The sequence below is a fragment of the Streptomyces litchfieldiae genome, assembly GCF_031845365.1.
GTDB lineage: Bacteria > Actinomycetota > Actinomycetes > Streptomycetales > Streptomycetaceae > Streptomyces > Streptomyces litchfieldiae.
This window is the reverse complement of record NZ_JAVREL010000023.1, coordinates 1-56365: the sequence shown is the minus strand read 5'-3', so window position 1 is coordinate 56365 and position 56365 is coordinate 1. Positions and strand designations below refer to the sequence as shown.

Annotated in this window: 56 protein-coding genes and 1 pseudogene (1 of these 57 cut by a window edge); 23 read left to right on the top strand and 34 right to left on the bottom strand. The window is 71.2% G+C overall.

Annotation, left to right across the window (positions count from 1 at the left end):
* Positions 1-407: the beginning of a polyprenyl synthetase family protein gene (locus tag RM590_RS29625; protein ID WP_311707829.1), read on the bottom strand. It extends 604 nt beyond the left edge of the window; the window shows 407 of its 1011 coding nt (coding positions 1-407); the start codon lies at positions 405-407; its stop codon lies off the left edge, out of view.
* Positions 408-757: 350 nt separating this feature from the next.
* On the opposite strand from RM590_RS29625, the gene RM590_RS29620 reads away from it, so the two are divergent.
* Entirely contained in the window at positions 758-1348 is a 591-nt protein-coding gene (locus tag RM590_RS29620; protein ID WP_311707828.1) for a hypothetical protein, read from the top strand.
* Positions 1349-1442: 94 nt separating this feature from the next.
* Here the strand turns inward: RM590_RS29620 and nuoN are convergent, their stop codons facing one another.
* The 14 genes from nuoN to RM590_RS29550 all read right to left on the bottom strand — a co-directional run bounded on the left by nuoN (position 1443) and on the right by RM590_RS29550 (position 17483).
* The gene (gene nuoN, locus RM590_RS29615; protein ID WP_311707827.1) at positions 1443-3050 is read right to left on the bottom strand and encodes an NADH-quinone oxidoreductase subunit NuoN; all 1608 of its coding nucleotides are present in this window, start codon (positions 3048-3050) and stop codon (positions 1443-1445) included.
* Positions 3047-4660 (bottom strand): NADH-quinone oxidoreductase subunit M, encoded by a 1614-nt coding sequence (locus RM590_RS29610; protein WP_311707826.1) that lies wholly within the window; start codon positions 4658-4660, stop codon positions 3047-3049. The genes nuoN and RM590_RS29610 overlap by 4 nt, the downstream gene beginning before the upstream one ends.
* Before the next feature lie 10 nt (positions 4661-4670).
* Entirely contained in the window at positions 4671-6566 is a 1896-nt protein-coding gene (nuoL, locus tag RM590_RS29605) for an NADH-quinone oxidoreductase subunit L (protein ID WP_311707825.1), read from the bottom strand.
* Positions 6567-6579: 13 nt separating this feature from the next.
* Positions 6580-6879, bottom strand: coding sequence for an NADH-quinone oxidoreductase subunit NuoK (gene nuoK / locus RM590_RS29600; protein ID WP_311707824.1), 300 nt, complete (start codon positions 6877-6879; stop codon positions 6580-6582).
* Entirely contained in the window at positions 6880-7782 is a 903-nt protein-coding gene (locus tag RM590_RS29595; protein ID WP_311707823.1) for an NADH-quinone oxidoreductase subunit J, read from the bottom strand. It abuts the gene before it with no gap.
* Complete coding sequence (gene nuoI, locus RM590_RS29590) at positions 7779-8390, bottom strand: NADH-quinone oxidoreductase subunit NuoI (protein ID WP_311707822.1); 612 nt, start codon at positions 8388-8390, stop codon at positions 7779-7781. The genes RM590_RS29595 and nuoI overlap by 4 nt, the downstream gene beginning before the upstream one ends.
* Entirely contained in the window at positions 8383-9765 is a 1383-nt protein-coding gene (nuoH, locus tag RM590_RS29585) for an NADH-quinone oxidoreductase subunit NuoH (RefSeq protein WP_311707900.1), read from the bottom strand. Before nuoH ends, nuoI begins: the two co-directional genes overlap by 8 nt.
* Positions 9765-12233 carry an NADH-quinone oxidoreductase subunit G gene (locus RM590_RS29580; RefSeq protein ID WP_311707821.1) on the bottom strand — a complete coding sequence of 823 codons (2469 nt, stop codon included), beginning with the start codon at positions 12231-12233 and terminating at the stop codon, positions 9765-9767. Before RM590_RS29580 ends, nuoH begins: the two co-directional genes overlap by 1 nt.
* Positions 12230-13585 (bottom strand): NADH-quinone oxidoreductase subunit NuoF, encoded by a 1356-nt coding sequence (gene nuoF, locus RM590_RS29575; protein ID WP_311707820.1) that lies wholly within the window; start codon positions 13583-13585, stop codon positions 12230-12232. Before nuoF ends, RM590_RS29580 begins: the two co-directional genes overlap by 4 nt.
* The gene (nuoE, locus tag RM590_RS29570) at positions 13585-14394 is read right to left on the bottom strand and encodes an NADH-quinone oxidoreductase subunit NuoE (protein WP_311707899.1); all 810 of its coding nucleotides are present in this window, start codon (positions 14392-14394) and stop codon (positions 13585-13587) included. The genes nuoF and nuoE overlap by 1 nt, the downstream gene beginning before the upstream one ends.
* A 29-nt stretch (positions 14395-14423) precedes the next feature.
* Entirely contained in the window at positions 14424-15758 is a 1335-nt protein-coding gene (locus tag RM590_RS29565) for an NADH-quinone oxidoreductase subunit D (RefSeq protein ID WP_311707819.1), read from the bottom strand.
* Entirely contained in the window at positions 15758-16483 is a 726-nt protein-coding gene (locus RM590_RS29560) for an NADH-quinone oxidoreductase subunit C (protein ID WP_394814002.1), read from the bottom strand. The genes RM590_RS29565 and RM590_RS29560 overlap by 1 nt, the downstream gene beginning before the upstream one ends.
* A gap of 69 nt (positions 16484-16552) precedes the next feature.
* A complete protein-coding gene (locus tag RM590_RS29555; RefSeq protein ID WP_311707817.1) occupies positions 16553-17107 on the bottom strand; it encodes a NuoB/complex I 20 kDa subunit family protein in 555 nt (184 codons plus the stop codon).
* A 16-nt stretch (positions 17108-17123) separates the two neighbouring features.
* Entirely contained in the window at positions 17124-17483 is a 360-nt protein-coding gene (locus RM590_RS29550; RefSeq protein WP_311707898.1) for an NADH-quinone oxidoreductase subunit A, read from the bottom strand.
* A 323-nt stretch (positions 17484-17806) separates the two neighbouring features.
* On the opposite strand from RM590_RS29550, the gene RM590_RS29545 reads away from it, so the two are divergent.
* Both RM590_RS29545 and RM590_RS29540 read left to right on the top strand, forming a co-directional pair.
* Complete coding sequence (locus RM590_RS29545) at positions 17807-18586, top strand: sulfite exporter TauE/SafE family protein (RefSeq protein ID WP_311707816.1); 780 nt, start codon at positions 17807-17809, stop codon at positions 18584-18586.
* Between the two features lie 250 nt (positions 18587-18836).
* Positions 18837-19649, top strand: coding sequence for a C40 family peptidase (locus RM590_RS29540; protein ID WP_311707815.1), 813 nt, complete (start codon positions 18837-18839; stop codon positions 19647-19649).
* A 52-nt stretch (positions 19650-19701) separates the two neighbouring features.
* On the opposite strand, the gene RM590_RS29535 is transcribed toward RM590_RS29540, so the two are convergent.
* Complete coding sequence (locus RM590_RS29535; protein ID WP_311707814.1) at positions 19702-20970, bottom strand: geranylgeranyl reductase family protein; 1269 nt, start codon at positions 20968-20970, stop codon at positions 19702-19704.
* A 42-nt stretch (positions 20971-21012) separates the two neighbouring features.
* Positions 21013-21714 (bottom strand): demethylmenaquinone methyltransferase, encoded by a 702-nt coding sequence (locus tag RM590_RS29530; protein ID WP_311707813.1) that lies wholly within the window; start codon positions 21712-21714, stop codon positions 21013-21015.
* Between the two features lie 95 nt (positions 21715-21809).
* Between RM590_RS29530 and RM590_RS29525 the strand changes: the two genes are divergently transcribed.
* On the top strand, positions 21810-22175 hold the full coding sequence (locus tag RM590_RS29525) for a hypothetical protein (protein ID WP_311707812.1): 366 nt from the start codon (positions 21810-21812) through the stop codon (positions 22173-22175).
* 16 nt (positions 22176-22191) lie between these two features.
* Here RM590_RS29525 and RM590_RS29520 read toward each other — a convergent pair whose 3' ends face one another.
* Positions 22192-22365 carry a hypothetical protein gene (locus RM590_RS29520; RefSeq protein ID WP_311707811.1) on the bottom strand — a complete coding sequence of 58 codons (174 nt, stop codon included), beginning with the start codon at positions 22363-22365 and terminating at the stop codon, positions 22192-22194.
* A 183-nt stretch (positions 22366-22548) separates the two neighbouring features.
* On the opposite strand from RM590_RS29520, the gene RM590_RS29515 reads away from it, so the two are divergent.
* The 6 genes from RM590_RS29515 (at position 22549) to RM590_RS29490 (ending at position 28381) form a co-directional block, all read left to right on the top strand.
* Positions 22549-23457 carry a carbohydrate ABC transporter permease gene (locus RM590_RS29515; protein WP_311707897.1) on the top strand — a complete coding sequence of 303 codons (909 nt, stop codon included), beginning with the start codon at positions 22549-22551 and terminating at the stop codon, positions 23455-23457.
* Between the two features lie 12 nt (positions 23458-23469).
* Positions 23470-24420, top strand: coding sequence for a carbohydrate ABC transporter permease (locus RM590_RS29510; RefSeq protein WP_311707810.1), 951 nt, complete (start codon positions 23470-23472; stop codon positions 24418-24420).
* A gap of 14 nt (positions 24421-24434) precedes the next feature.
* Positions 24435-25790: an ABC transporter substrate-binding protein gene (locus RM590_RS29505; protein WP_311707809.1), complete on the top strand. Its 1356-nt coding sequence runs from the start codon at positions 24435-24437 to the stop codon at positions 25788-25790.
* A 179-nt stretch (positions 25791-25969) separates the two neighbouring features.
* On the top strand, positions 25970-27502 hold the full coding sequence (locus tag RM590_RS29500; RefSeq protein WP_311707808.1) for a WXG100 family type VII secretion target: 1533 nt from the start codon (positions 25970-25972) through the stop codon (positions 27500-27502).
* Positions 27503-27521: 19 nt separating this feature from the next.
* A complete protein-coding gene (locus RM590_RS29495; protein WP_311707807.1) occupies positions 27522-27944 on the top strand; it encodes a DUF4279 domain-containing protein in 423 nt (140 codons plus the stop codon).
* Positions 27945-27964: 20 nt separating this feature from the next.
* Positions 27965-28381 (top strand): hypothetical protein, encoded by a 417-nt coding sequence (locus tag RM590_RS29490; RefSeq protein WP_311707806.1) that lies wholly within the window; start codon positions 27965-27967, stop codon positions 28379-28381.
* On the opposite strand, the gene mqnC is transcribed toward RM590_RS29490, so the two are convergent.
* The 3 genes and pseudogenes from mqnC to RM590_RS29475 form a co-directional block, all read right to left on the bottom strand.
* Positions 28368-29561, bottom strand: a complete 1194-nt coding sequence (gene mqnC / locus RM590_RS29485) for a cyclic dehypoxanthinyl futalosine synthase (RefSeq protein WP_311707805.1) — start codon at positions 29559-29561, stop codon at positions 28368-28370. The genes RM590_RS29490 and mqnC overlap by 14 nt on opposite strands.
* Positions 29562-30183: 622 nt before the next feature.
* A pseudogene (locus tag RM590_RS29480) lies at positions 30184-30769 on the bottom strand (serine/threonine-protein kinase); the annotation flags it as partial.
* On the bottom strand, positions 30769-31626 hold the full coding sequence (locus tag RM590_RS29475; RefSeq protein ID WP_311707804.1) for a menaquinone biosynthetic enzyme MqnA/MqnD family protein: 858 nt from the start codon (positions 31624-31626) through the stop codon (positions 30769-30771). The gene RM590_RS29475 and the pseudogene RM590_RS29480, both read right to left, overlap by 1 nt.
* Positions 31627-31859: 233 nt before the next feature.
* On the opposite strand from RM590_RS29475, the gene RM590_RS29470 reads away from it, so the two are divergent.
* Positions 31860-32066 (top strand): cold-shock protein, encoded by a 207-nt coding sequence (locus RM590_RS29470; protein WP_311707803.1) that lies wholly within the window; start codon positions 31860-31862, stop codon positions 32064-32066.
* An 88-nt stretch (positions 32067-32154) separates the two neighbouring features.
* Here RM590_RS29470 and RM590_RS29465 read toward each other — a convergent pair whose 3' ends face one another.
* The 8 genes from RM590_RS29465 to RM590_RS29430 all read right to left on the bottom strand — a co-directional run bounded on the left by RM590_RS29465 (position 32155) and on the right by RM590_RS29430 (position 39915).
* On the bottom strand, positions 32155-34086 hold the full coding sequence (locus tag RM590_RS29465; protein WP_311707802.1) for an AMP-dependent synthetase/ligase: 1932 nt from the start codon (positions 34084-34086) through the stop codon (positions 32155-32157).
* Between the two features lie 169 nt (positions 34087-34255).
* Positions 34256-34678, bottom strand: a complete 423-nt coding sequence (locus RM590_RS29460) for an ATP-binding protein (protein ID WP_311707801.1) — start codon at positions 34676-34678, stop codon at positions 34256-34258.
* Between the two features lie 138 nt (positions 34679-34816).
* Positions 34817-36169 (bottom strand): dicarboxylate/amino acid:cation symporter, encoded by a 1353-nt coding sequence (locus RM590_RS29455; protein WP_394814001.1) that lies wholly within the window; start codon positions 36167-36169, stop codon positions 34817-34819.
* Positions 36170-36524: 355 nt separating this feature from the next.
* The gene (locus RM590_RS29450; RefSeq protein ID WP_311707800.1) at positions 36525-36818 is read right to left on the bottom strand and encodes a DUF4229 domain-containing protein; all 294 of its coding nucleotides are present in this window, start codon (positions 36816-36818) and stop codon (positions 36525-36527) included.
* A gap of 84 nt (positions 36819-36902) precedes the next feature.
* A complete protein-coding gene (locus RM590_RS29445) occupies positions 36903-37478 on the bottom strand; it encodes a GNAT family N-acetyltransferase (protein WP_311707799.1) in 576 nt (191 codons plus the stop codon).
* Positions 37479-37492: 14 nt separating this feature from the next.
* On the bottom strand, positions 37493-38659 hold the full coding sequence (gene mqnE / locus RM590_RS29440) for an aminofutalosine synthase MqnE (RefSeq protein ID WP_311707798.1): 1167 nt from the start codon (positions 38657-38659) through the stop codon (positions 37493-37495).
* A 47-nt stretch (positions 38660-38706) separates the two neighbouring features.
* Entirely contained in the window at positions 38707-39168 is a 462-nt protein-coding gene (locus RM590_RS29435; RefSeq protein WP_311707797.1) for an Lrp/AsnC family transcriptional regulator, read from the bottom strand.
* A gap of 69 nt (positions 39169-39237) precedes the next feature.
* Positions 39238-39915: a UbiX family flavin prenyltransferase gene (locus RM590_RS29430; RefSeq protein WP_311707796.1), complete on the bottom strand. Its 678-nt coding sequence runs from the start codon at positions 39913-39915 to the stop codon at positions 39238-39240.
* 119 nt (positions 39916-40034) lie between these two features.
* Between RM590_RS29430 and RM590_RS29425 the strand changes: the two genes are divergently transcribed.
* From RM590_RS29425 to RM590_RS29415, 3 genes are all read left to right on the top strand, one after another.
* Positions 40035-41225, top strand: coding sequence for a hypothetical protein (locus tag RM590_RS29425; protein ID WP_311707795.1), 1191 nt, complete (start codon positions 40035-40037; stop codon positions 41223-41225).
* 32 nt (positions 41226-41257) lie between these two features.
* Positions 41258-41908: an O-methyltransferase gene (locus RM590_RS29420; protein ID WP_311707794.1), complete on the top strand. Its 651-nt coding sequence runs from the start codon at positions 41258-41260 to the stop codon at positions 41906-41908.
* A gap of 63 nt (positions 41909-41971) precedes the next feature.
* Positions 41972-42835, top strand: coding sequence for an Fpg/Nei family DNA glycosylase (locus tag RM590_RS29415; RefSeq protein WP_311707793.1), 864 nt, complete (start codon positions 41972-41974; stop codon positions 42833-42835).
* Positions 42836-42852: 17 nt separating this feature from the next.
* Here the strand turns inward: RM590_RS29415 and RM590_RS29410 are convergent, their stop codons facing one another.
* Positions 42853-44367: a protein kinase domain-containing protein gene (locus RM590_RS29410; RefSeq protein ID WP_311707792.1), complete on the bottom strand. Its 1515-nt coding sequence runs from the start codon at positions 44365-44367 to the stop codon at positions 42853-42855.
* A 75-nt stretch (positions 44368-44442) separates the two neighbouring features.
* Here RM590_RS29410 and RM590_RS29405 point away from each other — a divergent pair, with 75 nt between their 5' ends.
* Together RM590_RS29405 and RM590_RS29400 are read left to right on the top strand one after the other, a co-directional pair.
* Complete coding sequence (locus RM590_RS29405; protein WP_311707791.1) at positions 44443-45006, top strand: SecDF P1 head subdomain-containing protein; 564 nt, start codon at positions 44443-44445, stop codon at positions 45004-45006.
* Positions 45007-45100: 94 nt separating this feature from the next.
* Positions 45101-46105, top strand: a complete 1005-nt coding sequence (locus RM590_RS29400; protein ID WP_311707790.1) for a sigma-70 family RNA polymerase sigma factor — start codon at positions 45101-45103, stop codon at positions 46103-46105.
* Here RM590_RS29400 and RM590_RS29395 read toward each other — a convergent pair.
* The 3 genes from RM590_RS29395 to RM590_RS29385 form a co-directional block, all read right to left on the bottom strand.
* Complete coding sequence (locus RM590_RS29395; RefSeq protein WP_311707789.1) at positions 45992-46333, bottom strand: STAS domain-containing protein; 342 nt, start codon at positions 46331-46333, stop codon at positions 45992-45994. The two genes, RM590_RS29400 and RM590_RS29395, sit on opposite strands and share 114 nt — an antisense overlap.
* Positions 46334-46474: 141 nt before the next feature.
* A complete protein-coding gene (locus RM590_RS29390) occupies positions 46475-46903 on the bottom strand; it encodes a GNAT family N-acetyltransferase (protein ID WP_311707788.1) in 429 nt (142 codons plus the stop codon).
* A gap of 73 nt (positions 46904-46976) precedes the next feature.
* Complete coding sequence (locus RM590_RS29385; protein ID WP_311707787.1) at positions 46977-47417, bottom strand: ATP-binding protein; 441 nt, start codon at positions 47415-47417, stop codon at positions 46977-46979.
* Positions 47418-47574: 157 nt separating this feature from the next.
* On the opposite strand from RM590_RS29385, the gene RM590_RS29380 reads away from it, so the two are divergent.
* From RM590_RS29380 to RM590_RS29350, 7 genes are all read left to right on the top strand, one after another.
* Positions 47575-48456, top strand: a complete 882-nt coding sequence (locus tag RM590_RS29380; protein ID WP_311707786.1) for a helix-turn-helix domain-containing protein — start codon at positions 47575-47577, stop codon at positions 48454-48456.
* An 89-nt stretch (positions 48457-48545) separates the two neighbouring features.
* Complete coding sequence (locus RM590_RS29375; protein WP_311707785.1) at positions 48546-49070, top strand: GNAT family N-acetyltransferase; 525 nt, start codon at positions 48546-48548, stop codon at positions 49068-49070.
* A 48-nt stretch (positions 49071-49118) separates the two neighbouring features.
* The gene (locus RM590_RS29370) at positions 49119-49946 is read left to right on the top strand and encodes a hypothetical protein (RefSeq protein WP_311707784.1); all 828 of its coding nucleotides are present in this window, start codon (positions 49119-49121) and stop codon (positions 49944-49946) included.
* Positions 49936-51219: a hypothetical protein gene (locus tag RM590_RS29365; protein WP_311707783.1), complete on the top strand. Its 1284-nt coding sequence runs from the start codon at positions 49936-49938 to the stop codon at positions 51217-51219. Before RM590_RS29370 ends, RM590_RS29365 begins: the two co-directional genes overlap by 11 nt.
* Before the next feature lie 17 nt (positions 51220-51236).
* The gene (locus RM590_RS29360; RefSeq protein ID WP_394814003.1) at positions 51237-52775 is read left to right on the top strand and encodes an SCO6880 family protein; all 1539 of its coding nucleotides are present in this window, start codon (positions 51237-51239) and stop codon (positions 52773-52775) included.
* Between the two features lie 43 nt (positions 52776-52818).
* Positions 52819-54234, top strand: a complete 1416-nt coding sequence (locus RM590_RS29355) for an ATP-binding protein (RefSeq protein ID WP_311707781.1) — start codon at positions 52819-52821, stop codon at positions 54232-54234.
* Between the two features lie 12 nt (positions 54235-54246).
* Positions 54247-55461 (top strand): type IV secretory system conjugative DNA transfer family protein, encoded by a 1215-nt coding sequence (locus RM590_RS29350; protein ID WP_311707780.1) that lies wholly within the window; start codon positions 54247-54249, stop codon positions 55459-55461.
* Positions 55462-55698: 237 nt separating this feature from the next.
* Here RM590_RS29350 and RM590_RS29345 read toward each other — a convergent pair whose 3' ends face one another.
* Positions 55699-56181: a GNAT family N-acetyltransferase gene (locus RM590_RS29345; RefSeq protein WP_311707779.1), complete on the bottom strand. Its 483-nt coding sequence runs from the start codon at positions 56179-56181 to the stop codon at positions 55699-55701.
* Between the last annotated feature and the right edge of the window lie 184 nt (positions 56182-56365).

Here is a 56365-nt window from a genome sequence, read left to right as displayed (position 1 = left end):
AGGCCGGCCACTATCGTCGAGGCGCGCGAGAAGAGGAAGTCACCGGTGAGCACGGCCACCGAGTTGTTCCAGCGGACGTTGGCGCTGGGCACCCCGCGCCGCATCTGCGCCTCGTCCATGATGTCGTCGTGGTACAGCGTGGCGAGATGCGTCAGCTCCACCACCACCGCCGAGGGCACCACACCCGGCGCGTAGGGATCGCCGAACTGCGCGGCCAGCAGCAGCAACAGCGGCCGGAAGCGCTTGCCCCCGGCGCGGACGAGATGCTGGGCCGTCTCCGTTATAAAGGGAACGTCGCTCTTGGTGGCCTCGATCAGCCCCGCCTCGACAGCCGCGAGGCCGGCCTGTACATCGGCTTCCAGGGCCTGGTCCCGCACGCTCACCCCGAGGGGTCCCACGACGGTCACGAGCGTTCTCCCTGTCTCCAGTGCGTTGTCTCCGGCAGCGTAGCCGGTCGCGAGTCGATCACGGCCGCTGGGTGAGTCATGCGCCGCGGCGGCGGGACGGCGGCCGGGAAGGGGGAGACCCCGCGCGTTTCCTGGAGCAATGATGTGAAGGAGCCTTGCGTTCCGGTACGGGGCCGACGAGGCGTCAACGCGGGCCGGACAGCCGTCACCTCGGCGAATGGAGCCGCCGACCGCGCGGGGCGTCCAGGTCTCAGTCCCGCCGCGAATGCCACACTGCCGTAACACTTCGACCTACCCCCCTGGGCGCCAAGATAATCTGCCCGGACACGTTCAACGTACGAGGGGATCCCATGCGTAGGTCTATACGGTTGGCCGTGCCGGCGATCGCGGCCGCCACCTTCCTGCTGACCGGGTGCGGCAGCGACGACGAGGAGGGTGGCAGCCCGTTCGGCGGGGGCTCGGGGGAGGAGAACGCCCAGGAGGGCGGCGCGGCGAGCGGCGAGACCGGCGGCGAGGAAGCGCCGGCGGACGAGGGCGGCAGCGGTGGCGGCGCGGCACCCACCAACGAGGAGCTGGAAGGCTTCTGGACGGAGACGGCCGGCGGCGACGACAGCACGCTGACCATCACCGCCGGTGAGGCCCAGTACATGGAGAACATCGAGGAGGAGGGCGACCTCTGCACCGGCTCGGTGAGCGACGGCACCCTCACGGTGGAGTGCCTGCAGCTCGGCAGCGCGCTGTTCCCGGACACGGAGGCCGCGCTCACCCTGGACGGCACCACGCTGACCGTCGCCTGGGCGTCCGGCACCACCGAGACGTTCGAGTCGCTCGCCGGTGACCTCGGGGACCTCGGAGACATGGGCAGCCTCGAAGGGCTGGAGACGCCGGACATGAGCGAGCTGGAGGACCTGCAGCAGGAGCTGGAGGACCTCGGCTACTGAGGCCCGTCGAGGGGCCGTCGAGGAGGCACACCGCAAGGCCCGGACGCCACGGGGGCGTCCGGGCCTTCGGTTCGTTCCGGAGGGCGGCTCGGGGTCAGCGCACGAACACCCCGGCGTCGCTCGCCAGATCCAGGAAGTACTGCGGCGCCACGCCCAGCACCACCGTCACCGCCGCCGCGAGGCCGACCACCGACATCGTCAGCGGGCTGGGAATGACCACCGAGGGCCCGTCCGCCTTGGGCTCGCTGAAGAACATCAGCACGATGACCCGGATGTAGAAGAACGCGGCGATCGCCGAGGCCAGCACACCCACGATCACCAGGCCCATCGCCCCGGCGTCGGCCGCCGCCCGGAACACCGCGAACTTCCCGGCGAAGCCGGACGTCAGCGGAATCCCCGCGAAGGCCAGCAGGAACAGCGCGAAGACCGCCGCCAGCAGCGGCGAACGGCGCCCGAGCCCCGCCCACTTGGACAGGTGCGTCGCCTCGCCACCGGCGTCCCGCACCAGCGTCACCACGGCGAACGCGCCCAGCGTCACGAACGAGTACGCCGCCAGGTAGAACAGCACGGACGACACGCCGTCCTCGCTGATCGCGACCACACCGGACAGGATGAACCCGGCGTGCGCGATCGACGAGTACGCCAGCAGCCGCTTCACATCGGTCTGGGTGATGGCGATGACCGCGCCCGCCACCATCGAGGCGATGGCCACGCCCCACAGCACCGGCTCCCAGTCCCAGCGCAGCCCCGGCAGCACCACGTACAGCAGCCGCAGCATCGCGCCGAACGCGGCCACCTTGGTGGCGGCGGCCATGAAGCCGGTCACCGGGGTCGGCGCGCCCTGGTAGACGTCCGGGGTCCACATGTGGAACGGCACCGCACCCACCTTGAACAGCAGCCCCATCAGCACCATCGCCCCGCCGATCAGCAGCAGCGCGTCGTTGCCCATGGTGGAGGCGAGCCCCGGCTCGATCGTGCCCGGATCGCCGCTGACGACGTCCGCGATGCCGCCGTAGGTGACGGTGCCCGCGTACCCGTACAACATGGCCACGCCGAAGAGCAGGAAGGCCGAGGCGAACGCGCCCAGCAGGAAGTACTTGATGGCCGCCTCCTGCGAGAGCAGCCGCCGCCGACGGGCCAGCGCGCACAGCAGGTACAGCGGCAGCGACAGCACCTCCAGCGCGATGAACAGCACCAGCAGGTCGTTGGCCATCGGGAACAGCAGCATGCCGCCGATCGCGAACAGCAGCAGCGGGAAGATCTCGGTCGTGGTGTGGCCGGCCTTCACCGCCTCCTGCTCGGCCGCGCCGCCCGGCACCGCCGCCGGCTGCGCGGCGAAGGAGTCCACCGGCCTGCCGTGCGCGGCCGGTTCGAGCCGGCGCTCGGCGAAGAGGAACACCGACACCAGGCCGACCAGCAGGATGACGCCCTGGAGGAACAGCGCGGGCCCGTCCACGGCCAGCGAGCCCATGCCCGCGATCTGCGCCTCCGAGGTGGCGCGCCCGCCGGCCGCGAGCGCCACCACGGCGGCGAACGCGCCCGCCAGCGCGGCGATGCCGAGGATCACCTCGGCCGTGTAGCGCGAACGGCGCGGCAGGAACGCCTCGATGAGCACGCCGATGACGGCGGCGCCGAACACGATCAGGCTCGGCGAGAGCGCGGCCCACTCGATGTCCGGAGCTTCGAGATCCCCCGGGTTCATTCGGCGGCCTCCACTTCAGGAATGTGCGGTTCGGGATCGGTCTGGTCGACGTCGGACAGCGTGTGCTCGATCGCCGGGTTGACGATGTCGGTGAGCGGCTGCGGGTAGACGCCGAGGAAGATCAGCAGCCCGATCAGCGGCCCGACCACGGCCAGCTCCCGCACCCGCAGGTCCGGCAGCTTCTCCAGGCCCGCCTTCACCGGCCCGGTCATGGTCCGCTGGTAGAGCACCAGCACGTACAGCGCCGCCAGCACTATTCCGGTGCAGGCGATGACGCCGGCCGCCTGGTAGCGGCTGAACGTGCCGACCAGCACCAGGAATTCGCTGATGAACGGGCCGGTGCCGGGCAGCGACAGCGTCGCCAGCCCGCCGATGAGGAACGTGCCGGCCAGCACCGGCGCCGTCTTCTGCACGCCGCCGTAGTCGGCGATGAGCCGCGACCCGCGCCGGGAGATCAGGAAGCCGGCGACCAGCATCAGCGCGGCGGTGGCGATGCCGTGGTTGATCATGTAGAGCGTCGCGCCGCCCTGGCCCTGGCTGGTCATCGCGAAGACGCCCAGCACGATGAACCCGAAGTGGCTGATGGACGCGTAGGCGATCAGCCGCTTCATGTCCCGCTGGCCCAGCGCCAGCAGCGCCCCGTAGATGATGCTGATCAGCGCCAGGGTGATCACCACCGGCGTGGCCCAGTCGCTGGCCTCCGGGAAGAGCCCGAGGCAGAAGCGGAGCATCGCGAACGTGCCGACCTTGTCCACGACCGCCGTGATCAGCACGGCCACCGGCGCGGTCGACTCGCCCATCGCGTTGGGCAGCCAGGTGTGCACCGGCCACAGCGGCGCCTTGATGGCGAAGGCGACGAAGAAGCCGAGGAACAGCCAGCGTTCGGTGGAGGTCGCCAGGTCCAGCTCGCCCGAGGCGCGGGCCTGGAGGATCGCCTGGAGCGAGAACGTTCCGGCGTCGAGCTGGTCGGCGGTGGCCACGTACAGGCCGATGACGGCGGCCAGCATGATGAGGCCGCCGGCCAGGTTGTAGAGGAGGAACTTGACGGCCGCGTAGGAACGCTGCCGCGCCTGCCCCTCCTCGTCCTGGCCGCCCGCCCGGTCCCCGAAGCCGCCGATGAGGAAGTACAGCGGGATCAGCATGGCTTCGAAGAAGATGTAGAAGAGGAAGATGTCGGTCGCGGCGAAGGACATGATGACCATCGCCTCGACCGCGAGGATCAGCGCGAAGAAGCCCTGGGTGGGCCGCCACCGGCGGCTGGCGGGCGCCTCCTCCTCCCGGGGATCGGCGTCGTTCCAGCCGGCGCCGATGAGGAACGGGATCAGCACCGCCGTCAGCGCGATCATCGCCACGCCGATGCCGTCCACGCCCAGCTCGTAGCGCACCCCGAAGTCCTCGATCCAGGACCGGGATTCGGTGAGCTGATAGCGGTCGGCGCCGTCGCCGGTGTCGAACCGCAGCAGCACCGCGGCCGCGAACGCGGCCGTGGCGACCGAGAACAGCAGCGCCAGCCACTTGGCGGCGGTGCGCCGCTCGGCCGGCACCGCGGCCGTGACCACGGCGCCGATGGCGGGGGTGAGGGCCGTGGCCGTCAGCAAGGGAAATGACATATCAGACCTCTCAGACCGCCCTCATGAGCAGCGTCGCGGCGACGAGCAGAGCCGCACCGCCGAACATGGAGACCGCGTAGGACCGGGCGAACCCGTTCTGGACCCGCCGCAGCCGCCCCGACAGCCCGCCGAACGCGGCGGCCGTGCCGTTGACCACGCCGTCCACCAGCTTGTGGTCGAGGTAGACCAGGCCGCGGGTGAGGTAGTTCCCCGGCCGCACGAACGCGGCGTGGTTGAAGTCGTCCTGGAGCAGATCCCGCCGCGCGGCCCGGGTGACGAACCGGCCGGCCGGCGCCACCACCGGCACCGGGCGGCGGCCGTACTGCCACCAGGCCCCGGCGACGCCGATCAGCATGACCGCGGTCGCGGCCAGCCCCACCGTGCCGTGGCCCACCGGCGAATCGCCGTGCGCCACCCCGGTGACCGGCTCCAGCCAGTGCACGAACGACTCGCCCGCGTCGAACACGAAGCCCGCGCCGACCGAGCCGAAGGCCAGCACGATCATGGGGATCGTCATGGTGGCCGGCGACTCGTGCGGGTGCGGCTCGTGCCCGTGCGCGTCCGGCTGCCAGCGCTTCTCGCCGAAGAACGTGAGCAGCATGATCCGGGTCATGTAGTACGCGGTGAGCGCCGCGCCCAGCAGCATCACGCCGCCGAGGATCCAGCCCTCGGTGCCGCCCTTGCTGAACCCGGCGTAGATGATCTCGTCCTTGGAGAAGAAGCCGGACAGGTACGGGAAGCCGATGATGGCCAGATACGCCAGGCCGAACGTGGCGAACGTGACCGGCATGTGCTTGCGCAGGCCGCCGTAACGCCGCATATCCACCTCGTCGTTCATGGCGTGCATCACCGAGCCGGCGCCGAGGAAGAGCCCCGCCTTGAAGAAGCCGTGGGTGACCAGGTGCATGATCGCGAAGACATAGCCGAGCGGGCCGAGCCCGGCGGCCAGCATCATGTAGCCGATCTGCGACATTGTCGAACCGGCCAGCGCCTTCTTGATGTCGTCCTTCGCGCAACCGACGATCGCACCGAACAGCAGCGTGACCGCGCCGACCACGACCACCACCGTCTGCGCGTCGGGCGCGGCGTCGAAGACCGCCCCGGAGCGGGTGATCAGGTAGACGCCCGCGGTCACCATCGTCGCCGCGTGGATCAGGGCCGAGACCGGGGTCGGGCCCTCCATCGCGTCGCCCAGCCAGGACTGGAGCGGCACCTGCGCGGACTTGCCGCAGGCGGCCAGCAGCAGCATCAGCCCGATGCCGGTCAGCGTGGCCTCGCTCGCGCCCGTGGCGTTGTCCAGCACCGGCTCGAAGGCGAACGTGCCGAACGTGGTGAACATCAGCAGGATGGCGATGGACAGGCCGACGTCGCCGACCCGGTTGACGATGAACGCCTTCTTCGCCGCCGTCGCCGCGCTCGGCTTGTGCTGCCAGAAGCCGATCAGCAGGAACGACGCGAGACCCACGCCCTCCCAGCCGACGTACAGCAGCAGGTAGTTGTCGGCGAGGACGAGCAGCAGCATCGCCCCGAGGAAGAGGTTGAGATAGGCGAAGAAGCGCCGCCGCCGCTCGTCGTGCGCCATGTAGCCGACCGAGTAGAGGTGGATCAGGGTGCCCACGCTCGTGATCAGCAGCACGAAGGTCATCGAGAGCTGGTCGAGCTGGAACGCCACGTCCGCCCGGAAGTCGGCGACCGGCACCCAGCTGAACAGGTGCTGGTGCAGGGTGCGTTCCTCGCCCTCCTTCTCCAGCAGGTCGAAGAAGAGCACCGCGGCCAGGACGAACGACACGGCGGCGAGGCCGGTCGCCAGCCAGTGCCCCACGCGGTCCAGGCGCCGCCCGCCCACCAGCAGTACGGCGGCGCCCAGCAGCGGCGCCCCGACGAGCAGTCCGATCAAAGACTCCACTGGATGTGTCCCCTTACAGCTTCATCAGGCTGGCGTCGTCGACCGAGGCCGAGTGGCGGGCGCGGTAGACGGTGACGATGATGGCCAGCCCGACCACGACCTCGGCGGCGGCCACGACCATCACGAAGAACGCCATGATCTGGCCGTCGAGGTTGCCGTGCATGCGGGAGAAGGCGACCAGCGCCAGGTTCGAGGCGTTCAGCATCAGTTCGACGCACATGAACACGACGATCGCGTTCCGCCGCAGCAGCACCCCGCAGGCGCCGAGCGTGAACAGCAGGGCGGCCAGGTAGAGATAGTTCTCCGGGCTCACTTAACGCTCCTCCTCGGCCTCGTGGGCGGCCGGGCCGCGGCTGCCGTTGACGGCGGCGGCGCCGTTCCCGTTGAGGGCGGGCTTCTTCTGCTCCACGTACGTCTGGCCGTGGTAGCGCGCGGTGCGCGCCTCCAGCGCCGACACGTCGGCCACCGCCTGCTGGTGCACCTCGCGGACCTGGCCGCGGCCGCGCAGCGTGGCGCTGACGCTGATCTCGGCGGGCGTGCCGTCGGGCAGCAGGCCGGGCAGGTCCACCGCGTTGTGCCGGGCGTAGACGCCGGGGGCCGGCAGCGGCGGCAGCTGCGTGCCGCCGCGCACCCGCTCCTCGGCCTGCTCGCGCTGCGACTTGATGCGCTCGATGCGCTCGCGGTGCGTCATCAGCGTGGCGCCGACGGCGGCGATGGTCAGCAGGATGCCGGTCACCTCGAACGCCACCACGTAGCGGGTGAACAGCAGCGAGGCCAGGCCCTGGACGTTGCCCTCGGCGTTCGCCTCGGACAGGCCGGTGAAGGAGCCGACGGACGCCTGGCCGATGCCCGCGATCAGCAGGATCCCCAGGCCGAGTCCGCATCCCGCGGCCAGCCAGCGCTGGCCGACCAGCGTTTCCTTCAGCGAGTCGGCGGCGCTGACGCCGATGAGCATCAGCACGAACAGGAAGAGCATCATCACGGCGCCGGTGTAGACGACGATCTGCACCATGCCGAGGAAGTAGGCGCCGTTGGCCAGGTAGAAGAGCGCCAGGATCACCATCGTGCCGGCCAGGCACAGCGCGGAGTGCACCGCGCGGCGCATCAGCACGGTGCCGAGCCCGCCGGCCACGGCGAGCGGGCCGAGCAGCCAGAACTGCACGGCCTCGCCGTTGGAGGTCGAGGTCTCCGCCGCGAGGGACGCGAGCGTGCTCATGCCTGCCCCCCGGTCGGGTCGTGCAGGCGGGTGGCGGCCGACACGGCGTCGTCGTCGGCCAGTTGCTCGCCGGTGACGCGCTGCCGGACGGTGCCGGGCGCGGCGCCCCGCACCTCGCCCCGGTAGTACGACTGCTCGTCGGTGCCCGGGTACATCGCGTGCGGGGAGTCGACCATCCCGTCCTGGAGGCCGACCAGCAGCTCCTCCTTGGTGTAGATCAGGGAGGCGCGGGTGCGGTCGGCGAGCTCGTACTCGTTCGTCATGGTCAGCGCCCGGGTGGGGCAGGCCTCGACGCACAGGCCGCACAGGATGCAGCGCAGGTAGTTGATCTGGTAGACGCGGCCGTAGCGCTCGCCCGGGGAGTAGCGCTCCTCCTCGGTGTTGTCCGCGCCCTCCACGTAGATGGCGTCCGCCGGACAGGCCCAGGCGCACAGCTCGCAGCCGATGCACTTCTCCAGGCCGTCCGGGTGCCGGTTGAGCTGATGGCGGCCGTGGAAGCGAGGCGCGGTCGGCTTCTTCTCCTCCGGGTACTGCTCGGTGAGCCGCTTCTTGAACATGGCCTTGAAGGTCACGCCGAAGCCGCCCACCGGATTGCGGAACTCAGGCATCGTTGCCCTCCCTTCCCTCGGTGCTTCCTTCAGTGCTTCCTTCGGTGCTCGCGCCGGATTCCGCGGCGACGGACGCCGTCGTGCGCTCCGCCCGGGACGGGCGGCGCGGCACCGGCGGCAGGGTCTGCCCCGGCAGCGGCGGCACGGGGTAGCCGCCGGCCATCGGGTCGAACGCCGGCTCGGGCCGCGCGGCCTCTTCCTGCTCGCGGCGCTCGTTCTCCCGGTCGAGGAAGAAGTCCACGACGTAGGAGAGCAGCAGCACCACGAGCACGCCGCCGGCGACCCACAGCAGGATGTCGCCGAACTCGTAGTCCTCGTTCTGCATGGCCCGCACGGTGGCGACCAGCATCAGCCAGACCAGCGCGATCGGGATGAGGATCTTCCAGCCGAGGACCATGAACTGGTCGTAGCGCACACGCGGCAGCGAGGCGCGGATCCAGAAGAAGACGAAGATCACCGCGATGAGCTTGCCGACGAACCACAGCAGCGGCCACCAGCCGGAGTTGGCACCCTCCCAGAAGCTGAGCGGCGCGGGCGCGCGCCAGCCGCCGAGGAAGAGCGTGACCATCAGCATGGAGACGGTGACGGTGTGGATGTACTCGGACAGCATGAAGAAGGCGAACTTGATCGACGAGTACTCCGTGAGGTACCCGCCGACGAGGTCGCCCTCGGACTCCGGCATGTCGAACGGTGGGCGGTGCGCCTCGCCGACCATCGCCACCATGTAGATGAGGAACGACACCGGCAGCAGGATCATGAACCACCGGTCGTCCTGCGCGTCCACGATCGCGGAGGTCGACATCGAGCCGGAGTAGAGGAAGACCGCCGCGAACGACAGCCCCATCGCCACCTCGTAGGAGATGATCTGCGCGGTGGCCCGCACCCCGCCGAGCAGCGGGTAGGTGGAGCCGGACGACCAGCCCGCCAGCACCGTGCCGTACACCGCGATGGCCGAGGTGGCCAGCACGTACAGCAGCGCGACGGGCAGGTCGGTGAGCTGGAGGACGGTCTCGGTGCCGAAGATGCTGACCGGGTCGTCCTTCGGGCCGAAGGGGATGACCGCGACGGCCATGAACGCCGGGATCGCGGCGAGCATCGGCGCCAGGATGTAGAGGGCCTTGTCGGCCCCCTTGACGGTGATGTCCTCCTTGAGCATCAGCTTCACGCCGTCGGCCAGCGACTGGAGCATGCCCCAGGGACCGTGCCGGTTGGGCCCGATCCGGAGCTGCATCCAGCCGAGGACCTTGCGCTCCATCACGATGCTGATGAGCACGGTGCCCATCAGGAACGCGAAACAGCCGACGGCCTTGAGCGCGATGAGCCAGAAGGGGTCGTCGCCGAACATCGACAGGTCGGGCTCCTGGGCGAGCACCATCACGCGTTCACCTCCTCAGCCTGGGCAGAGATGCGGACGACGCTCCCCGGCGCGCCGCCCAGGTCCTGAAGGGCGCCGTTTCCGGTGGAGTTGAGCGGGAGCCAGACCACCCGGTCGGGCATCTCCTCGGTCACCGCGAGCGGCAGCGCCACCGAGCCGGCGGGCCCGGTGACGGACAGCGTGTCGCCGTCCTTGACCCCGGTCTCCTCGGCGGTGGCGGGGGACAGCCGGGCCACGGCGGCGTGCCGGGTGCCGGCCAGCGCGTCGTCGCCGGTCTGGAGCACGCCCTGGTCGAGCAGCAGCCGGTGCCCGGCGAGCACGGCGTGGCCCTCGTCGGGGCTGGGCAGGTCGGCGGGCGTGGCGGTCGGGCCGAGCGGCAGCTCGCCGCGCCAGTCGGCGAGGTCGTTCAACTCGCGGCGGATGGCGGGCAGATCGGGCAGGCCGAGGTGTACGTCCATCGCGTCGGCGAGCATGTGCAGCGCGCGGGCGTCGGTCTGCACCAGGCGGCGCGTCATCTGGTCGGGCCTGATCGCGGCGGTGAACTGCCGGGCGCGGCCCTCCCAGTTGAGGAACGTGCCGCTCTTCTCGACGGCGGCGGCCACCGGCAGCACCACGTGGGCGCGGGCGGTGACCTCGGAGGGCCGCATCTCCAGGCTGAGCAGGAAGCCGTCCGCGGCGACCCGGTCCAGCGCGGCGCGCGCCCTCTCCGGGTCGGGCAGGTCGGTCACCTCGACGCCGGCCACCACCAGGGCGCCCAGCTCGCCGGCGGCCGCTGCCTCGACGATCGCGGTGGTGTCACGGCCCGGCCGCTCGGGCAGGGCGGCCAGCCGCCAGACGTCGGCGACCTCGGCGCGGGCCCGCTCGGAGGACTCGGGCCGGCCGCCGGGCAGCAGCCCGGGCAGCGCGCCCGCCTCGATGGCGCCGCGCTCGCCGGCCCGGCGCGGGATCCACACCAGCTCGGCGCCGGTGGCCGCGGCGGTGGCGACCGCCGCGGTGAAGGCGCCGGCGACGCCGGCCAGCCGCTCGCCGAGGATGACGACCGCGCCGGGCTCGCGCAGCGCCGCGGCGGCGGCGCGCCCGTGCTCGTCCAGACGGTCGCCGTCGGCCAGCGCGTTCAGCCAGGCGGGCTCGGTGCCGGGCGCGGCGGGCAGCAGGGTGCCGCCGGTCTTGGCCAGGCCCCGGGTGATGTGGGTGGCCACGGAGAAGATCTTGGTGTTCCGCTTGCGGTGCGCCTTGCGCAGCCGCAGGAAGACGCCGGGGGCCTCCTCCTCCGACTCGAAGCCGACCAGCAGCACGGCGGGCGCGGCCTCCAGGGCCCGGTTGGTGAGGCCGGAACCATTGAGATCGACGCCGTGGCCGGCGATCCGGGAGGCGAGGAACGCCGCCTCCTCCGCGCTGTGCACGCGGGCCCGGAAGTCGATGTCGTTGGTGCCGAGCGCGACCCGGGCGAACTTGGCGTAGGCGTAGGAGTCCTCGACCGTGAGCCGGCCGCCGGTCAGCACGGCCGCGCCGGAGCCCTTGGCCGCGGCCAGCCCGGCGGCGGCGACGCGCAGCGCCTCCGGCCAGCTCGCGGGCGTCAGTTCACCGGTCTCGGCGTCGCGGACCAGCGGCGAGGTGAGCCGGTCGGGCCGCTGGGCGTAGCGGAACGCGAACCGGCCCTTGTCGCAGATCCACTCCTCGTTGACCTCGGGGTCCTCGGCCGCCATGCGCCGCATGACCTTGCCGCGCCGGTGGTCGGTGCGGGTGGCGCAGCCGCCCGCACAGTGCTCGCAGACGCTGGGCGAGGAGACCAGGTCGAACGGGCGGGAGCGGAACCGGTAGGCGGCGGAGGTGAGGGCGCCGACCGGGCAGATCTGGATGGTGTTGCCGGAGAAGTACGACTGGAACGGGTCGCCCTCGCCCGTGCCGACCTGCTGGAGCGCGCCGCGTTCCAGCAGCTCGATCATGGGGTCACCGGCGATCTGCTGGGAGAACCGGGTGCAGCGGGCGCACAGCACGCACCGCTCACGGTCGAGCAGCACCTGGGTGGAGATCGGCACCGGCTTGTCGAACGTCCGCTTGTGGCCGTCGAACCGGGTCTCCGGGTCGCCGGTGGACATGGCCTGGTTCTGGAGGGGGCACTCGCCGCCCTTGTCGCAGACCGGGCAGTCCAGCGGGTGGTTGATCAGCAGCAGCTCCATCACGCCGCGCTGCGCCTTCTCGGCGACGGGCGAGGAGAGCTGGGTCTTGACGACCATGCCGTCGGTGCAGGTGATGGTGCAGGAGGCCATCGGCTTGCGCTGGCCCTCGACCTCCACGATGCACTGGCGGCAGGCGCCCGCCGGGTCGAGCGCCGGGTGGTCGCAGAACCGCGGGATCTCGATGCCCAACTGCTCGGCGGCGCGGATGACCAGCGTCCCCTTGGGCACCGAGATCTCGATGCCGTCGATGGTCAGCGTCACCAGGCCGGCATCCTGTGGGGCCGTCATGCGTTCACCTCCTGGTGAGCCGTGATGCCGTTGTCCGCCCAGGCGGTGGACTTGGCCGGGTCGAACGGGCAGCCGCCCTGGGTGACGTGCCGCTCGTACTCCTCGCGGAAGTACTTCAGCGAGGAGAAGATGGGGCTGGCGGCGCCGTCGCCGAGGGCGCAGAAGGACTTGCCGTTGATGTTGTCGGCGATGTCGGCGAGCTTGTCGATGTCGCTGAGCAGTCCCTTGCCCGCCTCGATGTCGCGCAGCAACTGGACCAGCCAGTAGGTGCCCTCGCGGCAGGGCGTGCACTTGCCGCAGGACTCGTGCGCGTAGAACTCGGTCCACCGGGTCACGGCGCGCACCACGCAGGTGGTCTCGTCGAAGCACTGGAGCGCCTTGGTGCCGAGCATGGAGCCGGCGCCCATGACGCCCTCGTAGTCGAGGGGAACGTCCAGGTGCTCCTCGGTGAACATCGGCGTGGAGGAGCCGCCCGGCGTCCAGAACTTCAGCCGGTGGCCGGGGCGCATCCCGCCGCTCATCTGGAGCAGTTCGCGCAGGGTGATCCCGAGCGGCGCCTCGTACTGGCCGGGCGTGGCGACGTGTCCGGACAGCGAATAGAGCGTGAAGCCGGGGGACTTCTCGCTGCCCATGGAGCGGAACCACTCCTTGCCACGGTCCATGATGGCGGGAACCGACGCGATGGACTCGACGTTGTTCACCACAGTGGGGCAGGCGTAGAGGCCGGCCACCGCGGGGAAGGGGGGCCGGAGCCGGGGCTGGCCGCGGCGGCCCTCCAGGGAGTCCAGGAGCGCGGTCTCCTCACCGCAGATGTAGGCGCCCGCCCCGGCGTGCACGGTGATGTCCAGGTCGCCGCCCGCGCCGAGGGCGCCCTTGCCGAGATAGCCGGCCGCGTACGCCTCGGCGACCGCGGAGTGCAGGCGGCGCAGCACCGGGACGACCTCACCGCGGAGGTAGATGAAGGCGTGGTTGGAGCGGATGGCGTGGCAGGCGATGACGATGCCCTCGATGAGGGAGTGCGGGTTCGCCAGGAGCAGCGGGATGTCCTTGCAGGTGCCCGGCTCCGACTCGTCGGCGTTGACGACGAGATAGTGCGGCTTGTTGTCGCCCTGCGGGATGAACTGCCACTTCATGCCCGTGGGGAAGCCGGCGCCGCCGCGCCCGCGCAGCCCGGCGTCCTTCACATAGGCGATGACGTCGTCCGGGGGCATGGCCAGCGCCCTGGCCATGCCGCGGTAGCCGCCGTTGGCCCGGTAGACGTCCAGCGTCCAGGACCTGTCCTGGTCCCAGAAGGCGGAGAGCACCGGTGAGAGGAGCTTCTCCGGGCTGGTCTCGTTCACTGCGCTGGTCATCACTCACCCTCCCCGGTGACCGGCCCGGCGGGGTGGTGCGGGTCGGAGGCCGAGCTCTGCTGCGGGGCGTCGTGCCTACTGGCGTGCGTCGTGGGCGGCTTGGCCGCGGGGATGTCGGGGTGGCGCGGCGAGACGATGGTGTCGGGGCCGCGTTCGCCCTTGGCCAGCCGGAGGCCGGCCAGCGAGGCGGGCCCGGCGCTGCCGCCGGCCTCGGTGGCGCCCGGGCGCGGGTCGGGGAAGCCGGCCAGGATGCGGGCGGTCTGCTTGAAGTCGCAGAGCGGGGCGCCGCGGGTCGGCGTGACCTCGTGTCCGGCGCGCAGGTCGTCGACGAGGCGCTTGGCGGACTCGACGGTCTGGTTGTCGAAGAACTCCCAGTTGACCATCACCACCGGCGCGAAGTCGCAGGCGGCGTTGCACTCGATGTGCTCCAGGGTGACCTTGCCGTCCTCGGTGGTCTCCCCGTTGCCCACGCCCAGGTGCTCGCGCAGGGCGGCGAAGATGGCGTCGCCGCCGAGCACCGCGCACAGGGTGTTGGTGCAGACGCCGACCTGGTAGTCGCCGGACGGCCGGCGCCGGTACATCGAGTAGAACGTCGCCACGGCCGTCACCTCGGCGGTGGTCAGCCCGAGCACATCGGCGCAGAACTGCATGCCGGTGCGGGTGACATGGCCCTCCTCGGACTGCACGAGGTGGAGCAGCGGCAGCAGCGCGGAGCGGCTGTCGGGGTAGCGCGCGATCACCTCGGCGGCGTCCGCCTCCAGCCGGGCCCGCACGTCGGCGGGGTACTCCGGCGCGGGCATCTGCGGCATGCCGAGCTGCACGTCCTGTTGGTTCGCGGTCACCGGTCGACGCCTCCCATCACGGGGTCGATGGACGCCACCGCGACGATGACGTCGGCGACCATGCCGCCCTCGCACATCGCCGCCATGGACTGGAGGTTGGTGAAGGAGGGGTCCCGGAAGTGCACGCGGTAGGGACGGGTGCCGCCGTCGCTGACGATGTGCACTCCGAGTTCGCCCTTGGGCGACTCCACGGCGGTGTACGCCTGCCCGGCCGGCACCCGGAAGCCCTCGGTGACCAGCTTGAAGTGGTGGATCAGGGCCTCCATGGAGGTCCCCATGATGTTCTTGATGTGATCCAGCGAGTTCCCCAGGCCGTCGGGGCCGAGGGCGAGTTGGGCGGGCCAGGCGATCTTCTTGTCGGCGACCATGACCGGGCCGGGCTCCAGCCGGTCGATGCACTGCTCGACGATGCGCAGCGACTGCCGCATCTCCTCCAGGCGCAGCAGGAAGCGGCCGAAGGAGTCGCAGGTGTCGGTGGTCGGCACCTCGAAGTCGTACGTCTCGTACCCGCAGTACGGGTCGGTCTTGCGCAGGTCGTGCGGCAGGCCGGCCGAGCGGAGGATCGGGCCGGTGGCGCCCAGGGCGAGGCAGCCGGCCAGGTCGAGGTAGCCGACGTCCTTCAGCCGGGCCTTGAAGACCGGGTTGCCGGTGCAGAGCTTGTCGTACTCGTCGAGGTTCTTCCGCATCTTCTTGACGAACTCGCGCAGGGCGTCCACCGCGCCGGGCGGCAGGTCCTGGGCGAGGCCGCCGGGGCGGATGTAGGCGTGGTTCATCCGCAGGCCGGTGATCAGCTCGAAGATGTCCAGGCACAGTTCGCGGTCGCGGAAGCCGAAGATCATGACCGTGGTGGCGCCCAGCTCCATGCCGCCGGTGGCGATGGCCACCAGGTGGGAGGAGAGCCGGTTGATCTCCATCAGCAGCACGCGGATGATCGACGCCCGGTCGGGGATGTCGTCGGTGATGCCGAGGAGCTTCTCCACGCCGAGGCAGTACGCGGCCTCGTTGAAGAACGGCGTGAGGTAGTCCATGCGCGTCACGAACGTGGTGCCCTGCGTCCAGGTCCGGTATTCGAGGTTCTTCTCGATGCCGGTGTGCAGGTACCCGATGCCCGCGCGGGCCTCGGTGACCGTCTCCCCGTCGATCTCCAGGATGAGGCGCAGCACGCCGTGGGTGGAGGGGTGCTGCGGCCCCATGTTGACGATGATCTTCTCGTCGTCGGCGCGGTCGGCCACGTCCCGGGCGACCTCGTCCCAGTCGCCGCCGGTGACGGTGTAGACCGTGCCCTCGGTGGTCTCCCTGGCCCCCGCGGGCCGGGTCGCGTGTGTGGTCATCAGGAGTACGACCTCCGCTGGTCGGGTGCCGGGATCTGGGCGCCCTTGTACTCGACGGGGATGCCGCCGAGCGGGTAGTCCTTGCGCTGCGGGAAGCCCTGCCAGTCGTCCGGCATCATGATCCGGGTCAGGGCCGGGTGGCCGTCGAAGACGAGGCCGAAGAAGTCGTAGGTCTCGCGCTCGTGCCAGTCGTTGGTCGGGTAGACGTCGACGACGGACGGGATGTGCGGGTCGGCCTCCGGCACGCTCACCTCCAGCCGGATGAGGCGCCCGTGGGTGAGCGACCGCAGGTGGTAGACGGCGTGCAGTTCGCGGCCGGCGTCGGCCGGGTTGTGCACACCGCTGACGCCGGTGCACAGCTCGAACCGCAGCGCGGGGTCGTCCCGCAACGTCCGCGCGACCCGCGGCAGATGCTCGCGCGCGATGTGAAAGGTGAGCTCGCCCCGGTCCACGACGGTCCGCTCGATGGCGGTCCCGGGATCGACGCCCTGTTCCTCCAGGGCGCCCTCCAACTCGTCGGCGACCTCGTCGAAGTAGCCGCCGTAGGGGCGGGCGCTGGACCCCGGCATGCGCACGGTGCGCGTCAGCCCGCCGTATCCGGTGGTGTCCCCGCCGTTGTTGGCGCCGAACATGCCGCGCCGCCGGGCGATGGCCTCCCCGCCGCCCCCGCGCGCGGCCGGCTCGCCGCTTGTGCTTGTGTTCCCGTTCACCTGCTCACTCACCACAGCACCTCTTCGTCCGCCGCACCGGCCGTGCCGACGTCTGGGGGGAACCGGCGTCCCGTCCGGCGCGGTTCATCGCAGCAGGCCCTTCATCTCGATCGTCGGCAGCGCCTTGAGCGCCGCCTCCTCCGCCTCCCGGGCCGCCTGCTCGCGGTTGACGCCGAGCTTCTCCTCGCGGATCTTCTGGTGCAGCTTGAGGATCGCGTCCATCAGCATTTCCGGGCGCGGCGGGCAGCCGGGCAGGTAGATGTCGACGGGCACGATGTGGTCGACGCCCTGCACGATGGCGTAGTTGTTGAACATGCCGCCCGAGGAGGCGCAGACACCCATCGAGATGACCCACTTGGGGTTGGCCATCTGGTCGTAGACCTGCCGCAGCACCGGTGCCATCTTCTGGCTGACGCGGCCGGCGACGATCATGAGGTCCGCCTGCCGCGGCGAGCCGCGGAAGACCTCCATGCCGAAGCGCGCCAGGTCGTAGCGGCCGGCTCCGGTGGTCATCATCTCGATCGCGCAGCAGGCCAGCCCGAACGTGGCGGGGAAGACGGACGACTTCCGCGCCAGCCCCGCCATGTTCTCGACGGTGGTGAGCAGAAACCCGCTGGGCAGCTTCTCTTCGAGACCCATCAGGGACGCCCCTTTCTCAGTCCCATTCGAGTCCTCCTCGACGCCAGTCGTACGCGTACGCGACGCCGATGAGGCCAACAAAAATCAACATCTGCACGAGCCCGAACATCCCCAGCGAGTCGAACTGCACGGCCCAGGGATAGAGAAAGACGATCTCGATGTCGAAGATGATGAACAGCATCGCCGTCAGGTAGTACTTGACGGGGAACCGCCCACCGCCGGCCGGCTGCGGGGTCGGCTCGATGCCGCACTCATAGGCCGACAGCTTGGCCCGGTTGTAGCGCTTGGGACCCACGATCGAGGCCAGGACCACGGAGAAGACGGCAAAGGCAGCCCCGAGGGCCCCCAGCACGAGGATAGGAACGTACGCGTTCACAACACCTCGCTCCTTCCAGTCGACGGCGACTGCTACCACGGTGATCATCGCTATGTGAGTCAGTTCACAAGGCTGCAAGGCATCCTATGCCTCTGCCCCTGTGACCTTCGACACGGGGTGACCCATGAACTTTGTGATCTCTCCCACCCCGTGAAGTTGATCAAGGATGATCAGGTTGGGACGTTCCACGCAAGGTGGTTGATCAACTACGAAGTGCGGAATCAGCGGGTCATCAGCGGTTGTTTCGGGCGTTCGTCAATACACCACGGGTGCCGGGCAAGCAAATTCGCATCCGGGACCGCCCGGTGATAGGGCCTGGACCGGTGTCAGACATAACGCTCACGACGGCCATCGCCCTGTGCATCGCCGCCGCCCTGGCCGGCTGGATCGACGCGGTCGTCGGCGGCGGCGGGCTGCTCCTGCTCCCCGCCCTGCTCATCGGCCTGCCGGACCTCTCCCCCACCTACGCCCTCGGCACCAACAAGGCGGTCGCCGTCACCGGCACGTCGATCGCCGCCGTCACCTACACCCGCCGCGCCCCGGTCGACGTGCGGCTCGCGCTGCGCCTCGGCGCCCTCGCGCTGACCGCCTCGGCGGGCGGCGCACTGTTTGCATCAGCGGTGGAGAAGCGTGTTCTCCAGCCGTTGATCATGGTGATGCTGCTCGCGGTCGCGACGTTCGTCGTCCTGCGCCCGCAGTTCGGGACCGCGCACACCGATCGGGTGCCCTCGCGCCGGCGCACCGCCGCGGCGCTGCTCGTCGTCGGCCTGGGAATCGGCTTCTACGACGGCATCCTGGGCCCGGGCACCGGCACGTTCCTCGTCATCGCGCTCGCCGCTCTGCTGCACATGAACATGCTCAACGCATCCGCCACCGCCAAGGTCGTGAACGTCGGCACAAACCTCGGCGCGCTGGCCGTCTTCACCGCCCACGGCACCGTCCTGTGGCAACTCGCCCCCTTCATGGCCGTGTTCAACATGGCGGGCGGCTGGGCGGGCGCGCACATGGCGCTCCGGCGCGGCAGCGGCTTCATCCGCGTCGTGCTGCTCGTCGTCGTCACCGGACTCGTCGCCCGGCTCGCCTACGACCAGTGGTGGACGTGACGTGCGCCACGGCGCCGATCGGTAACGAGCGTGCAACATTGATGCGGCGCCCGCCGCGTGCTAGCCGGCGAACGGCGGGCGACATTCCGGACAACCCGCAGGACACGGCGGTACACCACCAGGAAAGATCGACTTCCGCACGAAACGGCACTTCGGACAAAAACCCCGCCAACTCGTCGCGTACACGTCGACTGTGGCGCATCCCACGTTAATTGAGATCAACCGCCGGGTGCTGATAGCCGTTATCTCCATGTCCCCAATCCGTTATCGAGGCCGGCACCGAAAACCTCGGCCCTCCCGCACCAGCAGCCTGATACGCGGCGGCGTCCTCTCGGGCGTCGTGGGCACCGTGGCCGTCACCGGCGCGACCACGCCCGCCTCGGCCACCGAGAAGCCCACCGAGACCACGGGCCAGCTCCCCGTGCTCGACGCGGCGCTCGCGGGCCACGCCACGCTCGCCGCCGAGGCCACCGAGGCGTACGTCAGCGAGACCGAGACCCAGAACAACTGGCAGCGCGCCCAGGACCGCGCCGCCGAGCGGGCCCGCGAGGCCGCCGCCGAACGCCGCGCGCAGGCCGAGGCCGAGGCCGAGGCCGAGCGCCGCGCCGAGGCCGAGCGCCGCGCCCGCGAGGCAGCAGCGGCCGAAGAAGCCGCCGCGGCAGAGGCCCAGAGCCTCGCCGCCACCGCCACGCCGGCGCCCAGCACGGGCGGCTCCGGCTCGGCCATCGTCGATTTCGTCCGCGCCCAGCTCGGCGACGGATACATCCTCGGCTCCAACGGACCCGACGCCTGGGACTGCTCCGGCCTCGTCCAGGCCGCCTACGCCAATCTGGGCATCTCGCTCCCCCGCACCTCCGGCGAGCAGTCCACCGCGGGCGCCCAGGTCTCCCTGGACGCGCTCCAGCCCGGTGACATCCTCTACTGGGGCGGCGCGGGCAGCGCCTACCACGTGGCGATCTACACCGGCGACGGCACGTTCATCGGCGCGCAGAACTCCTCCACCGGCGTCGTCGAGCGCGACCTCGGCTGGGACAGCCCCTCGGGCGCCATCCGCGTGCTCTGAGGCACCGCGTCCGCCCACGGACACCACCGAGGGCCGCGTTCCGACCGCGCGCTCAGGCGCGCGGCGCCACCTTCGACAGGCCGTTGATGACGCGGTCCATCGCGTCACCGCCCGTCGGGTCCGTCAGGTTCGCCAGGAGCTTCAGCAGGAACCGCATCAGCACCGGGTGGCTCAGGCCGCGCTCGGCCGCCAGCCGCATGATCCGCGGGTTGCTGATGAGCTGCACGAACGCCCGGCCCAGCGTGTAGTACCCGCCGTAGGTGTCCTTCAGCACCTTCGGGTAGCCGCGCAGCGCCAGCTCCCGCTGCCCGGGCGTCTGCCGCGCCAGCGCCTGGCTGATGACCTCGGCCCCGATCCGCCCCGACTCCATGGCGTACGCGATGCCCTCGCCGTTGAACGGGTTCACCAGGCCGCCCGCGTCGCCCACGAGCATCAGCCCGCGCGCGTAGTGCGGCTTCCGGTTGAACGCCATCGGCAGCGCCGCGCCCCGGATCGGGCCGGTCATGAACTCGGGCGTGAACTGCCACTCGGCGGGCATCGACGCGCACCACGTGCGCAGCACCTCGCGCCAGTCCAGCTCCTTGAAGGACGGCGAGCTGTTGAGCACGCCCAGCCCGACGTTCGACGTGCCGTCGCCCATGCCGAAGATCCAGCCGTAGCCCGGCAGCAGCCGCTCCCGGCCGTCCCGCCGGTCCCACAGCTCGAACCAGGACTCCAGGTAGTCGTCGTCGTGGCGCGGCGAGGTGAAGTACGTCCGCACGGCCACGCCCATCGGCCGCTTGTCGTCCCGGTGCAGGCCCATCGCCAGCGACAGCCGCGAGGAGTTGCCGTCGGCGGCGACCACGACCGGCGCCGTGAACGTGACATCCTTCTTCTCCGCGCCCAGCTTCGCCTCGACGCCGGTGATGCGCCCGGTGCGCTCGTCGCGGACCGGACCGGCGACGTTGCACCGCTCGTACAGCCGGGCGCCCGCCTTCTGGGCGGCGCGCGCGAGCTGCTCGTCGAAGTCGTCGCGCTTGCGCACCAGTCCGTAGTCGGGGAACGAGGCCAGCTCGGGCCAGTCGAGCTGGAGCCGCTGCCCGCCGCCGATGACCCGCAGCCCCTTGTTGCGCAGCCAGCCGGCCTCCTCCGAGATGTCAATTCCCATGGCGACGAGCTGTTTGACGGCCCGGGGGGTGAGCCCGTCGCCGCACACCTTCTCGCGCGGGAAGGCCGTTTTCTCCAGCAGCACCACCTCAAGCCCCGCCTGGGCGAGGTGGAACGCGGTCGCCGAGCCGGCCGGCCCGGCCCCGACGACGATCACATCAGCGGTCTCGGCCACGTTGGCTCTCCCATCGAGAAAGGTCTGGGGGTGGGAGGAAGTCTATTCTTCGCGGGGTTTGACGCCCCGGTGCAGGGCCACGATGCCGCCGGACAGGTTCCGCCAGGCGACGCGGTGCCAGCCGGCCGCCGTCAGCCGGCCGGCGAGCCCGCGCTGATCGGGCCAGGCGCGGATGGACTCGGCGAGGTAGACGTAGGCGTCCGGGCTGCTGGAGACGCGGGTGGCGACGGGCGGCAGAGCGCGCATCAGGTACTCGGTGTAGAGCGTGCGGAACGGCCGCCACGTCGGATGGCTGAACTCGCAGACCACCAGCCGCCCGCCGGGCGCGGTCACGCGCAGCAGCTCGGTCAGCGCGGCCTGGGTGTCCTGCACGTTCCGCAGGCCGAAGGAGATGGTGACGGCGTCGAACGCCCCGTCCCGGAACGGCAGTCGGGTGGCGTCGCCGGCCACGAACGGCAGCCACGCGTTGCGCCGCTTGCCCTCCGTCAGCATCCCGACGCTGAAGTCGCAGGGCACGGTGAACGCGCCCGCCGCGGCGAACGGCTCGGCCGAGGTGCCGGTCCCGGCCGCCAGGTCCAGCACGCGCTCCCCCGGCCGGGGCCGCACCGCCCGGACCACCTCCCGGCGCCAGCGGCGGTTCTGCCCGAGGGCCAGCACGTCGTTGGTGAGGTCGTAGCGCGCCGCCACGGCGTCGAACATCGCGGCGACTTCATGAGGCTGCTTGTCCAGGGAGGCACGAGTCACGCGCCCATTCTCGCCGATGCCCCTCTTACGCCGTTCGGGGGACTTGCCGGACCGCGGGATGAACGGCCCGCGCGCGAACAACTACGGTGCGTGTCATGACTCAGCTTCACCGTGCACTGGGCATCGCCGGACTGTCCACGGGCGCCGTCCTCGCCGCCGCGGGCGGCGCGTCGGCGGAGATCCTGCCCCGGGACCTGGGGGCGGCGGGCCTGCCGCTGGTGCCCACCGTCGTGGACTCGACGATGGCGGCCGTCAATCCCGTGCTCGACCTCCAGTTGGACCCGCTGGCCAACACCTCCACGGACCCCCTGAGCAACGCTGCGGGCACCCAGGTGGCCGACTTCCAGCCCATCAGCACGGCAGCCGTCACGGGCCCGCTGACCTCGGGCGCGTCCCTCCGCACGCTCCCCGGGGAGGTCGTCGGCGGACTGCTGGGCGGCCTGCCGGTGCGGCTGCCCTGAGCCCAGCGGCGGCGGGTCACTCCTCGCGCTCGGCCTCCCGGAGCTTGATTTCCTCCTCGTAGGTGTTCACCTCGCGGAGGGTCGCCGCGTTGAAGATCTCCGTGACCAGGGCGCGCGCCGCGTCCTCGTCGAGGCCGCCGCCGGCCGCCTCGACGAGCTTCCCGGTCCAGGTATCGATGAAGTCCTCCATATCGCCATTTGACCCCGCGACGCGGTCGGCCGCCACCGGTGACCCCGGTGGCCGGGCGCGTCGCGGCGTCATCTTGACAGGGCTCCGCGTCTTGACAGGGCCCGGCCGAGTGGCAGCATTCCCGCTCACCGTCAACGGATTCCGGTGCGGCATGAGCACAAGGAGGTGCGTGCCGTGGCTGCCCTGGCCAAAGACATCCCCCACCGCAACGACGCGCCGAGCTGGCGCAGCCGGGAGACGCGCGTCGCGCTCGTCTTCCTGGCCCCCGCCCTGCTCGGCTTCCTGACCTTCTTCGCCTGGCCCACCCTGCGCGGCCTGTATCTCAGCCTCACCGACTACGACCTGCTCAGCGCGCCCGAGTTCAGCGGCCTGGACAACTACCGCAGGCTGCTGGAGGACGACGTCTTCTGGAACTCCCTGTGGGTCACCCTCGAGTACGTCGTGATCAACATCGGCGTCCAGACCGTCGTCGCGCTCGGCATCGCCGTCCTCCTCCACCGCCTCACCCGCTCGACGCTGATCCGCGGCGTCGTCCTGCTGCCGTACCTCATATCCAACGTCGTGGTGGCGCTGGTCTGGTACTGGATGTCCGACTACAGCCTCGGCGTCATCAACCAGATGCTCGGCTGGGCGGGCGTCGACGCCATCGGGTTCTTCGGCGACCCGGACTGGGCCATCCCCACCATCGCGGGGATCAACGTGTGGCGCCACATGGGCTACACGGCGCTACTGATCTTCGCCGGGCTCCAGACGATCAACCGCGACGTGTACGAGGCGGCGGCCGTGGACGGCGCGGGCGAGCTGCGCGTCTTCTTCCGGATCACCCTGCCGCTGCTGCGGCCGGTCCTCGCGCTGGTCCTCGTCCTGACGGTCATCGGCTCCTGGCAGGTCTTCGACACCGTCGCGGTGACGACCCAGGGCGGGCCCGTCGACTCCACCCGCGTGATCCAGTACTACATCTTCGACCAGGCGTTCACCCGCTTCGACTTCGGCTACGCCTCGGCGATCTCGGTCGTCCTGTTCCTCATCCTCGCCGGCGTCGCGTTCGCGCAGCTCAAGCTGTTGCGGGCCGGCGAGTCCGACCAGTCCTGAAGGGGGCGTGTCATGACCGCGGTCGTCCAGCCGGCCACCGCCGACCCGGCGGGTTCGAACCCGCCGCCGCGACGCCGACGCCCGCGCCGCCCGTTCAGCCCCGGACGGGTCCTGGCCTGGGCCGTTCTCATCCTCTTCCTCGTCATCACCGTCGCGCCGTTCCTGTGGATGCTGCGCACCGCCCTGTCCAACAACCGCGTGCTGTTCACCGACCCCGACTCGCCGCTCCCGGTGGACGTAACGCTCGGGCCGCTGGAGCGGGTGCTCGGCACCGCGAGCGCCGAGGAGGCACGGGCGGAGGGCGGTTCGGGGGCGTCGCTGCGTTTCTGGACCTATCTGCGCAACTCGCTGATCATCTCCACCGCGATCACCGCCGGCCAGGTCTTCTTCAGCGCGCTGGCCGCCTACGCCTTCGCCCGGCTGCGCTGGCCCGGCCGGGACAAGGTGTTCTTCGTCTTCCTCACCGCGCTGATGGTCCCGCCGGTGTTCACCATGCTGCCCAACTTCACGCTGATCAAGAACCTGGGCCTGCTCAACACCTATCCCGGCATCGTGGCGCCGTTCTTCTTCATGACGCCCTTCGCGGTGTTCTTCCTGCGCCAGTTCTTCCTCGGCATCAGCCGGGAGATCGAGGAGGCCGCGCTGATCGACGGCGCCGGCTACTTCCGGATCTTCTTCCGGATCATCCTGCCGATGACGTCCGCGCCGATGGTCACGCTCGGCATCCTGACGTTCATCAACGCCTGGAACGAGTACTTCTGGCCGCAGCTCGTCGGCCAGGACGAGAGCGTGCGCCCGCTGACCGTGGCGCTGGCCGCGTTCCGCACGGCCACACCGGGGACCGGGCCCGACTGGGCGGGCCTGATGGCCGCGAGCCTGGTGGCCGCCGTGCCGACCATGCTGCTCTTCCTCGCCTTCGGCCGGAAGATCGTCAACTCCATCCAGTTCACCGGCGTGAAGTAGGGGGTGCGCACGCGATGACCACCACCGGCGGAAAGGGCGCCCGGGCGTGGACGGCGGGCGCTGCCGCCGCCGCCCTCACCCTGTCGGCCTGCGGCGGCGGGGCCACGGGCGACGGCGGCGGTGAGACCGTCACCTACTGGCTCTGGGACGCCAACCAGCAGCCCGCGTACCAGGAGTGCGCCGACGACTTCGAGGCCGCGCACCCGGACATCGACATCGAGATCGAGCAGCGCGGCTGGGACAACTACTGGACCGCCCTCGCCCTCGGCTTCGTCTCCGAGTCCGCGCCCGACGTCTTCACCGACCATCTGTCCCACTACCCCGAGTACGTCACGCGCGATCTGCTGCTCCCGCTCGACGAGTTCGTGGAACGCGACGACGTGCCGCTCGACATCTACGAGGAGGGCCTGGCCGACCTGTGGATCGGCGAGGACGGCCGGCGCTACGGCCTGCCCAAGGACTGGGACACCGTGGCCCACTTCTACAACGCGGACATGACCGAGGAGGCGGGCATCACCGAGGAGGAGCTGTCCAGCCTCACCTGGAACCCGGAGGACGGCGGCACCTACGAGGACGTGATAGCCCGGCTGACCGTGGACGCGAGCGGCGTGCGCGGCGACGAGCCCGGCTTCGACAAGAACAACGTGCGCACCTACGGCCTGTGGCTGGAGATGGGCCCCAGCTACAACCACGGCCAGGCCCAGTGGTCGATGTACGCCGCGGCCAACGGCTGGGAGGCCACCGACCGGAACCCCTGGGGCAGCGAGTTCAACTACGACGACCCGGCGTTCCAGGACACCATCGCCTGGTGGCACAGCCTCATCGACAAGGGCTACATGCCGAGCCTGGCCGCCCAGGAGGGCCTGCTCTCCCCCGACCAGCTCGCCGCCGGCAACGCCGCCATGATCATGAACGGTAGCTGGATGACCAGCACGATCTTCGCCTACGAGGACCTGAACGCGGGGCTGGCCCCCACCCCCATCGGCCCCACCGGCGAGCGCGCCAGCATGTTCAACGGCCTGGCCGACTCCATCTGGGCGGGCACGGACAGCCCCGAGGCGTCCTGGGAGTGGGTGAAGTACCTGGCCTCCCCGGCCTGCCAGCGCGTCGTCGGCGAACACCACGTCGTCTTCCCCGCCATCACCGAAGCATGGGAGATCGCGAGACAGCGGTTCGCCAAGGACGGCATCGACGTCACACCGTTCACCGACCACGTCGAGAACGGCACCACGTTCCTCTTCCCCATCACCGACCACGCGGGCGACATCGGCTCGTTGATGGTCCCCGCCCTGGAGTCGGTGATGTCGGGCCAGGCGCCCGTCGACTCCCTCACGGAGGTGAACGAGGAGGTCAACTCTCTGTTTCGCTGAGCTGGTTCTACTGGCCTGAAGCGGGGGTGGGCGCCGCCTTGTGCGTATCCGCTACGACTTTGTGACGAACTTGCCATGGGCACATGCCCGCCGCACATGGCTTACTCGGGGGAACGTCATAGCCGTCCGCACAGGGGGTGTTGGTGATGGCGCGTCCTTCCGACTGGAGTCCCGTTGACATGGACTCCGACCCGGCCCCCGGCAATCCGGAAGAAGTCCGGGAACTGGCCGAGGACCTCCAGGAGTTCGCCGACGATGTCGGCGAGGCGCTGGGCAAGATCCGGGGCATGGCCTCCGACCGCGCCATCGCGGACTGGTCGGGGCTGTCGGCGGACGCGTTCCGTACGGAGTTCGACGGAGTCCCGGAGAACCTGACCAAGCTCCGGAACTCCTACGACATGGCCGCCGAGGCGCTGGCGCGTTACTGGCCGAGGCTGGAGAACGCGCAGGGCATGGCGGACCGCGCGCTGGAGAGCGCGATCGCCGCCCAGGACGATCTGCGCGCCGCGCAAACGGAGCTGGGCGACGCCCAGGACTGGGTCTCACGGGCCGGGGACGAAGCCGAACGCCTCCAGGACGGGGGCAACGCCCCCGAACCGCCCGACGAACAGGCCGTCCGCGACGCGATGCGCGACCACCAGGCCGCCGAAGCGGCGGCAGGAGCCGCCCAGTCCCGCGTGGACGCGGCCGAGCAGCGCCTCGCCGCCGCCCGCGAACTGGCAGGCCAGGCGCGGGAGCTGCGCGAGGAGGCCGCCCGCGAGTGCGCCCGGGACATCGAGGCGGCCTCCGACGCCGGTATCCAGAACCGCAGTTGGTGGGAGGAGGGCGTCCACTGGGTGTCGGAGAACTGGGACACCATCGTCGACGTCTGCAAGGTGATCGTCGCGGTCCTCGGCATCGTGGTGATGATCATCGGCGGTCCGCTGGCCTGGATCGTCCTCGCAGCCGCCCTCGTCGTCCTCGCCGACACCCTCATGAAATACGCCAGAGGCGAGGCCACTCTGTGGGACGTGGCCTTCGCCGCACTGGACTGCATCCCGGGGTTCAAGGGCCTCACCACCGCCGGCGGCTTGCTGGCCATGGCCCGCAACGCCCCCGACCTGCTGCGCGGCATGACCCGCGGCCTGGGCGACCTGGCCGGTGGCGCCCGGAGCCTGGTGACGAACGGCTTCACCACGCTCCGCCGCGGCTTCGACGGCAGCATGCTGGACGCGTCCACGGCGGCCCGCGGCTTCGGCGACAGCAGGCCGATGACCGAGGGGGTGCGCGAGGCGCTGACCGAGCTCCGGCCGAGCCAGATCACCCGCAACTGGACGTCGGACGACGGCCACTACTACGCGACGCGGGTGTTCGAGGGCGGCCGCGCGGACGGCCAGACGGTGTTCGCCGGGCATGGCCGACTGGAGCGCGGCGCCGGGGAGTTCGTGGTTCCGGAGGGCACCACCATCTCGTTCTACGCCGAGCACGGCGAGTCCCTGCACGGCTTGGACGGGCTGGCGGTGGAGGGCGGGGTTTTCCCGGCCGACGCGGTCCAGGTCTTCCGCGGCGGCGACGTCATTCCCGACTACACGCTCTCCGCCCCCGCGGCCACCCGGGGCGGCATGAGCGTATTCGAGAATTCGGTTACGGTGGCCAACCGCACGCGCCTGAGTGAACTCCTCTCGGAGAACATGGGCGATGTGCACTGGGCGGCCTGCCGCGACGTGGACTGACCGGAGATAGGATTCCACGGTGACTACTGCGAGTTACGAAATGACGGAACGGTCCTGGGTGGACACCGATGCCACGCTCGTCGTGCGCAAGGACGACCTGGATCCCGAGGCCGTCTCCACCCGGCTCGCCCTCGCCCCGACCGCCACCCGGCTGCCCGGGCCGGATCGCTGGAATCCGGCCGGGGACCCGGCCGGGCTGTGGCTGCTGCGCTGTGCGGACCGGGCGCTCGGTCTGCCGGAGCAGCTCGACCGGGTCGTGGACGCTGTGTTCGACCGGGCGGAGGTGCTGCGCGAGCTGGCGGCCGAGGGATATGACGTGACTCTTTCCGTATTCGGTCGGGTGGGCCCGGGCGCGATGCTGGAACTGCCCCCGGAAACGGCCCTGCGTATCGCGTCGCTCGGCATTCCGCTGGAGCTCCGCGTCAGCAACAACGAGCGTTGACGAGCGCGAGAGGAAACGTCATGGCGGAGAACTGGGAATCGCTGACCGCGGCCCTGCTGATCACGAAAAGCGAGCTGAATTCCGCGGCCCTCACCGAACGGCTCGGCGTCGGCCCCGACTTCTTCGACGAGGCCGGCTGCTGGGGACTGCGTGCCGCCGCTGCCGACGTGCCGAGCGTGCTGGATGCCCTGCTGCCCCGGGTGGAGCCGCTGATCGCCGAGTTGGCGGCCCTGCGCGAGGAGGGTCACCGGGTGCGGATCGGCATCTCCGGCGGCATCGACCGGGTCCGCCGGCTGACCGTGCCGGCCGAGTCGTTGGCCCGGGTGGCCCGTCTCGGGCTGCCCCTGGCGTTCATCCCGGAGTCCGCCGCCGGGAACGAGACCGAGGAGTTCCTCGACTCGCTCCTGGCGGCGAACGACGAGGTCAGCTCTGAATGACCTGGAGCTCGGGGTGCGCGGTGCCGCCCGCGATCGCCGTGGAGGACAGGTGGGACACCACCCGGTCGTCCATCGGGTCGTTCGCCAGGTCGTCGTGCACCACCAAGTGCTCATACGTCGTGGAGCGCTGCGCGGGGACGCGGCCGGCCGCGCGGATCAGGTGGAGCAGCTCCAGCCGGTTCGACCGGTGCCTGGCGCCCGCCGAGGAGACCACGTTCTCCTCCAGCATCACCGAGCCGAGGTCGTCCGCGCCGTAGTGCAGGGAGAGCTGCCCGACCTCCTTGCCGGTGGTCAGCCAGGACCCCTGGATGTGCGCCACGTTGTCCAGGAACAGCCGCGCGACGGCGATCAGCCGCAGGTACTCGAAGAGGGTGGCCTGGGTACGGCCCTTCAGGTGGTTGTTCTCCGGCTGGTAGGTGTACGGGATGAACGCCCGGAAGCCGCCGGTGCGGTCCTGCACGTCGCGGATCATCCGCAGGTGCTCGATCCGCTCCGCGTTGGTCTCCCCGGTGCCCATCAGCATCGTCGAGGTGGACTCCACGCCCAGCCGGTGCGCGGTCTCCATGATCTCCAGCCAGCGCTCGCCCGACTCCTTCAGCGGCGCGATGGCCTGCCGGGGGCGCGCGGGCAGCAGCTCCGCCCCGGCGCCGGCGAACGAGTCCAGCCCGGCGGCGGAGATGCGGCGGATCGCCTCCTCGGCGGTCACCCCGGAGATCCGCGCCATGTGCTCCACCTCGGAGGCGCCGAGGGAGTGGATCACAAGCTGCGGGAACTCCTTCTTGATCGCCGCGAAGTGCCGCTCGTAGTACTCCACCCCGTAGTCCGGGTGGTGGCCGCCCTGGAACATGATCTGGGTGCCGCCGAGCTCCACCGTCTCCGCGCAGCGCCGCAGGATGTCGTCCAGGTCGCGCGTCCACACCGCGTCGCTCTTGGGCGCCGCGTAGAACGCGCAGAACTTGCAGGCCGTCACGCAGGCGTTGGTGTAGTTGATGTTGCGCTCGATGATGTACGTGGCGATGTGCTCGACGCCCGCGTACCGCTGCCGCCGGGCCGCGTCGGCCGCCCGGCCGAGCGCGTGCAGGGGCGCGGAACGGTAGAGCTCCAGCGCCTCCTCGGGGCTGATCCGCCCACCCCCGGCGGCCCGATCGAGCACGGTCTGGAGTTCGGCGCTCTGCCTCATGGGTGCGATCCCTTCGTTCCGACGGAGCCGGACCAGCGTACGCCACCCCTTGTCACGGCGACTCTCACCGTCCGCAGAGAGCGTTCGCCACCAGAACGCCGAAGAGATCACTCCTCGGTTTGCCCATCAGATGGCCAGGAAAAGTTGACTGCGGCCAACCACAACCGCAACACATACGTTGCTTCACTCGCACAACTTGTAACAGGAGGAAAGATGGGGAGTTGGCATCGAACGGCTACCGCCCTGACATCGGCCACTCTCATCGGCATGTTCAGCCTTGCGGGGAGCGGAACCGCATCAGCCACACCTGCCGACGATTCCAGCGAAACGGGAGCACAGGCATGTCGGGTCCGCGCGGTGACATGAACGGCATATGTGCGCATAGCGCCTGCACCAGACGTTCAAATCCTTGACACCTACTACAAAGGCTACCCAATAGTCTGCGGAGCGGACGTACTGGGTAAACCGTACACCGCATGCGGCGAAACGTCCTCGATCTGGGTGCGATTCGCACTAAACAGCGAGCTGGTCGGATACATACCTGAAGCGTGTTTTCAGCTGACCCTTAAGTTACGAGTCATGGTCTGCCGCCACCTACAGCGGCTTCTGTGGGGTGTTCGTTCACCTGCTGTGCGGGCCGATGTCCTGGCCACATGACCTGCTCGGGCGACATGCAGCCGGGCGAGCCGACCGCGACCCCGGTGACCGTCAACTGGGCCGTGGCGTCGCTGGCCCGGGCTATGCCGAAGTCGATGAGCCGGGGGCCCTCCAGGGCGAGCAGGACGTTGGACGGCTTCACATCGCGGTGCACCAGGCCGCGTTCGTGCACGGCGGCCAGCGCCTCGGCCAGGCCCGCCGAGCGCGGTGACCGTGCGCGGGGGCAGCGCCCCGTGCGCCCGGACGGCGGCGTCCAGGTCCGGGCCGGCGACATAGCCGGTGGCCACCCAGGGCACCTCGGCCGCCGGGTCGGCGTCCAGCACCGGCGCGGTCCAGGCGCCGCCCACCCGCCGGGCGGCGGCCACCTCGCGGGCGAACCGGGCCCGGAAGCGCTCATCGGCGGCGATGTGCCGGTGCACGACCTTGACCGCCACCGTGCGCCCCCCGGCGCTGCGCGCGAGGTGGACCTGCCCCATGCCGCCCCGGCCGAGCCGGCGCAGCACGCGGTACGCGCCGACCCACGGCGGGTCCTCGTCCGTGAGCGGCTCCATCAGCGGCTCCCGGCCGGGGGCGGCAGCAGCTCGACGCGGGCCGCCTCGCCGGCGCGGCCGATGCGGGCGGCGAACTCGGTGATCCCCTCCAACTGCCGCTCGCCCAGCCGGAAGTCGAGGGTGGTGAAGTACCGCTCCAGTGCCTCGGCGTCGAAGTCCTCCCAGCGGGCGGCCTGTTCGGCGACCTTGCCGACCTCGACGAGCGACAGGTCGCGGGACTCCAGGAACGCCCGGTGCACCCCGTTCACCATGTCCGGCTCCTCGCGCAGGTAGTCGCGGCGGACGCCCCAGACGGCGAACACGAACGGCAGCCCGGTCCACTCGTGCCACATCCGGCCCAGGTCGTGGACCTCCAGGCCGAGCCGGGGCGCGTCGTGCAGGGAGGCGCGCAGCGCGGCGTCCCCGATGAGCACGGCGGCGTCCGCCTCCTGCATCATCACCCCAAGGTCGGGCGGGCAGGTGTAGTAGTCGGGGGTGACGCCGTACCGCTCGGCGAGCAGCAGCCGGGCCAGCCGCACCGAGGTGCGGGAGGTGGACCCGAGGGCCACCCGGGCGCCGTCGAGCCGGTCCAGCGGCAACTGCGAGACGATCACACAGGACATGACCGGGCCGTCGCAGCCCACCGCGATGTTGGACAGGGCGCTGAGCCGGTCGGAGTGGCGGAGGAAGTCCACCAGGGAGACCGGGCCGATGTCGAGATCGCCGTTCACCAGCAGTTCGCCCAGCTTTTCCGGGGTGTCCTTGGTGAGTTCCAGATCCAGCAGATTGCCGCTCCGGGCCAGCCCCCAGTAGAGCGGGAGGCAGTTGAGAAACTGGATGTGGCCGACACGGGGGCGAAACCTGTGGTGTGTAGTCACCCTTGGGAGGGTACGCCTCTGGGCATGCGAGCCAGCGGCCAGGACAGCATCCCCCTCGTGGGTGATCTCTCCCCTTCCGGCCGTGCACACCGCGTGCTAGGCTCACAGCGAGTTGCAGTTTGGTTTCCCTTGCAGTACGAGCCTGCGGAGCATGTGACCGCGGGCTTTCGTCGTTTTCAGGCTTCATGCAGGTTCTGGAGCAGGGCGACCCTTTTTAGGCCCAGGGAGGGCTTATGGCTACCGGAACCGTCAAGTGGTTCAACGCCGAGAAGGGCTTTGGCTTCATTGCCCAGGATGGCGGCGGCCCCGATGTCTTCGTTCACTACTCCGCGATCAACGCCAACGGCTTCCGTTCTCTTGAGGAGAGCCAGGCCGTGACGTTCGACGTCACCCAGGGCCCGAAGGGTCCCCAGGCGGAGAACGTCACCGTCGTCGCCTGAGGCACCAGCCACCAGGATCGTCGGTATCGATCACTGAGCGCCGAAGCCCCCGCCCGCAAGGGTGGGGGCTTCGGCCGTGAATGACCCCTCACTCCTGCTCGTAGAGCTCGTCCACCACCGCGGCAAGGTCCCGCAGCACGGCGGCCCGGCGCAGCTTCATCGAGGGGGTGAGGTGCCCGGCGTCCTCGGTGAAGTCCCGGGGCAGCACGCGGAACGCGCGGATCGATTCGGCCGTGGAGACCAGGCTGTTGGCCTCGTCGAGGGCGCGCTGGAGGTGGCGCAGCAGTTCGGGGTCGGCGATGAGTTCGGCGACGGGCACGTGCCGGCGGTCGGTGACCTGCTGCCAGTGGGCCAGGCCGTCGGGGTCGAGGGTGAGGAGGGCGGCGAGGTAGGGGCGGTTGTCGCCGACGACGAGGCACTGGCTGATCAACGGGTGGGCGCGCAGGGCGTCCTCCAGCGGGCCGGGCGCGACGTTCTTGCCGCCGGAGGTGATGATCAGGTCCTTCTTGCGGCCCGTGATGGTGAGATAGCCGTCCTCGTCCAGGGAGCCGAGGTCGCCGGTGGCGAGCCAGCCGTCGGGGTCGGTGGCGGGCGTCACCTCGCCGCGCCCGGAGTCCCAGTAGCCGCCGAAGACGGTGGGGCCGCGCAGCAGGATCTCGCCGTCGGCGGCGATGCGCACCTCCGTGCCGGGCAGCGGCCAGCCGACGGTGCCGATGCGGGGGGCGTTGGGCGCGGTGACCGTGGCGGCGGCGGTCGTCTCGGTGAGTCCGTAGCCCTCGTAGATGGAGACGCCCGCGCCCTCGAAGAACGTGCCCAGCCGCCGGCCCAGCGGCGAGCCGCCGCACACGATGTGCTGGAGCTTGCCGCCCAGCGCGGCCCGGATCCGCCGGTAGACCAGCGGGTCGTAGAGCGTGCGGGCGGCGCGCAGCCCGAGGCCCGGTCCGGTGGCGGTGCCGTGCTGGCGGGCCTCGGCCGCGGCGCCGTACTTGCGGGCGACGCGGGCCGCGCGGTCGAACGAGCCGGCCCGGCCCATCTTCTCGGCGGTGGCGCGGCCGGTGTTGAACACCTTCTCCAGCAGATACGGAATGGCGAACAGGAACGTCGGGCGGAAGCCGGCGAGGTCGCCCAGCAGATCGTCGGTCTGGATGCTGGGCGCGTGGCCGAGGCGGACCCGGGCGCGGACGCAGCCGAGGGCGACGACGCGGCCCAGGACATGGGCGAGGGGCAGGAACAGCAGGGAGGAGGCCGGCTCGTCGGTGAGGGACCGGAAGACGGGGTAGAGCAGTTCGATGGCGTTGTCGACCTCGGCGAAGAGGTTCCCATGGGTGATGACGCAGCCCTTGGGCTCGCCGGTGGTGCCCGAGGTGTAGATCATGGTGGCGGCCCGCCAGGGCGCCAGCAGCGCGCGGCGCTCGGTGACGGCCGCGTCGGGGATCTCGTGTCCGGCGGCGGATATCTGGCCGATGGCGCTGCTCTCGCTGCCGGACATGGCGGTGAGCTGCCACAGGTGCTCCAGCTCGGGCAGGTCGGGCCGCAGCGCGGAGAGGGTGCGGGCCTCCTGCACGCCCTCCACCGCGCAGGCCCGCACGCCCGCGTCGCGCAGGATCCAGCCGACCTGGTGGGGCGAGGAGGTGGGGTAGACGGGCACGGTGATCAGGCCGGCGGCCCAGGCGGCGAAGTCCAGCAGCGTCCACTCGTAGCGGGTGCGGGACATGATGGCCAGCCGGTCGCCGGGGCGCAGCCCGTGCGCGATGAGCCCCTTGGCCACGGTCAGCACCTCGGCGGCGAACTCGGCGCAGGTGATGTCGCGCCAGGTGCCGTCCGGGTTCCGCCGGCTGATGGCGACCGCGTCGGGCGCTTCATAGGCGTTGACGAAGGGGACATCGGCGAGGCTGCCCTGCTCCACGACGGGCGCGAGGGCGGGCACCGAGGCGCCGACGACGACGCCTTTCTCGCGGGTGAGTTCAGGGCGGACCGGCCGCGGCGGTGGCGCCGTGGCCCTGACGTTGGTGCGTGACATTGCTGAGCGGTCCTCCCGGTGCGGCCCTGAGCTGGGGGATTCCTGGATTCTGCCCAGTTCCAACCATCCCGACCGGGAGTTTCACGGGACCGCCACGCGGCATGGATCCGTCGGACGGCGTGCGCCCGCGTTCACACGACGACCACAATGCGGTGGCCCGCAAGAGGGCCTACGGTCTGTCGAAGTCGAAGCGGCACAGGACGCTCTTGCCGCGCGGCTCGCGGGGTGCCCACCAGGTGGCGTCCGTCAGGGCCCGCACGATGAACAGCCCCCGGCCGCTGTCCGACAGCGGCAACTGCGCGGCGGGCAGCGTCGGGGGCGTGGGGTCCTCGTCCGACACCTCGACGATGAGCCAGCTCGGCGAGCACCGTAACGACAGCACCACCGTCCGCTCGCCGCGCACGCCCTTGGCGTGCTGGACCGTGTTGCCGACCAGCTCGGACACGCACAGCTCGACGTCGTCGGCGAGGCGGGAGAGCTCCCACTCCTGTAACGCCAGGCGCGCCGTCCGCCGGGCGGCGGACGGCGTGCCGGGATGATCGGCGAGCAGTGAGACGGAACGAACGCGGGTGGCCGCGGGCTCGACTCTCATGTCCGGCGATGTCATCGACAAACCCCTCCCCCTGCTGAGAAATCCAGTCAAGTGCCACGAGGGCCACTTTGGAAACGTTCACAGGGGGGTTCACGCGGACACAAAGGGGGTTCACGGGGCGCACGGGGGGTGGTGAGGTTATGCCGCGGCCTTCACCTCGGGCTTCGAAACGGGGTCACTGTCCAGGTCATCGATGTCGAAGCCGCGTGCGCTGTCGTACGCCCCCCGGTCGAGGATTTTCTCCCGGGACGCGACGATCACGGGCACGACCGCCTGCCCGGCCACGTTCGTCGCGGTGCGCATCATGTCCAGAATCGGGTCGATGGCCAGCAGCAGACCGACGCCCTCCAGGGGCAGGCCCAGGGTGGAGAGGGTCAGCGTGGTCATCACCGTCGCGCCGGTCAGCCCGGCGGTGGCCGCGGAGCCTATCACCGAGACGAAGACGATCAGCACGTAGTCCTGGATGTTCAGGTCGACGCCGAAGATCTCCGCCACGAAGATCGCGGCCAGCGCGGGGTAGATCGCGGCGCAGCCGTCCATCTTGGTGGTCGCGCCGAACGGCACCGCGAACGAGCCGTACTCCTTGGGCACGCCCAGCCGCTCGGTGACCTTCTGGGTGACCGGCAGCGTGCCGACCGAGGAGCGGGAGACGAACGCGAGCTGGATCGCGGGCCAGGCGCCGCGGAAGAACTGCAGCGGGTTGACCCCGGCGGCGAACCGCAGCAGCAGCGGGTAGACGCCGAACAGCACCAGCGCGCAGCCGACGTAGACGTCGACGGTGAAGGTGGCGTAGTCGCCCAGCAGGTCCCAGCCGTACTCGTTGATGGACCGGCCGATGAGGCCGAGCGTGCCCAGCGGCGCGAGCCGGATGACCCACCACAGCGCCTTCTGGAGCAGCGCGAGCACGGTCTCGCCGAGGGTGATCAGCGGCTCGGCGCGCTCGCCGAGGCGGAGGGCGGCGACGCCGGTGACGGCGGCGAGAAAGACGATCTGGAGGACTTCCAGGTTGGTGAACGGCGTCACCACGTCGGTGGGGATGATCCCGGTGAGGAAGTCCAGCCAGGACCCCTCGCTCTCCGGGTCGGGGGCCGCGCCGTCGGCCGGGGTGAGGCCGGTGCCGCCGCCGGGGTTGGTGATCAGCCCGATGGTCAGGCCGATCGCGACGGCGATCAGCGAGGTCGCCAGGAACCACAGCAGGGTGCGGCCGGCGAGCCGGGCGGCGTTGGAGACGTTGCGCAGGTTGGTGATGGAGATCGCGATCGCGAAGAAGACGAGCGGGCCGACCGCCAGCCGCAGCAACTGGACGAAGTTCCCGCCGATCTCCTCCAGCGTTCTGCCGAGCCAGTCGACGTTCCAGTTTCTGGCTGTCCAGCCGAGCAGCACGCCCAGCACGAGGCCGAGCAGGATCTGCGCCCAGAAGGGCGGCAGGTACGCGGTGAGGCGCCGCCGGTCGACGGCCCCGGCGTCCGGGGTGGGGGACGAGGTGGACACAGGCACACTCCGGTCAGGGGTGAAAAAGGGGCAAAAAGCGAGGAATCGATATGGGGAGGCGCGCGGCGGCAGGGCGGCGCCGGAACTGTCGAGGAGTGGGGAAGGTCAGCGACAGGCCGCGGTAAGACAGCGGCAGAGATCGATGTGCAGGCGCGCGACGAGCGGAACGCTCGTGACAGTGGGGCGCGCGGCTGCGGTGTGCATGTCGAGCACGGTAGCACCCCTGGGTTGACACGTCATGGGCCGGAACGGACTCCGTCGCGGCACAACGCTCCCCGGGGCAACGGGATTCCCGGCGGCAACGGCGACGGCCGGGTGTGAGGCGACTCACGCCGCCGCGGCCGGGCGGGGCCGGTCAGGCGGTGTCGTCCTCCATGCGGCGGTTGGCCTCCAGCCGGCCCTTGGCCCGGTCGACACCGGCGACGATCTCGCGGGACATGGCCTCGCGCTGCCCGCGCAGCACGATCAGGCTGATGGGCGCGGAGACGACGATGGCCAGCAGGATCAGCCACAGCGGGTTCGCCGTGCCGAAGGACTCCGGGATGACGCCGACGTACGCCAGCACCGAGACGACGGCGAAGCAGGCGGCGAACACCCCGAGCCGCATCCCGGTGTAGCGGAGCGTCGCACGAGTGGGACGGCTGCTCACGGTCGGTCCTCCTTCACAAACCCCTTCCCAGTGAAGCACAGCGCCCCACGCGGGCCGTGGGCGGGCGGCGGGCGGCGGGCCGGCTCAGCCGAGCGGCAGCCACAGGGTGACGTCGTCGCGGTAGTCGTTCTCGCCGGCGAGTATCGCGCCGGGCACGCGGCCCACCTCGCGGTAGCCGCACGCCGCGTAGAAGCGCTCAAGTCCCATGCCGCCGCGGCACGTCAGCCGGATGCCGGTGGTGGCCGGGGCGATCGAGCGGGCAGCGGTCGCCGCGGCGGCCATCAGCTCCCGGCCGGTGCCTCCGCCCTGCCGCGAGGGGTGCACCATCACGGTCTTCAGCCACAGCCAGTGCCGCATCAGCCGGTGGGTGTTGAGGGAGAAGAACGCGGTGGCCACCGCCCGGCCCCGCTCGTCGGTCCCGATCAGCAGCCGGGTCGTGCCCTCGGCCATCCCGATCAGGTGCTTGCGCAGCTCGGGCTGGGTGTCCTCGGCCGTGACCGGCGGCAGGAAACCCACCGCGCCACCGGCGTTGACCACGTCCGCCCACAGCTCGGCCAGCTCCTCCCGCAGCGCGGGGGTGATGGCCGGGTCGAGGACGTAGGCCAGCCGCTGGCCGCCCCCGGGCGCGGCGGTGCTCCGCTCACTGAGCTGTTCCGTCATGGACCGGCCCCCGCTCACACCCGCATCGGCTGCGGCGACTCGCGCCGGCCGGGGTCGGGACCGTCGTACTCGCGCACCACCTCGTAGCGGGTGTTGCGCTCGACCGGGCGGAAGCCGGCGTCGCGGATCAGCTCCAGCAGGTCGTCGCGGGTCAGCTTGTCGGGGGTGCCGAAGTTGTCCGCGTCGTGGGTGATCTTGTACTCCACGACCGAGCCGTCCATGTCGTCCGCGCCGTGCTGGAGGGCGAGTTGCGCGGTCTGGAGGCCGTGCATCACCCAGAAGACCTTGACGTGCGGCACGTTGTCGAAGAGGAGCCGGGACACGGCGAACGTGCGCAGCGCCTCGGCGCCCGTGGCCATGGTGGTCCGGGCCTGAAGGCGGTTGCGGACCTTGCCGTCCTTCATGTCCACGAAGTCGTGCTGGTAGCGCAGCGGGATGAAGACCTGGAACCCGCCGGTCTCGTCCTGGAGTTCACGCAGGCGCAGCACGTGGTCCACCCGGTGCCGGGGCTCCTCGATGTGCCCGTACAGCATCGTGCAGGGGGTCTTGAGGCCCTTGGAGTGCGCCAGGCGGTGGATGCGCGACCAGTCCTCCCAGTGGGTCCTGTGGTCGACGATGTGCTGCCTGACCTCCCAGTCGAAGATCTCCGCGCCACCGCCGGTGAGCGATTCCAGGCCGGCGTCGATCAACTCGTCGAGGATCTCGGAGGCCGACAGCCCGGAAATGGTCTCGAAGTGGTGAATCTCCGTCGCGGTGAAGGCCTTGAGCGACACCGACTCCGGCAGCGCCTCCTTCAGCGCGCGCAGCGACCGCGGGTAGTAGCGCCAGGGCAGCGTGGGGTGCAGGCCGTTGACGATGTGCAGCTCGGTGAGCTGGTCGCCCTCCATCGCCTTGGCCAGCCGCACGGCCTCCTCGATGCGCATCGTGTACGCGTCCTTCTCGCCCGGCTTGCGCTGGAACGAGCAGTACGCGCAGGAGGCCGTACAGACGTTGGTCATGTTCAGGTGGCGGTTGACGTTGAAGTGGACGACGTCGCCGTTCTTCCGCGTCCGCACCTCGTGGGCGAGGCCGCCCAGCCAGGCCAGGTCGTCGGACTCGTAGAGCGCGATCCCGTCCTCGCGGGACAGCCGCTCACCGGCGTGGACCTTCTCCTCCAGCTCCCGCTTGAGTCCCGCGTCCATCCGTCGCGCCTCCTCGTCTCGCCCCGTCTCGCCGCTCGGCGTCGAGCCTACGCCTGCGTGCCGTCGGGCAGCTCGCCGACCCGGTTCTCCCACTTGGTGGACAGCACGATCGTCGTCCTGGTCCGGGAGACGCCCTTGGTGCCCGACAGCCGCCGGATCGTGCGCTCCAGGCCGTCCACGTCGCTCGCCCGCACCTTCAGCATGTACGAGTCGTCCCCGGCGATGAACCAGCAGTCCTCGATCTCCGGCAGCTCCCGCAGCCGCGCCGCGACCTCCTCGTGGTCCACCGCGTCGGAGAGCTGGATGCCGATCAGCGCCGTGACGCCGAGCCCCAGCGAACGGGCGTCCACCGTCGCCCGGTAGCCGGTGATGACCCCGGCCGCCTCCAGCCGGTTGATGCGGTCGGTGACGCTGGGGCCCGAGAGGCCGACGAGGCGGCCCAACTCGGCGTACGACGCCCGGCCGTTCTCGCGCAGCGCCTGAATGAGCTGCCTGTCCACCGCGTCCATCGTCGCCGCGCCTTCCTCGTCCCCATGGTCGATTGCACAGATGAATCTAAGGCATTCGCGTCCATCGACCTAAGAGTGACGGGCTGAACGGCCGAACGAGCGATCCGCGCCGCCCAGTTCGCCCGCCCACCGGCGGTACAGCCCGTGCGCCACCCCGACCGCGTCCAGCGCGCGGCCCGCGACGAAGTCGACGAGATCCTGAATGTGCGTGGCACCCGCGTAGAACGCGGGCGCGGCGGGCAGCACCACGGCGCCCGCCGCGTCCAGCGCGACCAGGTGGCGCAGCGTCTGCCCGTTGAGCGGCGTCTCGCGGACGGCGACGACCAGCGGGCGGCGCTCCTTGAGGGTCACGCTCGCGGCCCGTTGCAGCAAATCCTTCGACAGGCCCAGCGCCACCCCGGCCACGGCCGCCGTCGAGGCGGGCACGATCAGCATGCCCTTCGCCGGGTAGGAGCCGGAGGACGGCCCGGCGGCGAGATCGCCGGCGGCCCAGTACCGCACCGCTGAGATGTCCGGGGCGAACGCGTCCGGCTTGCCGTCCGCGCCGCGCGCCAGCCAGGCGCGCAGGTCGTCGGCCCAGTGCGCGTCGCGGAGCGCGACCCCCGTCTCGTCCAGCAGCGTCAGCCGGGCGGCGCGGCTCACGATCAGGTCGACCGCCTCTCCGGCGGCCAGCAGCGCCCGTACCACGGCCGCCGCGTACGGCGTCCCGGAAGCCCCCGACACCCCGACGATCCACGGCTGACGCATGTCCCGAGGCTAACAAGCCGCTTACCGGACGGTGACACCTCGGCCACAGACGGCGCCCCGGCGACGGGTCGCCCGGACCGCGCATGGACACTGGACACCGAGCCACCCCGTGTCTCGCCATGCCCCCCACGGACAGGAGTGAGGACATCAGTACCCGCCCGATTTTGCTGCGGCTCGGTGCCCTGGGCGGCGCGGCGCTCCTGGCGACCGCGACCGGGGCGTGCCAGGTGATCCAGAACGCCCGGACCGGCCTGGAGGTCTCCGACGCGGTCGACGAACTGCTGTCCTGGGAAGGCGTCACGATCGTGGCGACGGTCGGCGCCGACGCCGAGCAGGTCCACGACTATCTGCTGCGGTCGGGTGCCGAGGACGTGACCGAGCAGGACGCGCGGCTGCTGGCCGACCTCGAACTGACCGTCTCCGCGGGCGATCCCGAGGACGAGACGCCGCTCAAGGACCTCGCCCCGGGCGACCCGCTCAACGGCGCGATCACGGTCAACTTCGGCGGCCGGGACGTGGCCGGGGTCAAGCTGCTGGGCGAGGAGACCTACGCCCGCGTCGGCGGGCAGGCCATCATCGAGGACGTGTACGGCAGCGGCGAGGCGGCCGTGGCCCGGGCCGAGCGCTTCGAGCGCGACGCGGCCGGCCTGCCCGACTCGCTGCGGGCGGCGGCCACCGCGCTGCGCGGCGACTGGGTGGAGATCGAGCCGTACGACCACGAGGCGTACGCCGAGGCGCTGACCGAGCACGCGGGCGTGCCGGCCGACACCGCCGCGAACGTCGCGGCCGCGCTGATCGACGGCGCCGCGCTGCTGGACCCCGAGTCGCTGTGGGAGTCGGTGGGCGCGCTGGAGAGCACGCTGCGTTCCAGCGCCTCGCTGCGGCACGCCGGGCAGGAGCGCGGCGCGGAGACCGTCGTCGTGGAGATGCCGGCCGGGGCCGCGTACCGCGCGGTGGAGCCGCTGCTCGGCCTGCTGGCCGAGCAGACCGAGCGGTTCGGCCTGCCGCCGCTGGTCGCCGAACCGGCCGACCCGGACGCGCCGGTGACCGCGGAGCTGTCCATCCGCAACGGGGTGCTGACCAACGCCACCATGGACGTGGGCCAGTTCGCCGGCGAGGACGCGGGCTCGCTGCCGCTGGACCTCTTCCTGGCGGGCGGCTCGGCACTCAACCTCAACCCCCCGGAGAACCCGGCGGGTCTGCTCACCCCGGACGACCTGGCGGTGGCGCTGATGTACCTGGCGGAGCAGGACGAACGCCGCCAGGAGGACGAGGACCGCGCGGACGTGCCGGGCCCGATGCAGCCCTGAGGAGTGCCCGGAACGGCGGCATACTCACCGCCATGGACATCGTGAACCCCGCTCTCGACGACTACCTCCTCGACCACGCCAACCCGGCCGCCGACGACGTGCTGCGCGACCTCGCCGCCGAGACCCGGCAGGCGCTGCCCGAGCAGCGCAGCATGCAGATCAGCCAGGACGAGGGCGCGTTCCTCACGCTGCTGGTGCGCCTGACCGGCGCCCGGCAGGCCGTGGAGGTCGGCACGTTCACCGGCTACTCCGCGATCTGCATCGCCCGCGGGCTGCCCGACGACGGCCGGCTGATCGCGTGCGACGTCAGCGAGGAGTGGACCTCGGTCGCCCGCCGCTACTGGGCGCGGGCCGGCCTGACCGACCGCATCGACCTGCGCATCGCCCCGGCGGCCGACACGCTGCGCGCGCTGCCCCGCGAGGAGACGATCGACTTCGCGTTCATCGACGCCGACAAGGTCGGCTACCCCGTCTACTACGAGGAGCTGATCACCCGGCTGCGGCCGGGCGGCGTCATCGTGCTGGACAACGTGCTGCGCGGCGGCCGCGTCGTCGACCCGGCCGCCCAGGAGCCGGCCGACATCGCGATCCGGGAGATCAACGACATCGTCACCGCCGACGAGCGCGCGGACTCCGTGCTGCTGCCGATGCGCGACGGGGTCACGGTGATCCGCAAGCGCTGAGGACCGGGGCGAGCCGCTGATCACCTTCGCCGAACGGGCCAATCCGGGCATACGCTGGCAGGCATGCCCGAGCTACCCGAGGTCGAGGCACTGCGCGCGTTCCTCACCGGCCACCTCGTCGGCCACGAGGTGGCCCGCGCGCTGCCGGTCGCCTTCCACGTTCTGAAGACGTACGAGCCGCCGCTGTCCGCGCTCCAGGGCCGGACGTTCACCGGGGTGGCCCGGCACGGCAAGTTCCTGGACCTGGCCGCCGGGGACCTCCACCTCGTCGTCCACCTGGCCAGGGCTGGCTGGCTGCGCTGGCAGGAGAGCCTGCCGGCCGCGCCGCCGCGCCCCGGCAAGGGCCCGCTGGCGCTGCGCGTGGCGCTCACCGACGGCGCCGGGTTCGACCTGACCGAGGCCGGCACCCAGAAGCGGCTCGCGGTCCACCTCGTGCACGACCCGGCCACCGAGGTGCCCGGCATCGCCCGCCTCGGGCCCGACCCGCTGGACCCCGCGTTCACCGAGGCCGAGTTCACCGCGCTGCTCGGCCGGGAGAACCGGCAGATCAAGGGCGTGCTCCGGGACCAGAGCGCCCTCGCCGGCATCGGCAACGCGTACTCCGACGAGATCCTGCACGCCGCCCGCATGTCGCCGTTCAAGCTGGCCGCCCGCATCCCGCCCGAGGAGGCCGCCGGTCTCTACGCGGCGATGACCGGCATCCTGCGGGACGCGGTCGAGCGCTCCCGGGGCCTGGCCGCCCAGCGGCTGAAGTCCGAGAAGAAGACCGGCCTGCGCGTGCACGGCCGCGCCGGCGAGCCCTGCCCGGTCTGCGGCGACACCATCCGCGAGGTGTCGTACCGCGACTCCGCGCTCCAGTACTGCGCCACCTGCCAGACCGGCGGCAAGCCCCTGGCCGACCGCCGGCTGTCGCGGCTGCTCAAGTGACGCCGCGCGGCGGCCCGTTACGACACGGCGACCCCGTGCGCCTCCGCGATCCCCGCCAGGCCACCGGTGTACGGCCGGCTGACCGCGCCGAACCACCAGCCGTCGTCCTCCCGCACCAGCTCGCCGAACGTCACGCCCGAGGCGCCCGGCGGCCCGGCCGGGAAGCCGAAGCACAAAAGCTCCTCGCCGCTGCCCGGGTCCACCAGCCGCGCGTGCAGCAGCCGCACCGCCGACAGTTCCTGCCCGCGCGCCTCCGCGTCGTGGATGGACAGCGCGAACACCACCCGCGCCGCCCCCGGGCGCAACGCCACCGGCTTCACCCAGAACATCGCCTCCGGGCCGTCCGCGGCCAGCCGCAGGGCGACGCCCGCCGGCTCCGGGTTGTTGTAGAAGACGAAGTGCTCATCGGACAGCACCCGGCCGTCCGCGCCGACCACCAGCGCGCTGGCGTCGGCGTCCATGCCCTCCGGCGCCCGCCAGTCCAGGCCCACCGTGAACGCGTTCGCGCCGGGCAGCACATCGGCCAGCCGCATCCGCTGCCCGGTGGCCAGCGGCAGCCGGCCGCCGTCGGGCCGGGGGCAGCTCGCCAGCACCACCGCCCGCGGGTCGGGCCGCGAGTCCACCCGCGTCGGCTGGTACGCCAGTGTGGCGGCCAGCGGGGCCGGTGGCAGCCGCGCGGCGAACACCGACATCTCCCGCAGCCGGTCGGCCACTTCGGCCGCGCCGCCCGGCCGGTCCCCCGGCCGCTTGGCCAGCATCGCCAGGATCAGCTCGTCCCACTCCCGGGGCAGCCCCGGGCGCAGCTCGCCGGGCGTCCGCGGCGCGCTCTCCATCTGCTGCCGCAGCAACTGGTACAGGGACGTCCCGTGGAACGGCGGCCGGCCGGTGACCAGCGCGTACAGCACACAGCCCGCCGAGTACAGGTCGCTGCCGAGGCCGACGGCGCCGCCCTCGATCTGCTCGGGCGACATATAGGCGGGGGTACCGACCACCACGCCGGTCGAGGTGAGCCGGGCGTGGTCGGTGGACTCGGCGAGCACCGCGGCGATCCCGAAGTCCAGCACCCGCGCCAGCCCGTCCGGGCCGACCATGACGTTGGCCGGCTTGAGATCCCGGTGCACCACACCCGACTCGTGCGCCACCGCCAGCGCCCGGCAGATGTGCTCGCCCCAGCGCGCCACCTCGCCGAGCGGCGGCAGCGCCCGCTCCTCCGCGAGGAGTTGGTCCAGGGAACGGCCCGGCAGCCGCTCCATCACCAGGTAGAGCACCGAGTCCGGGTCGCCGTCGAACCGCGCCTCCCCCACGTCGTGCACGGTGACGATGAACGGGCTGGACAGGCTCGCCAGCAGCTTGGCCTCGCGCTCGAAACGCTCCCGGGCGCGCGGGTCGCGGCCCACCGTGACGGTGCCGACGACCTTGACGGCGACCTGCCGTTCGAGCCGCAGGTCGAGCGCCTCCCAGACGGTGCCGCTGCCGCCGGCGCCCAACTGCCGGCCGAGGCGGTACCGGCCGTCGAGAATCCGGTCCTGCATCTCCACACCCCCTGCGAACTCACGGCGCTACCGCTACTTTAAGCGGCACGGCAGTGCTCGGGAGGGGAGCGCGTTATGAGCTATGGCACCGCTGACGGCCCGGGGCGAGACCGCTCCTCGGGCCCGGTTCTGATAGTCGTCGCGCTGGTGGTCCTCGGCTGTCTCCTCTCCTTTCTGGCGCTGCGCTCGGCCGACGCCAGGAGCACCGCCACCGCCGGCGGCACGATGTCCGAACCGCTCCGGTTCGTCCCCGTCGCCTCCCGGTCCGAGGGCCGCTGCCCCGAGACCTCCCCGTACACGGTCGAGAGCCCGGAGTCGGGCCAGTGCCTGACGCTCGCCACGGACGACGGCCTGGAGGTGGAGCGACTGCGGGCCGCCGAGGCGGTGTTCGACTCGGAGTACGGCAACGGCTGGCTGGTGCGGATCGCCTTCCTCGCCGAGGACGCCGAACTCTTCGGCGACCTCACGGCCCGCGCGGCGGCCCGGCAGCCCCCGGGGAACCAGCTCGCGATCGTGCACGGCGGCGAGTTGCTGACCATGCCGACGGTCGGCGGCCGCATCGACGGCGGCAAGGTGGAGATCAGCGGGACGTTCACCCAGCGGGAGGCCGAGGACCTGGCCGAACAGCTACGAGGATGACCGGGCGCGCGCGTCAGGGGCTCGTTGTCAGTGGTGCTGACTAGTCTGGCCGGACAGCAGGACAGCACACCGAGCAACGGCCAGGGGAGCCCCGATGAGCAGCGACATCGCGACACAGGACCGCCCGCGGATCGAGCAGCTTGAGCAGTACCGGAAGGAGCTGACGGGCTACTGCTACCGGATGCTGGGCTCGGCCTTCGAGGCCGAGGACGCCGTGCAGGAGACGATGGTGCGGGCCTGGCGCGGCTTCGACCGCTTCGAGGGCCGCTCCTCGCTGCGCTCCTGGCTCTACCGCATCGCGACGAACGTCTGTCTGACCATGCTGAGCGGCAGCAGCAAGCGGGCCCGCCCGATGGACCTCACCTCCGCGACGCGGACGGCGGAGGCCGTGCTCGGTCCGCCGCTGGCCGAGTCGGCGTGGGTCGAGCCGATGCCCGACAGCCGGACGCTCCCGCAGGACCCGGCCGAGCGCGCCGAGGCCCGCGAGTCGGTGCGGCTGGCGTTCGTCGCCGCGCTCCAGCACCTGGCGCCACGGCAGCGGGCGGTGCTGATCCTCCGCGAGGTGCTGAGCTGGCGGGCCAGCGAGGTCGCCGAGCTGCTGGACACCACGGTCGCCTCGGTGAACAGCGCGCTCCAGCGCGCCCGCGCCACCCTGGCCGCCACCGGCGTCGACCAGTCCGACCCCACCCAGCCGCTCTCGGAGGAGCACCGCACGCTCCTCACCCGCTACATGGAGGCGTTCGAGCGCTACGACATGGACGCCCTGACGGCCCTCCTGCACGAGGACGCCACGCTGTCCATGCCGCCGTACGACCTGTGGATGCGCGGCCCGTCCGACATCCGCGACTGGATGATCGGCCAGGGCATCGAGTGCGAGGGCTCCCGACTCATAGCCACCTCGGCCAACGGCGCCCCCGCCTTCGGCCAGTACCGGCGGGCCCCGGCCGGCGGCCACTCGGCCTGGGCCCTCCAGGTCATCGAGTTCTCAGCGGGCCGGATCACCGGAATCAACGCCTTCCTGGACACCGCGCGCCTCTTCCCGCTCTTCGACCTCCCCCTGCACCTCCCCGAGGCCGAGCCAGCCGAGGAGGCCCGATAGCCCACAGCCCACGTTTACGAAGCGCAGCCGGCAGTCCAGCCGCCGGGCGGTGAGCCGCAGCCGGGTCACCACCTCCAGCGCCACGGCATCGGCCCGGCCGACCGCCCCGATGTCCACGGTCACCTCGCGAGCGCCGCTGCTCCCCACGAACGCGCGCAGCCGCTCGCAGACGCCCGGCACGTCCTCCCGGGCCACCGGCCCGCGCACGATGAACACGTCAGCACTCACCGCCAGCCTCCTTCCCCGTCACAGGGAAGACCGGCCGACGCGGCGGAACTCATCGCGCCCGCACACCACTTAACTGCGCCTCACCGGCTCGCCGCGTCACACCGGCTCGCCGCGTCACACCGGCTCGACCGCGCCGCACGGCTAACGCGGCAACGGCTTGACCCACCGGCCCCACTCGTCCTGCCGCCGGTACCCCCGCGCGCCCCACACCCCGTGCGCCTTCTCGTTGCGGTGCAGCACCATGGCGTCGGCCCGCCGCCCGCCGAGCTCCAGGAACCGCCGCTCGGCGGCCTCCAGCAGCAGCGTCGCCACGCCCTGCCGCCGCCGGCTCGGCGAGACCGCCAGCCGGTACAGATGACACCGCCACCCGTCGAACCCGGCGATGACGGTGCCGACCAGCTCCCCGTCCGTCTCCGCCAGGAGCAACGCCTCCGGGTCCCGCTCGATCAACCGCCCCACACCGTCGAGGTCGTCGCTGACGCTCTCGCCCTCGGCGGCCTCTTTCCAGAACCTCAGCACGGCCTCCGCGTCACCCGGCTCGGCGGTCCGCACGCTCACTTCGTCGTTCATAACCGCATCCCAACACCCCCCACCGGCCCCGGCCACCCAATTTGCCGCCGACGGTCGGCCCCGGGCACCGGGCCTAGGCCGCCGCGTCCAGCGTGAACCAGACCACCTTGCCCCGGCCCGGCGCGTGGTGGCACACGCCCCACTCACTGGCGAAGAGGGATATCAGCAGCAGCCCGCGCCCGTGCTCCGCGTCCTCGTCCACCGGCGTCCCCGGCAGCTCCGGGACCCCCGGCGCGGTGTCGTGGACCAGCACCCGCACCGCCCCGGCCGGGCTCCACTCGGCGTAGAGCGCCACATGCGACGACGGCAGACACCCCAGCGTCGCGGTCACCGCGTTCGTCACCAGCTCGGAGGTCAGCAGCGTGGCCGTGTCCACCAGCCCCGGCACCACCGGCGTCAGCGCCGTCCGCACGGCGTCCCGCGCGCCGCGCACCCACCTCGGCTCCGGCGGGAAGGTGAGCGAGAAGTCGGCGGCGGGCTTCCCGGCCAGGGCAGGGATGGCGACGGAACACATGCGGGGGCGGACCTTCCTGTCACGATCCGGGACGGTGCCCCCGACGGTAGAGTGCGCGGTCACACCGATACAACCCTCTGCAACCCATCCACTCCCTTGAGTGACAAACCCCCAAATCGTCCGACACAACTCTCAACACTGTGAAGGAAGTCGCCGCATGGGACTGCGCGCACATCCGACTCAACGGCAGCGCCGCCTCGGACGCGAGTTACGCAGACTGCGCGAGGAGGCGGGCGTCGGAGCCGCCGAGGCGTCCGCCCGCGCCGGGCTCAACAAGCCGCATCTGAGCCACATCGAGGCGGGCCGCACCGCCTGCCCCGAGCCGCGCCTGCGGGCACTTCTCGACACATACGGTTGCAGCGATGCGACCCTCACCCGGGCCCTGATCGAGCTCACCAACGCGACCGGCAAGGGCTGGTGGTCGGAATACCGGGAGATACTGGACGAACGGGCCCGCGATCTCGCCGAGTTGGAGTCCCTGACGACGGCGTTCCGAATATTCGAGTGGCTGCACGTCCCCGGCCTGCTCCAGACCCCCGCCTATATGCGGTTCCTGTTCACCGCCGCGCACCCCGGGGCCACGCCCGACGTCATCGACGCCCTCGTCGGCTTCCGGCTGCGCAGACAGCGGGTCCTCACCGAGGGCCCGCCCCACCCCACCGTGCACGCCGTCATCCACGAGGCCGCGTTCCACATGCACTTCGTGGACCGCGAGACCATGCGCGCACAGCTCGCACATCTCGTCGAGCTGGCACACTCCCCGCACATCACGATCCAGCTCATGCCCTTCCGCTGCGCCGCCTACCCGGCCACGCCCGGCTGCCCGTTCACCATTCACGACGCGTCCGCCCGCGAACTCGCCACCGTCTACGTCGAGCAGCCCGACGTCCCCCTCTTTCTCCACGACCGGCGGGACATCGACCACTTCGCGGCCGACTTCGCGCGGATCAGCGGCGTTTCCCTGGAACGGCTGGACCCCACGGCCGCCCACGAGGGAAGTTCCCTCGGGCTGATCCAGCACCTGCGCTATGTGCTGTAGGCCACGTCCGGCCGGAACGGAAACGCGGTGGCGCCCCCCGACGGCCGCGTCAAGACTGATGGCCGCACACCACCCGGGAGAGAGAAGCCATGTCCTCCGAGTCCCCCGACGCCCGCCTGCGCCGCGCCACCGCCGACGACGCGCGGCCGGCCGCCGACGTCTGGCTGCGCTCGTACGGCGCCGCGCTCCCCACCGTGCGCAGGGCGCACACGGACGACGAGGTCCGCGCCTACTTCCGCGACGTCCTCGTCCCTCACCACGAGACCTGGGTCGCCGTCACCCCCTCCGGCGCGGTCGTCGGTGTGATGGTGCTCGACGGCGCGGAGCTCGCTCAGCTCTACCTCGACCCCGACCGGCGCGGCCGGGGCCTCGGCGACCGTTTCCTCGCCCTCGCCAAGGAACTCCGCCCCGACGGCCTCGACCTGGTCACGTTCCAGGTCAACGCCCCGGCCCGGCGCTTCTACACCCGCCACGGCTTCGTCGAGGCCGGCCGCACCGACGGCTCCGGCAACGAAGAGCGCGAGCCCGACGTCCACTTCCGCTGGCGCCCGGCGGGACCGGCCGCGGAGATCAACTGGCCCGCACAGGAGCGGAACGTCGGCGGAGGGCGCTAACGTCGTGTGAGGAGGTAATAGACTCGCTGCTGTTGAGGGGGCGCGCACATGAGTTACGGCGACGATTACGAGGAGGCACGCACCCGCAGCATCCCTTCGGGCACGCGCACCCGGCTCCCGGAGCAGACGGAGCCCTCCTCCCGCCGCCCACCGGCCTCCCCCGGCCGCAGCGTGATCACCATCGTGGCCGTCGTGGTCCTCCTGCTCGCGGCCATCGTCTTCGCCAACCAGTCCGGCGACGACGACAGTTCCGGCGGCGGCGACACATCGGCCGACCCCGACACGGCCCAACCGACGGCCCCCACCGGCGAACAGCCCGTGGACGGCACGACGAACGGCATCCCCACCGGCCACCCCCAGACGGAACAGGGCGCACAGAGCGCCGCGGCGAACTACGCGGTGGCACTGGGCGGCGTCGAGATGTTCAACGCGGACCAGCGCCGCGGGATCGTGGACACGATCAGTGCCTCATCCTCCAGAGACGACCTGCGCGCCGCGTTCGACGCGGACTACAGCCCCGAGCTGAACGAGGACATCGGGCTGGACCCGGAGGGCGGTGTGCCGGACGGCTACACCTTCGTCAACCGGACCATGCCCGTGGGCACATCGGTCACCTCCTACGCCGACACCACCGCCGAGGTGGCGGTCTGGTGCTCCGGGCTCTTCGGCATCGCCGGCACCGACTCCCGGAACCCGGTGCGCACCAGTTGGTTCACGATGCACTTCACCCTGGTCTGGGAGAACGGGGACTGGAAGGTGGTCGGCACCGACCAGACCGAGGGCCCGACCCCCGTGAACGGCGACAACCGCATCTCCGGATCGGACGAGATCGCCGAAGCGGTCGAAGAGTACGGAGGGTTCACCTATGCGCGTTAGCCTCCGCCTCCGCCTGGCCACCATGGCGTCGGCGTCCATCGGCCTCCTGGCCTCCGCCTTCGCGCTGGCGCCCCGCGCCCGCGCCGACGAGGAGGATCAGGAGTGCGAGCTGATCTCCGGCGCCGCCCGCGACTTCTGTGAAGGGGATCCCGAGTCCGGCGGCGGGGGCGACGGGGGGAACAGTACCCTCAACGACTCCCTCGACCCGCTGTCCTCCCTCGCCCGTGGCTGCGCCGACGCCGCCGCCTGGATCGTGAACGAGCTGTCGGAGCTGGTGGACTCCACCACCGCCGTCGACTTCACCAACACCTCGTTCCTGCGCCAGTACGCCGTCGTGTTCGCCGCCTCCACCGTCCTCACGCTCATCCTCTGGCTGCTCGCCATCGTCAAACGCGCCATCCGCGGCGTGCCGTTGACCACCGCGCTCTCCGAGGCCGTCGGCTTCCTCTGGCTGACCGTCATGGCCTCCGCCTTCACCCCCCTCATCCTCTACGTCGTCGTCTCCGCGACCGACGGCGTCACGGACGCGATAGTCGTCGGCACCGGCGACAACTCCGACGCGTTCTTCGGCGACTTCGCCGCCGCGCTGGAGGCCGGGGAGGACATCGGCGGCGGCCCCATCATGCTCATCGTGGTGTCCCTGATCTCCATCCTCGCCGCCGGCGTCCTCGCCCTGGAGCTCGTCATCCGCGCCGCCATGCTCTACGTCGGCGCGCTCCTCGGCACCGCCGTCTACGCCGGCCTCGTGGACAAGAACCTCTGGGGACACGTACGCCGCTGGGCCGGGATCATGATCGCGGTCATCCTCATCAAGCCGGTCATCGTCATCGTCCTCGGCCTCGCCGGCGCCCTCACCACCGACGACGGCGAGGGACCGACGGCCGTCTCGTCGATCATCTCCGGACTGTCCATCATCCTGCTGGCCATCTTCGCGTCCGCCATGATCTACCGCTTCGTGCCCGGCTTCGGCGACGAGATCGTCAACCACCGCCAGATGCGCCAGGACACCTCCAGCCGCGCCGCCAAGGCCGCCGTCTCCACGCCCGCCTCGATGCTGCGCCAGGGCATGAGCACGCACGGCACCCGCGACGGCGGCGCGGGCGGCGCGACCGGGCCCAACGCCGGCGGCGGACCGCGGCCAGCCAACCCCGTGGCCGGCGGAGTCGCCGCGCACAGTACCCGTACTGGCCAGTCGGGGTCATCATCGACTTCGGCGTCCGGCGGCAACAGCGGCCGGACGGGAAACCAGACCAATCGAGGAGGTAGCCGGTGACCGCCCCACCCAACACCCTGACACGACGCCGTACCTACCTCATCGGCCGGTCCCGGCCCCAGGCCATCGTCGGCAGGAACCGCGAGACCGGCGAAATCGCGCTCATCGTCGTGGGCGCGTTCCTCGGCATGATGAGCGGCCTGCTCATCCCCGTGCTCGCCCTCCGCCTCGTCGGACTGGTGGGCTTCCCCTTCCTCGCCCTCGCCGCCGTCTACATGCCCTACAACGGCCGCACGTTCTACAGGTGGTTCGAGATCAGCCGCAGTTTCCGCCGCACCCAGCGCCGCGGCGCCACCTACCGGTCCGGCGCCCCCGAGGCCGGAATCACCCTCGACGGCCGCGAGATCGAGATCGGCGCGCCCCCCGGCGTGGGCCGCGTCCGCTGGCTGGCCGCCGCCTTCGGCCCCGACGAGCTGGCCGTGCTCCTGCACACCGACCGCAGAACCATCACCGCCGCCATCGAGGTCGAGGGCCCCGGCGTCGGCCTGCGGGACAGCGAGGACCAGGAGGCCCTGGTCGAACGGTTCGGCACGCTGCTCAAGCACGTCGCCAACGGCGACGGCCACGTCACCCGCCTCCAGATGCTCGCCCGCACCCTGCCCGCCGACCCCGACGCGCACGCCAACGACGTGCGCGAGCGCGGCGACGACAGCGCGCCCGGCTGGATCCAGGAGTCCTACGAGCAGTTGGCGTCCATGGTCTCCACCTCCAGCGAGCAGCACCGCGCCTACCTCGTGGCCTGCATGCACCACTCGCGCGAGCTGGGCAGCGAGGCCCAGACCATCGCCCGCGCCTCCCGCGGCGGCCGCGACGGGCGGCAGCAGCGCATGACGCAGGACGAGGCCCTCGCCGTCATCATGGCGCGCGAGCTCACCGACATCTGCGCGCGCCTGACGGAGGCCGACATCCGGGTGCGCCAGCCCCTCGGCGAGGCGCGCCTGGCCTCCCTCATCCACTCGATGTACGACCCGGACCACCCCATCGACCACATCCAGGCGATGTCCCGGCGCAACGCGTGGCCCGCCGAGCTCGACGCCCGGGAGGCGACCTACCTCCAGGCGAAGACCCGCGAGTCGGACACCCGCGAGCCCTGGTGCCACGCCACGGCCTGGATCAAGGAGTGGCCCATGACCCCCATCGGGGTCAACTTCCTCGCACCGCTGCTCGTTCACACCCCGGATGTGATCCGCACCGTCGCCGTCTGCATGGACCTGGAGCCCACGGAGATCGCGATCGAGCGCATGCTCACCGAGAAGACCAACGACGAGGCGGAGGCGTCCCGCGCCGCCAAGATGAACCGCACGGTCGACCCGCGCGACGTGGCCGCGCACAGCCGCGTCGACCAGCGCGGCGACGACCTGGCCTCCGGCGCCGCCGGGGTGAACCTCGTCGGCTACATCACCGTCTCCTCGCCGCACCCCGAGGCACTTGCCCGGGACAAGCGCACTATCCGTGCGTCCGCGGGTAAGTCATATTTGAAGCTTGAGTGGTGCGATCGCGAGCACCACCGCGCGTTCGTCAACACGCTGCCCTTCGCGACGGGGATCAGGCGATGAGGACTGCCACGCGCACGATCCCCCGGGGGAAGGAGGTTCCGCCGTGCCGCCGCGCGACCCGCTGACCCTGATCACCGAGGCGTTCACCAGCCTCCTCTTCGGCAGGACGGAGACGACCCGGCTGCCGGTGCGGACCTCCACCGGCCAGGCCCAGGCCGTCTACCTGCCCACCGCCGCGCCGGGCCTCGGCGACTCCGGCGTGATCATCGGCCGCGAGGTCTACTCCGGCAAGGGCTACATCTACGACCCGTTCCAGCTCTACGGCCAGCAGCTCCCCGCCCCGCACTGGCTGGTCCTGGGCGAGTCGGGCAACGGCAAGTCGGCGCTGGAGAAGACGTATGTGCTGCGTCAGCTCCGGTTCCGCGACCGGCAGATCGTGGTGCTCGACGCCCAGGGCGAGGACGGCGTCGGCGAGTGGAACCTGATCGCCGAGGAGCTCGGCATCACCCCGATCCGGCTCGACCCGATGGCCACCCTCGACGGCAACGTCCGGCTCAACCCGCTGGACCCGGCGATCACCACCACCGGGCAGCTCGCCCTGCTGCGGACGATCATCGAGGTCGCCCTCGGCCGCACGCTCGACGAGCGTTCCGGCTTCGCGCTCAAGGTCGCCCACGCCTATGTGAACCAGACCACCACCGACCGCCAGCCGATCCTCACCGACATCGTCGAGCGGCTGCGGCACCCGCTGCCCGAGGCGGCCGACGCGATGAACGTGGCGCTGGACGACGTCCGCGCCTGGGGCCTGGACGTGGCGCTGGTCCTGGACCGGCTCGTGGACGGTGACCTGCGCGGCATGTTCGACGGCCCGACGACGGTCGGCATCGACCTGGACGCGCCGCTGATCGTCTTCGACCTCTCGCACATCGACCGCAACTCGATCGCGATGCCGATCCTGATGGCGATCGTGGGCGTCTGGCTGGAGCACACCTGGATCAGGCCGGACCGCAAGAAGCGCATCTTCCTGGTGGAAGAGGCCTGGCACATCATCAACTCGCCCTCGGTGGCACAGCTTTTCCAGCGTCTGCTGAAGTTCGGCCGCCGGCTCGGCCTGTCGTTCGTCGCCGTCGTCCACCACCTCTCCGACGTGGTGGACGGCGCCGCCGCCAAGGAGGCCGCGGCGATCCTCAAGATGGCCTCCACCCGCACGATCTACGCCCAGAAGTCCGACGAGGCGAGATCCACCGGCCAGGTCCTCGGCCTGCCGCGCTGGGCGGTCGAGATCATCCCGACCCTCACCCCCGGCATGGCCGTCTGGGACGTCAACGGCAATGTGCAGGTGGTCAAGCACCTGGTGACGGAGGCGGAGCGCCCGCTCGTCTTCACCGACCGCGCCATGACCGAGTCGTCCGCGTCGGTCGCGCTGGCCGAGGACGAACTGGCCACCACCGACGACCTGTTCGAGGCCGAGACCGAGGCGCGGGTGATGTCGTTCGAGAAGCGGCAGGGCGTCGGGTAGGGCCAGCGGAACGTGTCGTACGACCAGCGCGCGCATCAGCAGCCTGCCGGGGGCGCCCCCGGCAGGCGCGGCGGCGGCGTGCCGGACGCCCTGCTGGTCGGCACGCTGGCCGTGCTCGTCGGCGTGACGGCGCTGACCTGGACGGCGACCGGCCTCGCCGGCTGGCTCCGGCACGGGGAATGGCCCACGGGCGTCACCTTCGTGCGCACGGCCCACGCGATGCGCTCGCTGCTGACCGCCCCCGGCGACATCCCCGCGGCCTGGCCGGAGGCGGCGCCGGCCGACCTGCCGAGCGCGGCCACGGTCTGGCTGGTCTTCCTGGCACAGCTCATCGTTCTGTTTTCCACAGTCCTGTGGGTAACCATCCGCCTCGCCACGTGGCGGGCCCGGCGGGAGCACCGCCGGTCACCCGCGTCAACGGCGGAGCCGACCCCCGTTCCGGCGCCGGCACCCGAACCGGCCACACCCGCCGAGCCGTTCGAGCCCGTCGAGCCGACGCCGACGCCGACGCCCGAGCAGTTGGCCCGGCCCGTGGCGTCCGGCGACACGATGGCCGCCGTGCTCAAGGCCCCGGAGGGCCTGATCGTGCTGGACCCCCACGGCCGCCTGTGGAGCGGAACGGCCCGGCAGCGCGGCAAGATGGGCCCTGTCCATGTCTACGACCCGGGCCATGTGACGGACGCGCCGGTCCGGCTGCGCTGGACGCCGCAGCAGGGCTGCGAGGAGATGCCGGTGGCCCGCGCCCGGGCGGCGGCGCTGCTGGAGCCCGTCCGCCCCGTGGAGCCCATCTTCCGGCTCGACGCCGAGGCGGCGGAAACGCTGCTGCGCTGCTACCTGCACGCCGCGGCCCTCAGCGGGGCGCAGCTCACCCAGATTCAGCGGTGGGCCCACGGCAAGTCGCCGGGCGAGCCCGCGAAGGTCCTGCGCACCCACTCCCGCGCGGCGGGCGGCGCGGCAATGGAGCTGGAGAGCACGCTCACCGGCCACCCGGTCCGCCGGGACGCCGCGCTCGACCTGGTCGGCAAGGCCCTGGCGGGCCTGGAGCAGTTGCACATCCGCCAGGCGTGCAGCCCCGGGCGCGTCGACGCGCTCGCCCTGGGCAATATCGCCGGCGAGGGCGCGACGCTGTATGTGGTGGGCGACCACCCGGAAACGGCCGGCCTGCGCGCGGCACTGGTGGACGCGGTGACAACGGCCCAGCCCACCCTGCGCGTTGTGGGCAACTGACGGGCCGGGGCTAGGGCCTGTATCGAGTTCCCGTCCGGGCCCGCGACGCCAGTCACGGCACCTCGCCGCTCCCCCAGACTCCGTCTGGGAGGTGCCCCCAGCCGAATCGCGCGAGTACGGCCGGGTATGAGCTGCGATCCGGTGCCTTGCTGGGGGTACCTCCCAGGCCCCCAAGGGCCTGGGGGGGCACCGCGTCTGACGCCGCGGGCTGATCCGACCGGGAACTCGATACCGGCCCTAGCCGGTCTTGAGGGAGAGCTCGAAGGCGCGCAGCGCTGGATCGCGGGGGTCGGCATCGCTGCCGCCGGTGGGCCGGAAGCCCAGGGACTCGTAGAACCGGGCCGCCCGCTTGTTGTTCTCGTGGACGCGCAGCCGCACTTCGTGCCCACCCGCCCATTCGATGGCGGCCCGCATCAACTCCCGCGCCAGACCGGTCCCGCGGTGCTCGGGCAGCATATAGACGCCGACGACGTGGACGACGCGATGCTTGACGAACGCCCCGACCATGCCACCCCAACTGCCGCTCTCGGCCTCGCCGATGAACGTGGCGCTCTCCCGCCCGGAGGCCCGCCGCTCCCACTCGCCCCGGGTGAGCCGCACGGCCTCCTCATAGGGCTCGTAGAACGCCATGGGTGCGATGGGGTCCTGAAGAGCCGCCAGGCGGAGCTCCCTCAGCCTTTCCCAATCCTCGCGTCGGGTCTGGCGGATGGTGTACGTCATAGGCCGATGCTTCCACCACGGCCCGCATACCGCAACGGCCTTCACACTTCCGCGCAGGCCCCGGGAGGAGGCATAAAAAAATGCGTGTGGGCTTGAGCGAAGAATCCTCTTCGGTCAAGCCCACACGCATTATCAAAGAATTGTCCGGCGGTGTCCTACTCTCCCACACGGTCCCCCATGCAGT

Excerpts from the sequence above, each read along its gene's own strand:
- RM590_RS29620 (WP_311707828.1), top strand. The coding sequence starts at position 758 with ATGCGTAGGTCTATACGGTTGGCCGTGCCGGCGATCGCGGCCGCCACC.
- nuoN (WP_311707827.1), bottom strand. The coding sequence starts at position 3,050 with ATGAACCCGGGGGATCTCGAAGCTCCGGACATCGAGTGGGCCGCGCTC.
- RM590_RS29610 (WP_311707826.1), bottom strand. The coding sequence starts at position 4,660 with ATGTCATTTCCCTTGCTGACGGCCACGGCCCTCACCCCCGCCATCGGC.
- RM590_RS29595 (WP_311707823.1), bottom strand. The coding sequence starts at position 7,782 with ATGAGCACGCTCGCGTCCCTCGCGGCGGAGACCTCGACCTCCAACGGC.
- nuoI (WP_311707822.1), bottom strand. The coding sequence starts at position 8,390 with ATGCCTGAGTTCCGCAATCCGGTGGGCGGCTTCGGCGTGACCTTCAAG.
- nuoH (WP_311707900.1), bottom strand. The coding sequence starts at position 9,765 with ATGGTGCTCGCCCAGGAGCCCGACCTGTCGATGTTCGGCGACGACCCC.
- RM590_RS29580 (WP_311707821.1), bottom strand. The coding sequence starts at position 12,233 with ATGACGGCCCCACAGGATGCCGGCCTGGTGACGCTGACCATCGACGGC.
- nuoF (WP_311707820.1), bottom strand. The coding sequence starts at position 13,585 with ATGACCAGCGCAGTGAACGAGACCAGCCCGGAGAAGCTCCTCTCACCG.
- nuoE (WP_311707899.1), bottom strand. The coding sequence starts at position 14,394 with ATGCCGCAGATGCCCGCGCCGGAGTACCCCGCCGACGTGCGGGCCCGG.
- RM590_RS29565 (WP_311707819.1), bottom strand. The coding sequence starts at position 15,758 with ATGACCACACACGCGACCCGGCCCGCGGGGGCCAGGGAGACCACCGAG.
- RM590_RS29555 (WP_311707817.1), bottom strand. The coding sequence starts at position 17,107 with ATGGGTCTCGAAGAGAAGCTGCCCAGCGGGTTTCTGCTCACCACCGTC.
- RM590_RS29540 (WP_311707815.1), top strand. The coding sequence starts at position 18,837 with ATGTCCCCAATCCGTTATCGAGGCCGGCACCGAAAACCTCGGCCCTCC.
- RM590_RS29525 (WP_311707812.1), top strand. The coding sequence starts at position 21,810 with ATGACTCAGCTTCACCGTGCACTGGGCATCGCCGGACTGTCCACGGGC.
- RM590_RS29520 (WP_311707811.1), bottom strand. The coding sequence starts at position 22,365 with ATGGAGGACTTCATCGATACCTGGACCGGGAAGCTCGTCGAGGCGGCC.
- RM590_RS29510 (WP_311707810.1), top strand. The coding sequence starts at position 23,470 with ATGACCGCGGTCGTCCAGCCGGCCACCGCCGACCCGGCGGGTTCGAAC.
- RM590_RS29505 (WP_311707809.1), top strand. The coding sequence starts at position 24,435 with ATGACCACCACCGGCGGAAAGGGCGCCCGGGCGTGGACGGCGGGCGCT.
- RM590_RS29500 (WP_311707808.1), top strand. The coding sequence starts at position 25,970 with ATGGACTCCGACCCGGCCCCCGGCAATCCGGAAGAAGTCCGGGAACTG.
- RM590_RS29490 (WP_311707806.1), top strand. The coding sequence starts at position 27,965 with ATGGCGGAGAACTGGGAATCGCTGACCGCGGCCCTGCTGATCACGAAA.
- mqnC (WP_311707805.1), bottom strand. The coding sequence starts at position 29,561 with ATGAGGCAGAGCGCCGAACTCCAGACCGTGCTCGATCGGGCCGCCGGG.
- RM590_RS29470 (WP_311707803.1), top strand. The coding sequence starts at position 31,860 with ATGGCTACCGGAACCGTCAAGTGGTTCAACGCCGAGAAGGGCTTTGGC.
- RM590_RS29465 (WP_311707802.1), bottom strand. The coding sequence starts at position 34,086 with ATGTCACGCACCAACGTCAGGGCCACGGCGCCACCGCCGCGGCCGGTC.
- RM590_RS29460 (WP_311707801.1), bottom strand. The coding sequence starts at position 34,678 with ATGAGAGTCGAGCCCGCGGCCACCCGCGTTCGTTCCGTCTCACTGCTC.
- RM590_RS29445 (WP_311707799.1), bottom strand. The coding sequence starts at position 37,478 with ATGACGGAACAGCTCAGTGAGCGGAGCACCGCCGCGCCCGGGGGCGGC.
- mqnE (WP_311707798.1), bottom strand. The coding sequence starts at position 38,659 with ATGGACGCGGGACTCAAGCGGGAGCTGGAGGAGAAGGTCCACGCCGGT.
- RM590_RS29435 (WP_311707797.1), bottom strand. The coding sequence starts at position 39,168 with ATGGACGCGGTGGACAGGCAGCTCATTCAGGCGCTGCGCGAGAACGGC.
- RM590_RS29430 (WP_311707796.1), bottom strand. The coding sequence starts at position 39,915 with ATGCGTCAGCCGTGGATCGTCGGGGTGTCGGGGGCTTCCGGGACGCCG.
- RM590_RS29425 (WP_311707795.1), top strand. The coding sequence starts at position 40,035 with ATGCCCCCCACGGACAGGAGTGAGGACATCAGTACCCGCCCGATTTTG.
- RM590_RS29420 (WP_311707794.1), top strand. The coding sequence starts at position 41,258 with ATGGACATCGTGAACCCCGCTCTCGACGACTACCTCCTCGACCACGCC.
- RM590_RS29415 (WP_311707793.1), top strand. The coding sequence starts at position 41,972 with ATGCCCGAGCTACCCGAGGTCGAGGCACTGCGCGCGTTCCTCACCGGC.
- RM590_RS29410 (WP_311707792.1), bottom strand. The coding sequence starts at position 44,367 with ATGCAGGACCGGATTCTCGACGGCCGGTACCGCCTCGGCCGGCAGTTG.
- RM590_RS29405 (WP_311707791.1), top strand. The coding sequence starts at position 44,443 with ATGAGCTATGGCACCGCTGACGGCCCGGGGCGAGACCGCTCCTCGGGC.
- RM590_RS29400 (WP_311707790.1), top strand. The coding sequence starts at position 45,101 with ATGAGCAGCGACATCGCGACACAGGACCGCCCGCGGATCGAGCAGCTT.
- RM590_RS29390 (WP_311707788.1), bottom strand. The coding sequence starts at position 46,903 with ATGAACGACGAAGTGAGCGTGCGGACCGCCGAGCCGGGTGACGCGGAG.
- RM590_RS29385 (WP_311707787.1), bottom strand. The coding sequence starts at position 47,417 with ATGTGTTCCGTCGCCATCCCTGCCCTGGCCGGGAAGCCCGCCGCCGAC.
- RM590_RS29380 (WP_311707786.1), top strand. The coding sequence starts at position 47,575 with ATGGGACTGCGCGCACATCCGACTCAACGGCAGCGCCGCCTCGGACGC.
- RM590_RS29375 (WP_311707785.1), top strand. The coding sequence starts at position 48,546 with ATGTCCTCCGAGTCCCCCGACGCCCGCCTGCGCCGCGCCACCGCCGAC.
- RM590_RS29370 (WP_311707784.1), top strand. The coding sequence starts at position 49,119 with ATGAGTTACGGCGACGATTACGAGGAGGCACGCACCCGCAGCATCCCT.
- RM590_RS29365 (WP_311707783.1), top strand. The coding sequence starts at position 49,936 with ATGCGCGTTAGCCTCCGCCTCCGCCTGGCCACCATGGCGTCGGCGTCC.
- RM590_RS29345 (WP_311707779.1), bottom strand. The coding sequence starts at position 56,181 with ATGACGTACACCATCCGCCAGACCCGACGCGAGGATTGGGAAAGGCTG.